Raw genomic sequence first — 57,671 nt, 5'->3', positions numbered from 1 at the left:
CCGCTACGGCGACGACCCGCGGTTGGGCTACGTCGACGTCGGCGGCTACGGCGCCTACGGCGAGTGGCACGTGTGGGAGGGCGAGCGGGTCTCCGACGCCAACGGCCTCGCGCTGGTCGATGCCGTCGCCTCGGCCTTCCCTGACACTCACGTCCTGCTCAACACGATGACGCCGGTGCCCTTCACGCTGAAGGCGCTGCGCAACCATCGCAACCTCGGCCTGCGCACCGACAGCCTCGGCTGCCCGGACATGTACTCCACGGTGCCGGGCGACAGGCGTCTGCAGTCGGTGTGGAGGACTCGGCCGTTCTTCTCCGAGTGGTGCACCCGCGCCGACCCGGTCCTGGGCGCCCAGCAGGTCCGTCGCTTCCACATCTCGACCCTGTCCTCGGGGAACATGCCGTGGCGCGGCACCGAGCTCACCGGTCGCCAGCGCACGGCGTACGCCACTGCGCTCGCGACCGCCGGCTACCGGATCAAGATCCGCTCGCTCACCCTGCCCGACGTCCTCGACGCCGGACGCAAGGTCGAGGTCCGGACGGCCTGGACCAACCAGGGCGCCGCCCCGACGTACGACGCCTGGGACGTGCGCCTCACCTTCGTGCATGCCGCCACCGGACGGAGGGTCACCCGGTCGCTCGGCAGGCCCCTGGAAGGGCTGGTGGACACCGCCGCACGGAGCAGGAAGATCAGCACGAAGGGCATGAAGGCGGGGAGGTACGACGTCCACCTCGCCGTCGTGGACCCGTCGGGCTACTCCGCGCCGATGCACCTGGCCAACGCCGGTCGCACCGCCGCCGGCACCTACCGCGTCGGGGCGGTCAGGGTCCGCTGAGGCCCGGAGCCGGAGGACACCACTGCGACGACGAGGCGGGCTTGACCAACCCGTGCGGTTGACCGTTCTTGCGACGCAAATTGGGTATAAGAGCCAGTTTCATCTAGATCTGGTCAAGTTTGCTCGCAGCCGGTGTTAGCGTACACCGGTACCTGTCGAGACCTCCCGGGCGACGTGAGCGCTGTGTGCGCCGTTGCGCTGGGAGGGGGTGAGTGCCAGGACCGCGGCCTCGAGCGCGCGAGTCCTGAGGACGAGCGAGGGCGCCTTCCTGGTGCCTCGGATGCGTCCCGGGGGGCACGTCACCACGGTCCACGACACCGCTACGCAACCGATAGCAACTTGGAGAACAACCCCCTATGAGATCCCATGCCACTGACGCGCGCCCGGCGCGCCCCACGATGGTGTTCGCACTGCTGGCCGCCCTCGTCGCCGCAGTGCTCGCCGTCCTGCCCCATGTCGTCGCCAGCGCTGCCCCGGCCGCCGAGCGGAAGGCCGCGAACAAGGCGCCTGCCTCGTCGTACGGCATCTGGCCCACGTCCGCCGTCCCCACGGAGCGGAAGTCCAAGCGGGCGAAGGGTGTCTCGCTGGGCCTGGTGTTCAGCAGCGCCGAGGATGGCCGCTTGTACGGCGTGCAGTACTACGCCGCCGGAGCCAACCGTCGCGCCACGACCGGTGCCGTGTGGAACGCCGCCGGGCGGCGCCTCGCATCGGTCACGTTTCCCAAGGCCTCGCGCAACGGTTGGAAGACCGCGCTGCTCAGCTCACCGGTGAAGGTCCGGGCCGACAAGCGGTACACCGTCTCCTACCGTGCACCCAAGGGCCGTCACGCGAAGCAGCCCAAGGTCTTCGGGAGCGGCAAGAAGGTGTCGAACAAGCACCTGACCGCCCACCGGGGCACCTACACCTACCGGGCGGGTCGCCCCACCAAGTCCTGGCGGGGCTCGCACTACTTCGTCGACGTCCTCTTCGCCGAGAAGGGCACGGGCACGGGCACGACGCCCACGCCCTCCACCACGCCCACGCCCACGACGACGACGCCGACGACGACCACGACGTCCGGCGCGTGCGTCAAGCCCGACGTGTCCAACACCGGGCCCAGCGGGACGCTGACCGCCTACGCCGGCTCCTCCTACGTGACCACCGCCGGCACGGTGATCGAGAACAAGACGATCAACGGCGACCTGATCATCGCCGCCGACAACGTGACCCTCCGCAACTCGGTCGTCACCGGAGCCCTCGGGGTCACGGAGCGCAGCGGGATTCGGATCAGCAACGTCAAGATGCGTGAGTTCGGGATCTCCTCGGCCACTGACGTGGTGCTCGACAGGTCCGAGATCACCGGCTCCATCTCCGATGGCATGCACGTCACCTCCGACGGCAACCAGATGAACCGGGACATCGTCATCACCAACAACCTGGTCCACAACCCCCGACCCGGCGCGGGATCGCACTACGACGGCCTGCAGGTGCGTGGCGTGAACGGGCTGGACCTGGTGTGCAACAACTTCGACCTCGGCCCGGCTCAGTTCGAGTACAACGCAGCGCTCTACCTGGAGCCCGCGAACGGTGGGCACTCCGGTGTGGTGGTCGACAACAACTGGCTGTCCGGTGGCGGCTACATCTTCCACTACGGCGCCGACAACGACGGCGCCACGCGGCTGACCAACAACCACTTCGGCGGTGACCCCTACTGGGGTCCGAACGCGGTGTGCCACACCTCAGGTGCCAGGCCCGCCGTCCAGACCGGCAACGACCTGCGAGGTGCTGCATTCACTCCTTGCTCCCCCTGACCGGACGGTGGGCATGACGCCGGGTCGTGCGGGCTCCTCGCCCGCACGGCCCGGTGTGCATTCCGGGCCGGTTCCGAGGGGCATCGCCGTTGCGCTTCCAGCCAGTAGGCCTCCAGGGGCTCGAACCCTGAACCAACGGATTAAAAGTCCGCTGCTCTACCCATTGAGCTAGAGGCCCGGGACTTCCGCGTATTCAACCGCTTAACCCTCCACGGAAGCCTCCACTAAAGGACCCTAGTGGTTGCTGGCCGGGGCGGCTGAACTCGGCCGGTGCTCGTGCTGGGTATCGGCAAGTGTCAGCGGTGGCTGGAGGGGGCGTTGGGCATGCCCGGCGGTGGCGGGCACGGCGCAGGCCGTTGCCCGACCCAACATCTGGTACGGGAAGCGATGGGGGTCACCCACACTAAGAAGGCATCGGGTCGAAGCCCGGGTCCCTGAGCCTTGTCGCATCGAGTCACTCCAAGGACCGCCGTCGCAGGGTGCCGCCGCCCTTCGGCCCGTGGCACAAGAACAACCAACCCGCCTCGCCTGTCGGCGCGTTCGGGCAGGATGAACCGAACCACCGCCAGCAACACATCAGGAGTCGAATCAGTGAGCAACTTGGGCAACTTCGTTTGGTCGATCGCCGACCAGTTGCGAGGCGTCTACCGCCCGAACCAGTACGGCAGCGTCATCCTGCCCATGACGATCCTGCGACGCCTCGACTGCATCCTGGGGGATTCACGCGACGAGGTACGTGCGCTAGCCGAGCAGCAGAAGAACTCGGAACTTCTTGCCGTGATGGTCAAGGCGAAGCACGGACTCAACTTCTACAACACTTCCCGGTGGGACTTGAAGAAGTTGGTGGCTGACCCCGATGGTCTGGCTGCGAACCTGGTCGACTACCTCTCCCGCTTCTCGTCCAACATCGACGTCTTCGAGCGATTCAAGTTCGAGAACGAGATCGCCAACCTGGACGAGAAGAACCGACTACTGCTGGTGGTCAAGAAGTTCTCCGAGATCGACCTCCACCCCGACACGGTCTCAAACGCGGAGATGGGTGACCTGTTCGAGGAACTCATCCGGAAGTTCGCGGAAGCGTCCAACGAGACGGCCGGTGAGCACTTCACTCCCCGCGACGCGATCCGGCTCATGGTCGATCTTCTCTTCGCCGAGGACACCGACAGCCTGCGCGAGCCCGGCATCGTGCGATCCATCTACGACCCGACCGCTGGCACCGGCGGGATGCTCTCGGTAGCCGAGGATCACCTGCTCGACCTCAACCCGGACGCCCGGCTCGCATTGTTCGGCCAGGAAATCAACGACCAGTCGTACGCGATCTGCAAGTCCGACATGATCGCCAAGGGCCAGGACGCCACGAACGTCCGGCTCGGCGACACGCTGGCCAACGACCTGTTCTACGATCGCACCTTCGACTTCTGCCTCTCCAACCCGCCCTACGGCGTCGACTGGAAGGCGTCAGAGCCGGACGTGAAGGCCGACCACAATCGAGGCGACCGCTTCGGTGCCGGTCTCCCGAAGATCGGAGACGGCCAGATGCTCTTCCTTCAGCACATCGTTTCCAAGATGCGGCCCATGCACGAGGGCGGAGGCCGGGCTGGGATCGTCCTCAACGGCTCACCGCTGTTCAACGGGGCTGCCGGGTCCGGCGAGTCCGAGATCCGCAAGCATCTGCTGGAGTCCGACCTGGTCGACGCGATCGTGGCACTCCCGACCAACATGTTCTACAACACTGGCATCTCCACCTACATCTGGATCCTCGACAACACCAAAAAGCCTGAACGAGTAGGCAAGGTCCAGTTGATCGACGGATCCGACTTCTACACGAAGATGCGGAAGAACCTCGGCGACAAGTCCCGGGAGGTTTCCGAGAGTGACCGCGCCAAGATCGCGCACCTCTACCAGGACTTCGAGAACGCGGGGAAGTCGAAGGTTCTCGCGAACACCGACTTCGGCTACTACACGATCACCGTCGAGCGTCCGCTGCGCCTCCGGTTCGACCTGACGTTCGAGAGCGTCGACGCCTTCGTCCAGGAGGCCGACGCCTCAACCAGGGGCCCACTCTTCACAGTCAACCCCGAGACGCTCCGCAAGGTACTGACCGGACTTGTGGGGGTGACCTACATGGACCGTGCCGAGTTCCTCAAGGACCTCAGCGCTCAGGCCAAGCAGCACGGCGTGAAGTACGGCGCACCCCAGATCAAGGCCATCTGGACGGGTCTCGGCGTGCGGGACGAGAACGCGGTCGAGTGCGTGGACGCCAAGGGAAACTTCGAGCCCGACGTCTCGCTACGCGACTCTGAGAACATCCCGTTCGGCTGGGCCGAGGGTGGCGAAGACGGCGACAGCGAGTGGGGCCGCGACAACCGCGATGCTCTCGTGAAGACCTACTTCGAGGTCGAGGTCAAGCCGCACGTTCCCGATGCCTGGATTGACGAGTCGAAGACGAAGGTTGGCTACGAGATCCCGTTCACCCGACACTTCTACGTCTACGAACCGCCCCGGTCATTCGACGAAATCGACGCGGACCTCAACGTCCTCGTCAAGGAGATCATCGACCTGTTGCAGGAGGTCGAGGCGTGACCTGGCATGAACAACGAGTGCGGGAGATGGCAGATCTCATAAACGGATTCCCCTTTGACTCCGCCACCTTCGCCGACCAAGGTGACGTTCCGTTGGTTCGCATCCGTGACATCCTGAGCAATCAGTTCCAGACTTTTCTTCCGGCTGAGAGCGTGCCGGAGTCTGTGCTCCTTCGGAACGGTGACGTGGTCATCGGCATGGACGGCGACTTCAACACGATCCACTGGGTGCGAGGTCCGGCCGCCTTGAACCAACGACTTTGTTGCTTGCGATCCAACGGACGTTCCGATTCCCGCTTTCTGGCGTACGCACTTCCCGCGCACCTGAAGGTCATCAACGACCTCACCTACGCGACCACGGTCAAGCATTTGTCGTCTGGGCAGGTCAAGGGCATTCGACTCCTTGCGCCCGACCTCGACGAGCAACGCGCCATCGCCGACTACCTCGACCGCGAGACAGCGCAGATCGACGCGCTCATCGCGAAACAACAGCGGCTGATCCAGGTGCTGCGCGACCGACGCGTGAGCGTGCTCGATGGAATCGCCCGCGAAGCCGGAGAACCAACCACACGGCTGAAGTACCTGTATCGGGAGTCGGGGATCGCAAATCACCCTGGCGAAGAGGTGCTGTCCGTCTATCGCGACTACGGAGTTATCCCGAAGTCGTCCCGCTCCGACAACTTCAACAGGACACCGGAGAACGTTGAGCGGTACCTGCTTGTACAGCCAGGGGACCTCGTCATCAACCGCATGAAGGCATGGCAGGGCTCCCTGGGCGTCTCCCAACACCGAGGCATCGTGAGCGGCGACTACGAGGTCTTGCGACCGATCGGGGATCAACTGCTTCCTGAGTTTGCGCATCTCTATCTGCGGTCGGCTCGAATGGTCGAGCAGTACAAGATCCGTTCGACCGGAATCCGTCCCTCCCAGTGGCGCATCTACTGGGCCCAAACGGGAATGCTAGAAGTGCCCGTGCCGGACATGGCTGTGCAGCACGCGCTCGTCACACGAGCGTCCGAACAGACCTCGAAGGTCGACACGCTCATCGCCAAGGCGGAGCAGTTCATAGAACTCGCCCTTGAACGCCGTTCGGCGCTCATCACCGCGGCCGTGACCGGCCAGATCGAGGTACGGGGAGAGGTGGTTTGACGTGGCCCAGCACAACGAGCACCCCTTCGAGAGCGAACTCTGCGAGCACCTCGCCGACAACGGCTGGCTCTACTCGACAAACAGCACCGGCTACGACAAGGAGCGCGCACTCTTCCCCGAGGATGTCTTCGGATGGCTGGAGGACGTCTACCCCGACGAGTTCGCCAAGGTCGTCAAGGTCGGAACCACGCAGGAGGCGAGCCAGCGTGCGGCGCTCCTGGACCGGATCGTCAAGGTCCTCGACACGCCGCTCGATAGTGCTGGCGGCACGCTCTACGTTCTCCGCAAGGAGATTAAGCACCTGTCGGCGAAGTTCCGTATGTGCGAGTTCAAGCCGGAGACGACGCTCAACAAGGCAACCGTTGCCCGGTACGACAGGGTCCGTGTCCGGGTCATGCGGCAGGTCTACTACTCGACCGCGAACAAGCGGTCGGTCGACTTGGTGCTCTTCATCAACGGTCTGCCTGTCGCCACGTGCGAACTGAAGACCGACTTCACTCAGTCGGTGCAGGAGGCCATCAAGCAGTACAAGACGACGCGCCTGCCTCGCGAGGCGGGTCACGAAGAGCCGCTATTCGGCTTCGGGAACCGCGCGCTCGTTCACTTCGCCGTCTCGAACGACGAAGTGTGGATGACCACGCACTTGCAGGGCGATGACACGTTCTTCCTGCCGTTCAACCGCGGCTTCGACGGCGGAGCCGGAAACCCGCCCAACGAGAAGGGCTCTGCTGCCTCCTACCTATGGGAGCAGGTCTTCCAGCGCGACGCGTGGCTGAACATCCTGGGCAAGTTCATGCACGTCGAAGTCGAGAAGAAGAAGGACCCAATCACCGGCCAGGTGTCGAAGAAGACGACGTTGTTGTTCCCGCGCTACCACCAGTGGGATGTCGTCACGCGGCTCACCTCGGCAGCAGTGACGGAAGGACCCGGACACAAGTATCTGGTGCAGCACTCAGCCGGGTCCGGCAAGTCGAACTCGATCGCGTGGACCGCCCACCGACTCGCACGACTCCATGCCGCCAACAACGACAAGATCTTCGACAGCGTCATCGTGGTCACCGACCGCACGGTGCTGGACGGGCAGTTGCAGGAGACCATCCGCCAGGTCGACTCCGCCGACGGGGTCTTCCAGGCCATCACAAGCAAGGAAGCCGTCCGTCAAGGCGAAAAGACCAAGTCAGCACTGCTGGCCACGCACCTCCTGAACGGCACTCTCGTCATCGCCGTGACAATCCAGACGTTCCCGTTTGCGTTGGACGCGATCCAGACGAAGAAGGGGCTCGCTGGCAAGAAGTTCGCGGTGATCGCCGATGAGGCGCACTCCTCGCAGACCGGGACCGCAGCCTCGAAGTTGAAGCAGGTCCTCTCCGCCGAAGAGATCAAGGACCTGGAGGACGGCGGCGAGATCGACACCGAGGCGGTGCTAGCCGCGGAGATGACGGCACGTGCCGACAACTCCAATATCTCCTACTTCGCGTTCACGGCCACGCCGAAGGGCAAAACCCTGGAACTGTTCGGCCGCGCCCCGGCCGAGGGCGAGACGCCGGTCCCGTTCCACGTCTACACGATGCAGCAGGCCATCGAAGAAGGCTTCATCCTTGACGTCCTGAAGGGCTACCACGAGTACGAGACCGCCTTCCAGATCGCACAGAAGGTCAAAGACGGCAAGGGCGGAGAAGACGGCGAGGAGAAACTGGTCGACGAGTCGGCCGCGACCCGTGGCCTCATGCGCTGGGTCAAGTTGCACCAGACGAACATCGGTCAGAAGGTGCAGATCATCGTCGAACACTTCCGCGACAACGTCGAAGGGCTCCTTGACGGGCACGCCAAGGCGATGGTCGTGACCGACTCACGCAAGGCCGCGGTGCGCTACAAGAAGGCAATTGACGCCTACATCAAGAAGCACGGATACGACGAGATCGGCACGCTCGTCGCGTTCTCTGGATCGGTAGACGACCCCGAGACCGGGCCGGAACCCTTCACTGAAGGAAACATGAACCCTGGCGTAAACGACCTGCGCGCGGCGTTCAAGAAGCCCGAGTACAAAGTCATGCTCGTGGCTAACAAGTTCCAAACCGGCTTCGACCAGCCCCTCCTGTGCGCGATGTATGTCGACAAGCAGTTGTCCGGCGTCACCGCAGTCCAGACCCTGTCTCGTCTCAACCGCATGTATCGCGGCAAGGACGAGGTGTTCATCCTCGACTTCGTCAACACCGCCGAAGAGATTCAGTCGGCGTTCCAGCCGTACTACCGCGACGCCCACCTGGAGACATCCACCGACCCCAACCTCGTCCACGACGTGATGGCCAAGGTGGACGTCGCCGCGATCTACACCGCTACCGAGATCGACCAGTGCGCCGATGCCTGGGTGAAGCGCAAGGGCAACAACGCACTGAGTGCCGCCCTGAAACCCGCGAAGGATCGGTTCAAGCAGCGGTATCAGACAGCCCTCGCCCAGGACGACAAGGCCGCGATCGAGGAACTCGACATGTTCCGCAAGGACGTCGGGACCTTCGTCCGTCTCTACGACTTCATGAGCCAAATCATCGATTACGGCGACACCGACCTGGAGAAGCACGCGATTTTCTTGCGGCTGCTCGAACGGCTCATCCAGCCGAGCAACTACACCGCAGAGGTTGACCTCTCCGACGTGACCCTCGTCAATAGCAAGCAGATCGATAAGGGCAAGAAGTCGGTCACCCTCGGCGACAAGCAAGGCCTACGCGGCATCACTGCCGCCGGGTCGGGCGCCAAGAAGGACCCGAAGATGGTGCTGCTCGAAGAAGCCATCCGGAAGTTGAACGACCTGTTCGGCGACGAGGACTTTACCGCTGCTGAAGAGCAGGCGTGGATCGAAGGCCTCGTGACGGCCCTGCTCGCAGATGACACGCTCCTGGCTCAGGCCAAGGCCAATGGCAAGAAGCAGTTTTTGGAGAGCCCCGACCTCGGCCAGGCCGTCGTCATGGCCGTCCTAGGCAACCAGACCAGCCACAACAAGATGGCCGACAAGTTCATCGCGGGCGGACAGGTCCAGAAGGTCCTCGTGGAGGTGCTTGGCGGACTGGTGCACCTCTACGCAAAGGACGAAAAGTAGTGGGACCAGCGGTCGACGTCGTCAGCGGAGACCTGCGGGCCACGATCAACAGCCTGCTGCGCAGGCACGGTTGCCCGCCCAAGACCGACTATTACGCCACGGCGACCGGCCTCGTCCTGCCGCAGCCCGAAGTGATCGCTGAGGGCGTAGCGTGAGCATGCCCGACGCCGATCCACAGCCGGGCGAGGTGTACCTCGCTAGCCCTGCGACCTCGACGACCGGGGACGCGCACGGGTCGCACGCCCGTCCTGCTGGGGTGGTTGAACGCACCAAGAACGTCGCGCACTGCCTAACCCGCACGAAGAATCCCGAACGCGACGCCCGCACACTGGAGTCTCCTGCGGACAAGCACAACGTTCCCTGCATGACTCTCGACGCGCATTGGCAGGACCGGTATCAACGGCCAGTCGCCAAACGATTCTGGGGAACACGCGACTTCGAGTATTCTGGCAGGCTTTCCGACGAGGCGCGGGACGCACTGCTGGACTTCTGGCACACCACGACACTCCTCGGACGGAGGAACCTCTGAATGGCGCACACGCACATCCCTACTCCGCAGGTCACGGTCAGCGATGACCTGTGGAAGGACGGGCTGAGCGACGCCGCACCGCGAGTGGGCGACCTGTTCGTAGTTGGGTACGACGGCGAGGATTACGGACTGGTACTGATCGTCGCCGTCCGCGACGGTCATGTCGTCATCTGGCCGGTGACGGATGAGTCCTTGCCGACATCGGACACATGCATCCGCTTGGAAGCGGATTGGCTCGATCGCCCCCTTGTTTGCTGGCCCGAGGCCGAGGCGGGCATTTCGTTCGCCACCCTGGCTCGTCGGCTCGGCCCGGTCCTGGAGGACCGAGCCGCGATCGGGATTTATCACTACGTCCGCGGGGGAGACCTGCCCGATGGCGTCTCGGCATATGAGGAACCGGAGACTGACACGGAGTTCCAGGACGCACTGGCGATGGTGTGCAAGTTCGCGGCCGACCTGTCGGACCACGACAGCCTGGACAGCGGTTCCGGTCTCGGGCTCCTCCGCGAGGCGTTCCGCGACAAGTGGGGCCTGAAGGCGGCCGACATCCATCACGTCCTACACACCCCTGCTCCAAAGATCGCCGCCGACATTTTTTACGGCCGATGCCTCCTCAACTTGGAGGAGGCGCGCACCATCGCCAGCCACTGGAACGCACCATTGGACCTCGTGTGGACCGAGCCAACGGGAGCACTCGTGTTTGCGCTCAAACAGCCGACGCTCAAGAACCGCATCGTGTCGCTAGCGGCGAAGACCGCGACCAGCGAGAACGACATTCGCTGCAAAGTGTGGTCCGAGGTACAGCAGATGGCGGCTCGACAGTCCGACTCCGGCAGCAGTCAAGCGCTCGACTCGAAGATCCAACACGTCATCGAACAACTAGAAGCCTCAATCTAGGGACACCATGGCCGGACTCCCACGGGCCACGTACGACGAGTGGCGAAGCCCCACCGTGCTCGGTCGAGCAGTGGAACACCTGTGCGAAGGCCTCGCTGACAATCACCCGGCCGCAATGCCGACGTTGCGCGCCGCACCGCTGGTCGCCCTGCATGCCATCCAGGGGCTCACGGTCGAACAGACAACTGCCGCCCGCTCGTCTGTGTGTCCGATTGATGGCATCTATGACGCCGTGACCGCGACCATCAGGTACCGCCATTTCGGCAACGCCCGCGATGACTTCACGCTCCTGCATGAACTCGCCCATCACCTCCTCGCGCAGGATGAGGACTGGTGCTTCGAAGTGCGGCCAGCCCTGGCAAAGAGTGGCGGCGAGATTGAGGAGAGGATTGCCAGCGCCTTCGCCGCCGCCATCCTTATCGAGCCTGCCGACGCCGAAGGAGCCTTCCGCCTTGGCGTGACTGGCAGTTCTCTACGCGATCTCGTCGAACGATCCCGGGCCTCGGCAAGCGCGGTACTCATGCGCTCGCTTGAAGAGCCCGGCCATCGGCTCGTAATGATTACCTCGCTCGCAGGAAGTGTGATGTTCGCCCAGACAACCGGCGAGCCCTACGCGCCAGGCCGCGGCATCAGCCAACCTGGCGTCCTCGACTTGATCGAGCGAGCGCGGCTTAACTCTGACCGCCGGGCACGTAAGGACGGCGGAATCGGCATTCTGTACGCAACTGGCAAGACGAATCCGCATGTACGGCTGGACGTTGCCCTCGGCGGGGGCTATGCCTACGTCGTCGCCACGCCCCTTGCTGTAGACCTCCGCATCAACACTGGAAGCGACGACCCCACCGAGTGGTACCACACCTGTGTCCAAGGCTGCGGGCATACCTTTGCCCGCAGTGAGGCGGACTCGACATGCCCCGAGTGCACCGAACCGCGGTGCCCCCGCTGCAACGGCTGCGAATGTCAGCGCGAGGTCTACTGCAGCGCGTGCTTTATGTCTCTCCCCACTGCCCGCGCCCGCACCGGCGCCACGGTATGCGAGGACTGCGAGTAAGCGTCGCCCTGCCGCTCCTCATGTGCGCTCTGCTCCGCACGCTCAAGCACGCTTGCGCCGTGTTTCGAGGTTGCTCTGCCTCCTGCCTAACGTCCTGGTGCGGTGATTTCACTGACCGAGCATGCTCCCCAAGCGCTTCTTCCGCTTGGCGACGGACTTGCGGGGTTCCTGCATGGTGAGGAACGTGTAGAGGGCAGTTGCACTGGGTCGTCCGGACGCTTCGACGGCGGCGTCGATGCCCTGGCTCTCGCGGATTGCCTTGAGTCGCCAGCGCAGGATGCTGTGGGGTTCTGGGCGGTGGGGGCCCTTGCCGATGCCGAGGTCGATCATGGCGCGCGCGAGGTTCGTGCACACTGCCGCGGCGGCCTGCGGGTTGTTGCTCGCGCCGTCTGTGTAGTACGCGATGGGCCTGTCGGAGGCGTCGCCGTGCATCCTCACGTGCTCGGAGAGCGTGAGCGACATGACATGTGTCGCCCATGGCGCGAGTGGTCGCGTCCGTGGGCCGACGTCATTCCCGTTTCCGCAGAACGCGATGGTGTGGGGCCTTTCATGGTTGTCGAAGTCGGCCAGGGCGACGTGCTCGATCTCGCTGGTAGTTGCACCGACCTCGACGAGGACGTATTGAGAGGCGTTGCGAGCCCCCGCGCCACCCTTGAGTGCTCGACGCAGGGCTTCGAGACGAAGGAGCAGGACTTCGACCCCGTCAAGGTGGCGTCGTTTGTTGGTGCTCCGGCCGACGACCGAAGGCAGCCCCGCCAACAGGACTGCGGCGTCCTCTCTGCGGTGGAGCGCCGCGCTCAACAGCAGCACGTGGATGGTGTGACGGGCGGTGTTGATGTGCACGGCGGACTCTCGGTCGGTGTAGGCCGTCAGCGAGGTCACGTGCGCCCACTCCTTGATGATCTCGCTGGCCTTCTCTCCAAGTTCGCCGATAGTGCCGACGTCTGCCGCGTCGCACTGATCAGCGAGTTCGGCGATGTACCGCTCGATGCCGGTGTCTTCAGCCAGGTCGTAGGTGTCCCACAGCGCCTCGGCCGCTTCGATGGCCTCGTCAACCGACAGACTCAGGTCGAGCGTCGGGCGGCGGGTGGTGCGTGGCTTCATGGTCGTGCTCCTCTGGACGGTATGGACGTTGCGGAGGAGGTATCGGCATGATCCGCGGCCGGTGGCACACCCCGCGAGCGGCCGAACCCTGCGGCGACCCGGTGCCGGGCAGTTGGCCCACCGAGGGGCAGGTGTGCGCAGACAAGCGGGACCCGCGGGTCGCGAAACGGCCGTTGGGGAGATCGGACGCCGTCGATGACGCAGTCCCCGGGGCGGGCAGGAGCGAGAGGTGCAGGGCCGGGCCGCGTTCCGGCCGGCGCAGAACTTTCTGGCCGACCGGGCTAGACGGGTGCAGGTCCGCCCCCGGGGTCCTCGTCGAAGGATTGAGCCTGGCGCTGGGCGCCGACGCGGCCGCTGTCACACCATTCGCACGTCAGCGCTGCCCGAGCAAGTGGGCGGCCAGTCGGGGCCCGGTTTGAGGACTACGTCCTTGAGAAGGCAGACAAAGGTACCGAGCCCCAGACGGCAATCGCAGGCGGCCTGTGGCGCCTCGACGACTAGCCAAACGAGCACTTCGTCACCATCAACTAAGACGGCGAGCCGGTCGATCAGAGCGGCCATGGGAGCGCCGCTGACATGGCCGAGTCGCGCAACCCGTCATATCCCGTCGCCCGGCTGTGAGACGGCTCAGAGTCCAGCGAGGTACCCCCCGCGTGTCGGTCGGTCGGACCACGGCGGTGATCCGCTCGGTGGCGCGCCGCCCAAGCCTCAAACGCGGTCCGATTGCCTGCTGTTGGCGTCTCGCTACGTAACGGCCTTGTCGCGCGCGTACGCCTCCCCGCGGTGTACCAGGCCTGCACGGACCGGTGAACCGGTTCAGTCGTCGTCGGTGCAGAGCAGGTAGCGGTAGTAGGTCACCGAGTTAGCGAGCATCGCAGCGGCAAGGTGGTCGACTTCCTGTCCTTCTGCGTCGCCGCGCATGGCGCGCTTGTGCTGGCCCAGGGTCTTCTGGAACCACTGGTTGAAACTCTCTGTGATGCTGCGAAGCCCATGGATGGGGCCGAATGTCTCCACTGCGTACCGGGGCACCGGACGTAGTTCTCGCAGTGCCTTGCTGATGCCCTTGCTGGCACGCCCTGTGCGGCCTGCTGCGGGCTGCCAGTGTGTCGTGAACTCATGACGGCTTTCGGCAGCATGCGAGCAGGCGAGGTGCCAGGTGATTGGCAGCGACCAAAGGTCGTTAGGGCCGGGTCGCGGCTTGGCCTCGATGGCCGTCGCGGCCTGCGGTCGCTTCCACCAGACGCCGTCGTCGCTGAGGAAGCAATCGAACAGTGCTCCATCATCGACCCAGAGATGGTGTTGGCCCGGGCACGTCGCGAGGCTTTCGGGCAGGGGGAGCGGATAGAACTGGCTGTTGACTCGCTCGTGCGACTTTGTGGTCCGGTAGATGCAGGTTCCCAGCGGGAGCGACTGCCCGGTTTCGAATCGCTCGACGGCGATTCGCTTCCCTATCCGCCACGGCTTGAAGGCCTGCCCGTCGACGAAGAACGGGGCGAATCCATCTCGGGCCACCGGCTTGTTGATCACCATCACTCTGCGAGTGGCCATGAGGTCTTGGATGGCCCATCCGGTGAGCACGCGGTCCCACACGACCGTGTGAACGGTGTACTTCGCCAGATCCAACAGCCGGTCCAGGAGGTCCATGGTCGGATGAATCTCACCGCCCGTCGCGTGGGCGGTCCCCAAGACGATCCAGCCGTAATCCGTCCATGTGGACAACGTGACGTGGTTGATGCCTCGCGCGGTCTTGTCGTCAGGCTCGGGGTCGGTGAACTGCTCTTGAAAGCGCGCCCGGCAAGGGTCGGCGGCGGTGCTGCCGATAGGCACCTTCTCTCCGGTGATTGGGTCCATCTGGAGCAGAACGTCGCTCATGGGGTCGATGAAGGTGCCATCTCCAAAGACGAGGTGGTGATAGTCGGGGGTGGTCCAGTCCACGGGGGCGTGGTCGTCGGAGAAGTTGCCGAGGAAGCGGGCGGTCCCGTACCCGACCTGCGTGAGGCGGTCCTGGATCGCGGCCCAGCGCAGCCTGCTGGCCGGATGGTCGTCAGCCAAACGCCACACGAACCGGTCCATGGTGTCCTCTGAGGGTGGCGCCGCGGGAAGGTCGATGTCCAGGCCCAGTCCCTCGCGGTAGAGATCGCACACTTCCTCCCATGTGCCCGGCCTCCCGAGTTCGGCGGCGAGGGCGCGCTGGCTCGTGCAGATGCGTGAGCAGATGACGAGCGCGAAGAGGAGCAGGTCCGGATAGGAAGATGTCCGCCCGGGCTTGCCGGGCCGAAGGGCGGGTGCCTCATCGACATGAAGCGTTCCAGGGAGCAAGTCTTGAAAGTCGTACAACCCCGGGTAGGTGAAGACCGCCTCCATTCGCTGCCAGCGGCTGCCGACGGGGTGACGACGGGCGTTGGCTGCGCCGGTCGCGCTCTTGGCGGAATGGGCTTTGGTCGTTCGCTTTGACATGGCAGGTGCCGCCAGCAAGGACCCTCCTCGCTCCCAACGACAGGCTGGGTATCGGCACGATCGCGGCCGATGCGGGCCCCAGAAGGCCCTCGGAGTGGCTGGTCGCCGTGGTCGGCATTCGCGGGCCGGTCCTGCCGCATCTTGAGCCGACGGAACTGCCCATCGACGCGTAGGCGCCGCGACCCGGTTCCCTACCCGCTGTCGTGGGAATCCAAGGTGCCCTATCCGCGGGCCTCCCCGCCTCCGCTGTGGTCCTCTTGAGCGCGCGGCCCTAGGGCAACGACCTCGATCAGGGCCACCAGCCGCAGGGATGCGACGACGTCCGCGCCGGACCCTTCAGCGTCTCTACATGCGCAGCGACCTAGGGCCCGACGGTGGCGAATGGTCGGCGACTCTCCGACACCGTAAATGCCCGCTATACAGCGGCTCTCCGGCTGGCGTTCCGAGCATGAAGGTCGCCCGTTCCGGCTCTGGTGCGGACCTAGCGACGGCCGACAGATCGGTCTTACCGTCGCGGTATGACGGTGCCCAAAGCGTCAGAGAACGTCCCGCCCGGAGACCTGCTCTCGCAGGTCGAGGACGCCATCGGCGCCTGGCGAGACAGCGGCGACTTCACCGATCAGACCTTGCTCCGAAGCGAGGAAACCGTCCTGCGGTTCGCCCGCCGGTTGAGCGCCCAGAACGTTGCCACAGCAGCAGACATCACCCCAACGCACTGTCAGGGCTTCCTCGATGCCATGACGCGCGAGGGTCGACCACCGGAACTCTCGACACGCCATGCACGCAGGGTCGCGCTACGAATGCTGTTTCGCTCCTGGCGGGACCTCAACATTCCGGTGCATGACCCTACCCTCGACCTCGACCTCCCCCCGCGCACCAGTCGGGCCGCCCGACCACTGACCGATGCCGAGATCACCTTGGGTCGTACCGCGACCCGTCTTGGCAACGCGGGCAGCGCCTCCCTACAACGTGCCGTTGCCTGGTCACTAGCCGAAGCCACCGCGGTCACCAGCGAGGTGTCCACGATCCGCATCTGCGACCTGGATGACCCCGCGGAGCCGCGCTACGTCGACCTCCCTGGCACGCGCCGCGTCGACGCACGGGTCGGTGAACTCACAGAGTGGGGCAACGCCGTCATCAAGCGCCAAGTCGCGCTCCTACGCGAGCGTCGGCTCAACAGCGCAACCCTGCTCACCTACCGCGGCAACGGAGCACCGGGCCAGCACGTGGCTCAAGCCGCCGTCTGCAACGCCATCTCTGCAGTACTCGCGGACGCCGGTCTCAACCACGAACCAGACGTGCGACCCGCCAGCGTCCGTAACTGGGCCGCCCGCCGCCTGTACGACGCAGGAATGCCGCTCGACCGCGTCGCGGTCCGTCTCGGGGCCCGATCGCTCGACTCGGCTGCCGAAGACATCGCGCTGGAATGGCGGAGCCAGCGATGAGCCCACAACGCCGCTACGCCGGGACCCTCCCACGCATCCGTGCCGTCTTGTCGCACCGTGCCATCTACGAGATCGGCGGCGAACTTCAGCCGGAGAGCGCAGTTGGCCGCCCACCTGCTCATCCCGCATACGTGCTGCTCATTTTCGCCACACTGGCCCGCATCATGCGCTCCACCATCCGCGTCGAAACCGACCTCATGGACCCCGACACGTGGCGGCTGATCCGCGGCCTGATGGTGAACACCCTCGAACGCGAAGGCTTGGATCTGCCAGAGCCTGGACTCCACCCACCTGCCTGGCATCACTGGCGCCGCCTGCGCGACGACCACCTGGCCACCGAGGAAGGCCTCGCTCACATCGCACGGCTGCACCTGCCACGAGCCGTCGACCTGGCGCAGAGGCTCGATCTCCTCACCCCTCGCGGTCCGTCGAGCCTCACCCATCCGGGCGCCGAACGCGCCATCTACGGTGACGGCACGATCGTCCGACCGATCTACCGCCCACCAGAGACCGTGAAGATCACCGGCGACGACGGCGCGGAGACGACCTGGTTCATCAACCCTCACACGAAGGAACCTCAAGAGGCTCCGCCACATCGCTACGACGCGGACATCGCCCGCCATGAAGGCCACGCCGGGCCCGCCCTCGGCCACGGCTACGTGGCCTGGCACACCCGCGCCAAGCGACCGTACGGGCGCGTGATGCTCCACCTCGGACACATCGACCATCCCGGCGGAGAAGCCGCGACCGCTGTCGCGCTGTTGCGTGACATTCACCGAGTCGCCGGCCAGGCCATCCAGATCGTTATCTATGACGGAGCCTTCCGCGGAATCCACCTCGACGAGATCATGCGGGACTTCGGCTACCTCGCGATCGCCAAGCAACCCACCTTCAGCGACGAAGAACTCGCCACCACCACCCTGGTGCGCACCAGCGACGGTCGCCGGGTCCGGAGCATGCCTCTAGGAGTGGTCACTCACGTAACGATCAACGGCGAATGCCACCACACCCTCGCCGCCATCAACGGCGCGGTCGCTCAACTCGACCTCGACGAGACCGGGGATCCAGTCGTGGTGTCCTACCCGGCCCGAGGAGCGATCAAGCGTGCCCGGCGCAGCCATGGGCAGTTCCACTTCAACATCGGCTACCGAGTCGCCTGCGTCCACGGAGACTTCGACACTTGGCTCACACCACACTCCCGCGGACCGGGCGACAGCCGCCCCGAGGCACTCCGGGCCTTCCCCGATGGGGACCCCGACACCCCGCGCCTACGTGGCCTTCGCAGCGACGCCGAGTCAGCGCACAGTGGCTTCAAACGCACCCTCATCACAGAGCGCGCCATGGCGCTGGGGTGGCGTCGCGGGCTGCTGGAGTACTACTGCTACGCCTGGTACAGCAACGCGATGGCAGACCAGGCCGGGCGAGTGGCGGCGCAGGCGAAGGGGAGTCACACTGAAGGGGCGATGCTGAGGACCGTGCACGGCACATGAGTTCTCTCGCCGCTAGGGGGCTCGGCGTCGCTGGGATGGCCGTCGGAGACGCATGGTGTCGCGGCCTCGTCGAGAGAGGCCGTAGCGTCTCCGTGCTCAACCTGGGGGCTGCAGGGGATCGTTCGCTTCAAGAAATCGCCAGGAGCCGACGACTTCGGCGAAAACATCAGGCGCGGATCATGGGGCGGCCTCCCGAAGGCCAGGTCACCGTTGTCGTGCGCCTGCCCGAGTGGCGGCCGACAGACGCGAGGGGTTACACCCAGACCGACAGACTCCTGACCGTCGATGTCACTTTGACGCCCCGACGGCCACGACGTTCCAGCGAGCGGCATCTCCGCCGGGTGTAGGACCGAGCACGCAGGCTAGCCTCCACTCCGAGGGACGCGGCCCGCGCCCGGGGGCCCCATCGCCTACCAAAGTGAGGCCTCACGGTGCAGTCCAGGGTCGGTGAGATCCACGCGCCGCCGCGTGCCGTACAACCTCGACCGCTCCTCGCGAGTTGCCGCCTCCGCCCAGAATCCTGCCTGCCACATCCAGTCAGGTTGGTCCATATCGAACGCTTCAGGGACGACCAACGCCTGGACGAAGGCGTCGCGGAGCACGGGCCGCGCCCGGCAGAGGAACATCAGTTGGGTGTAGGACACCATCAGTTCGCACAACGCGTTCATGAACCCGATGTGCATTCCGGTCAGCGCCTGGAAGCGCCAGCGAGCGGTTCGGAACCCCTCTTGCCAGTCCTTGTCCTCCACGCGGTCTGGGCAGGTCATCGAGTCGACATAGGCGGCGAACGTCCGGCTGACCGCGTGCGCGGCGAACATGTGGGCGTGCTGAACTGCCCCGACGGCCTCCTCGATGCTGTCGAAGGGCTTCCAGCACACGACCGCATCGTGCAACACGACGGCCAGGGCGGCCATCTCTTCGCCCTCGTCGCTGACGCAGTAACGAACAACTGACTCCCAGCCCTGAACTCCCCACGTGTGGCTGGTCTTGAATGCCTCGTGCGGGAAGGCCGCAGCGAGGGCGGTGAGCCACATGGGGCCGGGAACGATGAGGTCTGGCCATCCGTTCTGTGACTCCATCATGGTGTCGTACTTGCAGTCTTCGGTGAGCCCGTACATGTGTGGTCCCTTTCGGACGGGGAGTGGTAGGCGCCTCGGACGGTTTGCCCGGGCACAGACCTGATCGGCATGACGGAACGTGGGTGTTACCACCGTGGCAACCGACCGGACGACCTAGGTGCGCCAGCATCGGTCGGATGTGGCTCCAGGTTCCAGATCCGGGCGGCCTAATAGCCCGGGCAACCGCCCTCGCACGCCACCCTTCGCGAAGGCATCTGCGGTGCGTACACAGAGGGGCCCGTGCCACCAGTCTTGCGACCCGCATGGCCAGCGCCAGATGAACGGATCAAGGCAGACTCAATAGAGGAGCGCATCTCACGTGCACGCCAAGCCACCAACAGTTCGGCGTGTCATCGGACCACCTGCCATGACCTCGCCTGCCGTGAGACCGCCACGCGGCAATCGGCCCCGGTTCACCGGCGAAAGCGTCAGCGCTGGTCCCCGCCGAGTTGTGCTCAACCGTGGCCGCGTGGCGAGGAGTCGGGATAACGTCCAGACGAAGGCTCGATACGGATTGCGTTCGGCTGAAGCAGAACGCCAGCAGGGGGACACAGTGGGCTATCAACTTCCGATCAGCATCGGCACGACCTTGAAGAAGATCCAGAGTCGCGAACTCGTGCTCCCGGCTATTCAGCGTGAGTTTGTCTGGAAGGATCGGCAGATCGAGACGTTGTTCGACAGCCTTATGCGCGGTTACCCCATTGGCTCTTTCCTGTCGTGGACGGTCGACGCGGAGACGGCCAAGCAGTTCAAGTTCTACGACTTCATGCGCGAGTACCACGAGTGGACCAACCCACACTGCACGGTCCTCGACCTAGCGACCGACAAACCGGTCCGCGCGATCCTCGACGGGCAACAACGCCTGACCGCACTCAACATCGGCCTCCGCGGTTCCTACGCCGACCGCACCCCAGGCGCCTGGCGTCACAAGGCATGGTCCTACCCGGTGCGACGGCTCTACCTCAACGTGCTCAAGCCTGCAGACGAGAACGAAGACGGCCGCATCTACGACTTTCGGCTCCTCTCCGACGCCCAACGTGCCTCATACGACACCGACCCCGAAGTGCACTGGTTCCCCGTGCACCTCGGCTACGAACTGGACATACACGAACTGGTCGGCGAAATCGCCAAACAGGGAGTCGGCACCAGCCCTGAGGCCGGACAGATGGTCGTCAAACTCTGGCAGGCAATCCACTCCGAGGGGACCCTGTACTTCTACGACGAAGAGAACCAGGACGTCGAACGAGTCCTCGACATCTTCATCAGAGTGAACTCCGGCGGCACAACGCTCTCCTACAGCGACCTCCTACTCTCCATCGCCACCGCCCAGTGGACCGACCGCGACGCCCGCCAGGAGATCCACAGCATCGTCGACTCCCTCAACGCCACCGGCGCCGGATTCAACTTCTCCAAGGACGCCGTACTCAAGGCCGGACTGGTTCTCGCCGGTGTCACCGACATCGGCTTCAAGGTCAAGAACTTCAACGCCGCGAACATGACGGCGCTGCAAAAGCAGTGGGATGACATCACCGCCGCGCTCACCACCGCGGTGAACCTGCTCGCCGACTTCGGCCTCTCCGACGCCACCCTGACAGCCGACAGCGTCCTGATTCCCCTCGCCTACTACGTGCACAGCCGTGGCTTGGGCGACTCGTACCGCGATCAACCCAAGCACGCAGCAGACCGCGCCCTCGTACGGTCCTGGACCTTGCGCAGCCTCATCAAGGCAGGAGTGTGGGGTTCGGGCCTCGACTCACTGCTACGAGACCTCCGCGACGTCATCGACAAGCACGGCGCCGACGGGTTCCCGATCAAACAGATCGAATCCAGCATGGCCGCACGAGGCAAGTCCCTCGTCCTCGGCGACGAAGAGGTAGAGGACCTCCTCAACCTGAAATACGGGCGCAACCGCACATTCGCCGTCCTCGCGATCCTCTTCCCGCATGTGAACACCCGCAACGTGCACCACGTAGACCACATCTTCCCCCGCGCCATGCTCCACACCCCCAAACTGAAGGCCCTCGGGTTCGACACGGACGCCATCGCCGCGATGCAGGACCAGCGCGATCGGCTACCCAACCTGCAGTTGCTCGAAGGCCCGGAAAACATCGCCAAATCCGCAACCGACCCCCTCAGTTGGGTAACCAGCAACTACTCCGAAGATGGCCGCAGCGCCCACCTGGAACGACACGCCGTCCCGTGGATGCCCTCCGCAGCCGAGGAGTTCGACGACTTCTTCGATGACCGCAAGAAGGCCTTGGCGGCGCGCATTGCTTCCGTCCTCGGCTCGCCAACCGTGGCGTCGGGAGAGCCACAGCAGCACGCCCAAGCCGAGACGAAGAGCGCCCCCGTCATAGCCGAGTGACCGCATGACACGATGCGCCCGCCACCTCCACCGCGGCTAGCACCGGTCCGTTACGACATTTTCCGATCCCTCAACGCAATCCAGCCGCGAGCCCTACGCTCACGCCGTGCGGGGAACCCGGAGGCTTGCGAAGCGGGTTGCGGTCGCCACCTTGCTGACCATAGGCATCTACGGGGTGAACGGATGCGATGACCCCGAGTCGCCTGTGATGCCCGATGTCACTGGCATGCGACTTGAACGAGCGCTCACGGTCTTGGCCCGGAATGAGATCGAAACTCAGAACAACTACAAAAACGCATACGGCGCGGCAAGGGTCATTGCGACCGACCCAGCGCCAGGACAACCCACTTCCTGGGACAGGGTAGGTCTGACCTTGTCTCGCATCACAGTTACTCGCGTGCGCAACGGTTCTACGCTGGACCTCAGCACCGGCGATCGCGTCCGACTGATCGGCGTATCCACGCCGAAGGATGGCGATTGTGGAGCCGCAGAGGCGAAGAAGTACTTGGTCAGCACCGTCATGAACGCGCCGGTATTGGTCGAGAACCCGACCGAAGTCGAGGATCGCGACGACCACGGGCGCCTGCTGGTCTACATCGGGACCCCGGTCATCAATGACGTGGGGTACCAGTTGATGCGAAGAGGCCTGGCGACACCACCCGACAGTTGGTTTGACCGATACGCCTCCCACCCGTCACGCGCCGTGTACGCCGAGGCATCGAAAGAAGCAAAGAAGTTCACCTGTCGACCAACCCCTGAGCGGTACCCGCCCCCGTCCAAACCGCCGTCAACCCCTGAGCCGTACCCGGTCCCGTCCACACCGGCGCCAACCCCACGATGGGTGTGCTACTACGCGCCGACCTACGACGGCGATTGGCACAACGACGTGCTCTGCAGCAACGGCGTGAACTCCGAGCGCCCTTATCTGCGGGCCTGGGACTCCTTCGTCACCGAAGCAGAAGCAAGGCAATCTGGCCGCGAGTACGAGCGCCAACTCAATGAAGGGTGACCAGGCGGTCGCTGCAACGGACGAAGTGGGCCGATGCGCTGACGTATGCGTGAGAGCAGGCCTACCCTGCGGGGGTGACGAGCGCAGTTGGTGACCTCCTACTCCAGTCGCTTGAAGACGCATTCGGCCACACGGGGACGCCGGGGGATCCGTTTTCAATGCGCCTCGCGTTGGACGAACGCGGAGGCGTCGACACGCTGAACGACCTGCTCCACGACGTCCCGGCGCATTATGAAGAGTGGCGCTCGGACATTGATCTCGGGCGTGCGACCGCGGCCGCCCGGCGTATCGAAGCCGTCAGCGCCAAGGCGGAACGACTGGGTATCGAGCCTGACATTTCGGCACGCGATTGGGCCGAATCCATGGTGTTCCTCGGTGGCTACTTCCGCAGATCGACTACCAGTGACCAGTTGAGTGCAGCGTGGGGCATCGATCTCCCAGACCTCGGGGCTGGTGACCTTACGACGCCCTATGGCGCTGTGAGCCTCCTCGGCATACCGCGCGAGTACTCGGGCCCGGGTTCTCACTTGTGGACGCTGTCCCGGCTGTCGTGGAGCGTGGAAGACCGCAACGTCACTGGGCACAGCGCGTTCGCGTTTACGCAACGCTTGTCGGAGGTGATCCCCAGATGGGATGGGTTGACGACCGCCGTATCGGTGTGTCGCCTCCTGGCGACGGCTGCTGCCCTGGACACCCTGTCCACGCTTGCCCCGCCGGAGGCGCAGCACTTCCTTCACCCGTTGGCACTCATACACACTCCTCAAACCCTCGAAGCCGCCACCGCAGTCCGTCCGGATGAACTGGACGCTGCACTGGCGTGGCTCGACGGCGAAGCGGCCCTGGCGGCCCAGGCACGCGCAGGTGAACCTGCAGGTCCCCGCACGATCGAGTTGCCACCGCCGCGGATGATCAAGGGACACGAAGCCGCGGAGGCATATGCCGCCGAAGTTCTTGCCGCGCTGGGATTCCAGCACGTCGTGCGCACTCCGACAGGAGCCGACGGCGGCATCGACGTCAAGGGTGTTGGAATCGTCGCGCAGGTAAAGATGGAGGCGCTGCCAACGAGCCGCGATCGACTGCAAGCCCTCTTCGGTGTCGCGACCGTCGAACGAAGCGCAGCCGCCTTCTTCTCCCTCGCGGGATACACCTCGCAGGCCCTTGCCTGGGCTGACCGAGCCGAGATTGCTCTGTTCGAGTTTGAGTTCGACGGCAGCCTCTTGGCCGCCAATGCCACTGCCGAGCACTTGATCACCCACGGTGCAGACGTGTAAGAGTGCGAGTTGCCTCGTTGGGCACCCGCCGATAAGCCGCGTTCGCTTTTTGGCGAACCGCCCGAGAAAGTGGGCAGCGCGGAGGCACGGTGTCCCTCCTGGCCCGGCGCTGCTTATTCCGGTGCGAGCCGTCGTGGCGACGCTTCGCAATTGGCGCGGCACCTCATGGTGCATCGGACTGCGTGGAGCCCGGAGTGGGTCCGCGACGACGCCAACTGGGGAGCAACGTGTGGAGCCGCGTCGCATTCTCTGCGTTCGCTAGTGGCTGCGTTTCAACTGTGCAGGTCGACGCTTCGACCTTCCAGAGCGCGGCCGGATGCAGCAGGACGTAGTAGGCGTAGTAGCGGTCGTTCGGGTCGTCGGGGACGAACTGGGGGTTGATGTATTGCGTGTAGATGCCCGAGGCGCGATCGCGCGCCATGTTTTGCATGGCTAGTGCACCTGCATCATGGGCGTCACGAGTTCGGGTGAAGGTTGCGGTTGCCGTACCAACTTCTGTGTCTTGACGCCACGTCCATGAGATGTGGAACGTGAAGCCAGACGGCATCACGCGCACGTCGGTGGCCGAGAAGTCTCCGTAAGGCCATGAGTGGTCCCGTTCGTACTCGGTGTCGAGGAACCACTCATTGGCTGGGGGTCCCGCTTGTGCGCGCTGCACAAGCGCTGATGTCAATGGGCCTGGGCCGCGCTTCTTCAAGGTTTCTTCCCGTAGTTCGTACTGCGCCGCGTTATGGGAGTGATGCTGGGTCGCGGATGCAGTGGCTGAAGCCGAAATGCAGCGAGTGCTGCCGTATCCGGCGCTGTCAGGTTGTCTTGTGGGGGAGCGACCCGGCGTCGATCACGAGTCTTTCTCGGTCGAGTCGGACCCGCCCGCTCATAACGGTTCGGTCGACGGCGTCGTTGACTCGACGGTCGACCAGTGCGCCGGTGCGTGCCCATCCGAAGATTCGGGCCACCTGTTGGACGACTTCGCTGCGGTCGGCGGCGCCGACGTCTCGCACGAGCAGTTCGACGGCGAGGGCGATCTCGTCAAGGTGGATGTGTTCCGCCTTGCGGACGACGAGGTGGCGTCCGGGTGTCCTTACTCGGTCGAGGGTCCGGTTGGCCTGGTCGACGAAGTCGCCCTCGCGGATCACAGGGGCCTGTTGGATGGCGAGGTCGATGTTGCGGCGGATGTTGGCGCCGACGCGGCCGATGTTCCACCATCCTCGGACGCGCTCGTGGATGACCTCGATGTGGACGGGCCCTTCAACCTGGACGAGGGCGGAGATCGGGTCGACCATGTGCAGGTGGTTGCCCGATTCTCCGGGGTCGACCCAGTAGGGCAACTTCTGGTGCCCGGCGAATACGTACTCGGTCGTCCACGAGGGTATCGAGGATGTTTCCGCCTCGACGGTCTCGACCACGGGCCGCTCAATCGTCGGCGCCTTGGTGTGCCGTCCGGTGCGGGGCCGCGAGATGGCCCACTCGATGGCCTCTCGCAGTCGGGCTTCTTCTTGGCTGCGGTTGCGGTACCAGGCGGTGCCCCAGATGCGGTGCAGCGACCAGCCGAGTCCGGCGAGGATCTGGTCGCGTAGACGGTCGCGGTCGCGTGCTGCGGGCGCGGAGTGATACTGGTAGCCGTCGCATTCGATGCCGATGGCGAACATGCCCGGGTGGGCGGGGTGACGGACTCCGATGTCGATTCGGAATCCCGCCGCACCGACCTGGGGTTCGACGGTGAAGCCCCACCCTTGGATGGTCTTGATCACCGACTCTTCGAAGGGTGAGTCGGGTTCCAGGCCGGTGGAGGAGTACGGGATCGCGAGCACGGTGGTGCCGCGCTCGGCGTAGTCGAGGTAGTTGCGCAGGTACTCGACGTTCTCGTTGGACGAGGGCGGGATCTGTCCGGCTGTCATGGACGCGATCACCTCGACCCGTTGGCGGGCTCGGGTGATGCCGACGTTGAGGCGACGCCAGCCGCGGTCCTTGTTCAGCACGCCGAAGTTGGTGGTGATCTTGCCTGCCTCGTCGGGTCCGTATCCGACGCTGAAGATGATCACGTCTCGCTCGTCGCCTTGGACGGACTCCAGGGAGCGGACGAAGAACCCGTCGAGGCGGTCTTCCTTGTCGAAGTAGCGGTCGAGGTCGCGCCGGATCTCGCGTGCTTCGTCGATGGCGTCCACGACGGCGTCCGCTTGTGCGACGGAGAAGGTGACGACGCCGAGGGTGAGGTCGGGCCGGTTGGTGAAGTGGTCGATGACGCGTTCGGCAACCTTGCGTGCCTCGCCTGGGTTGTCCGCCCCGCCCCCGCGGCGGTAGGTGCCGTGGGCGTTGAAGTAGGCCACGCCGACGTCGTCGCCCTCGGAGTGGGATGAGGGGTAGGTGACGAGGTTGCCGTCGTAGAACTTGTAGTTGGAGAACGCGATGAGGTCCTCGTGCCGGGACCGGTAGTGCCACCGCAGCCCGAGGTTGCTGAACGCGCCGCAGGCCTTGGCCAATTCCAGAACGGACTGGAAGTCCTTGACGTCAGTGTCCTCCTCGTCGCTGTCGTCCTCGTTGCGTTCGAAGAACGAGGTGGGCGGCAACTGCTTGTCGTCGCCCGCGAGGATCAGCGCATTGCCGCGATAGATGCAGTTGATCGCATCTCCCGGGGTGACCTGGGATGCCTCGTCGAAGATGACCACGTCGAACGACATCTCGCTGGGCAGGTACTGGCTGACGGCCAGCGGCGACATCATGAATACGGGCTTGATCGAGACCGATGTCGTTCGGGTACGTCCGATGAGGTCGCGGACCGGCAGGTGCTTGCGCTTCTTCATCCCCTCGCGGCGGATGACGCCGGGCTCCCCGATGCTGGTGTTGGCGGGGCGTCGGGTGTTCGCGGCACGGATGATGTCCGCGACTGCGTTGGCGACCAATTGCTGGTCGAGGGAGCGGTACTCGGCCACGAGGGCATCGCGGTCGCTCGCCAGTGCGGGGCGCAGGCGTGCGTCGTTCTGGATCACCGCGTCAGCCCACCCGCGCAGGAGAGAGCGCTCTACGACCCTGGGCACCACCGCGGCATCGACGCGTTGATCGATGCAGAAGTCCACGGCGGTCTCCAGGCCGTGCGTGGCCAGTGCGGCTCGCGCCCGCTGGTAGTCGAACCATTCCTGCTGACCGACGGTGTCCTCGCGGAGGTCGTCGATGAACTCCAGCCCAAGGCGGTAGTCGTCGAACTCTGCAGAGAGTTCCGCCGTCCGGGAAGACGCGAACGCGTCCAGGATCCGGTCGCGCGCAGAGGTCCACTTCTTGAACGCAACGGGCAGGGCTTCGACCGGCTGGGAGTCTGCCAGCGCCTTGACCTGGCCTGAGGTCAGCGGGCCACCCACAAGAGCGCGGAGACCCTCAGCCCAGGCGAGCGCGAGGTCCAGGCCGTGGAGATCGGTGTCCGCGTATGAGAAGTAGGCGTCGAACGCGCCCCGATAGGCCTCTTCGTGCTCGGTCAAAGACGCGTGCGCATTGCGGACACGCTCCGCCAGGGTCAGCAGTTCATCTGCTTGTGCCAGCGTGTGGGTGCGACCCGTGATGGCCTCCACCACCGCTATCCGCGCCGCGGCCTGACGCATGGGTTCGACGTGGGCCTGGTACCACGCCACCGCGTCGGCGATGGTGCCCAGAAGTAGGTCCGGGCGTCCCGACAGGGCTGGAACCGGAGCCAGGCTCGCGCGCCAGTCGGCCAGCGTGGAGCGGGCGCTGGCGACGACGGTCGAGTAGGGGTCGTCCGATGAGGGGCTGCACAGGTAGGTGGCGAGCGCTGGCGGCACCTGACCGTCGAGCAGGTGGACGATCTCTTCGGCTGTGGTCAGCGCCGCGTTGAGGGCCTCAAAGTCGGTGTCACGTTTGCGCCAGTGCACACCCAACGCGGCTGCGTGGTGTGCGGCCGCCGAGTCGTAGGCGCGGGTCGTCTCGCCCCACGTGATGGCCTCCGACAGGCGGCGGATGCCCTCTTTGACGTCGGTGGCGTCCGTGAGGAGTGCCGCGACCGCCTTCTTGTCCGCCCTGTAGTCCCCGGACAACTTCCGCAGACCCTTGTGCAGGTTCGTGAACCGGTCCTGCAGGTCCATCAGCGGCGCCTTGAGCGCCTCACCGGTGAAGACGCTCGTGGCTCGCTCCTCGGCAGCGTTGAGGGCGAGGGTCTGCTCGTGCAGGAGGACCGCGGCGGTGCGGGCGTCCGTCAGCCCTTGGCGGGTCATCCAGGAACGGTCCACCAGCCGCCCCTGTCCGCGGAGGTCAACGAGGCGGATCATCCGGTCCGCGTCGGCCACTGTTGTGACCTCGGGCAGCCCGAGGGAAGTGGCCAGACGGGACAGGGCGCCGACTCGTTCTGACAGAGAGGCAGCCGTGACTTGGAACGCGGATGCGGTCGTCTCCAGTTCGGCGCGCCCGAGGGTCGTCATGTCGACCGGTGACGGATTGAGCGCCAGCGCAGCAGGTGAGGCCGGAAGGTCGCCCGCAGCGGGAAGCGTCGACCATTCGACTCCAGCGCGGTCGCGGACGGCCCGTTCCGCCAGTCGGATGCCCGCTATCTGCTCGCCGAGGCTGCTGCGTGACCTCGTGAGGTTGTCCCAGCCGGTGGTGGTGAGCCACGGTTCGAGCGCCCCTACGGGATGCCCCTCGTGTTGGTGGGCGATGAGGGCGATCAGCATTGCGGTGTCGCTCGGCCTCGTGAGCCCGAAGGCCGCCATCAGGTCGGCGTTCAGTTCAGCCGATCCCTGCAACTGGATCAGGGCCTGCTGGGCCTGGTAGAGCCGGATGTCCAACGAGGACTCATCGGTCGCTTCACGCCAGAGGAACGACGTGCCCTGCGCGGCCGGCCGCCACGCCCGTTGGAGTTGGGCGCTGACCTCCTGCACCCTGATGAAGTCGGCCTGGCTCAGGGCCGCGGGATCGACGTCGGGCTGCGGGGCGGACGGAACGTCGACCAGAACCGCCAGCGCGCCCAGCACCGAATGCAGCGACCGGTTCAACGGTTGGCGGATCTCGTTCATGGCGCCCGCGTAGTCATTCAGTCGCTCGCGTCGATCGCGTACCGCCTCCCGGGAGAGGGCGTCCAGGCCCGCGGGCGGCTGGGTGAGGTTGTCGAGCGATCGGAGGAGTTCGGTTGCGACTTCCTTGCGGCTTGCCTTGTGCGAGTGCAGTTCCAGCAGGTAGTTGCCGAGACCGGCGTCGGTGAGCCGGTTGCGGACCACGTCGAGGGCCGCCATCTTCTCCGACACGAACAGGACCGTCTTCCCAGCATGCAGCAGGGCGCCGATCATGTTCGCGATCGTCTGCGATTTGCCCGTACCGGGCGGACCGTCCATGACGAAAGTGCGTCCCGCCAAGGACGCGGCCACAGCAGCGCGCTGCGAGGAGTCGGCGTCCAGCACCAACGGCGTCAGTTCCGGAGGTGCCACGCGTTCGATGTCAGCCGGATCGATCGGTTCGAACAGGAAGTCGCTGCTCTGCTTCGCCGGGTCCGACGTGGCCAGCGCACGGACGATGGGGTGCGCCAAAATCTGCTCCTCGTTGTCGTGCAGATCCTTGAACATGGCCTCCTTTGCGAAGGAGAAGGTCGACAGGTAGGTGGTGATCTTCAGGTCCCAGTCAGTGAAGTCCTTCGCCTGCGTGAGAGCGGTGCGAACGGCATCCAGCACCTCGGTGACCGTCAGGCCGTCAAGGTCGTCCATGTGCGGCAGATCGATGCCGAAGTCCTTCAGGCGCAGCGCCAGCGCGGGGTTGATCACCGCGTCGTCCTCGCCCTCGGTAAGCCGCGGAACCCCCTTGGGTCCCTCGGGCAGCAGGGACACCGGCACCAGGAGGACCGGGCTGATCATCGCTGTGTCGTCGACGTCTTTCCAGTGCAGCATCCCGAAGGCCAGGTACAGCACGGACAGGCCGCGGTCGAGGAACTCGGTTTGGGCCTTGCGCATCAGGTTGCGAAGCACGGGTCCGAGTTCGGTGTCGGGCCGAGGCGAACGAAGAATCTGGCTGGTGCCCGGCAGCAGCGCCGCAGGCGACCCGTCGCCCAGGTTCAAGTCGCCCCTGAACGCTTGGGGGGTGCCGGATGCCACCCGCGCCAACACCACGTCCGGATCCGGCGAGTCGACCAGGACCGAAGAGGTCTTGGGTGCCGTGAACTTGATCAGCCGATTCGCCTTGGAGAGACCGACCAGTCCGTCACGCCAACTCTTCAGCGCTGCCTGAATCTCGATCTGGTTGCCTGCCTGCCCCACTGCCCATCTCCCCATGTGCCGCGCCCACGGTCTCTGACGTGCCGAAGGGCCGAGTAAAGGATGACCTAGGCGACCATGTCACGTCCTTGGAACCTCAGGGATGGATCCGCCACGGCGACCTAGAGCGACTGGCAGGCTAACTGCACCACGAACCATGCCGGAGAGAACGCGACGCGATGGCCGCCTCGTTGGTCGACCGGTAGTGGTCCGCACATTCAGCCGACCGCGTTCGGAGACTGAGCCCGGCGGCAACCCCTCACGGACCTTCAGTCTCGCCTTCGCGAGGGAGATCGACGAGGCGGACGAGCAGTTGGTCACCCTGCTGGACACACGCCGGGGCTGGAGCCCGACAGCGAAGACCCACTGGTCCGGGCGGTCGCAAACCTGATTGTGACGGTCGTCATCGTCGGACGAAGCCTGACTCGGGTAACCCGTGTCGCGGCGTTTGGAAAATTGGCCGCCCAACTCTGAGCCCGGCCGGGAGCCATCCGCTTTGTCGAGACGGGTACACCCTGCCTGGCCTGTGAGCACCTCGCGGGCCTCAGGCCCCGAAGGCCTTGTTTTCACGATGGTGTCGACCAATCCAAGTGCCTCTCCACCGCGATCTGCGCTCTTCCGCCTATGCATCTTGTGGATGGGCGGATGCAGAGCGGTCCTGCCGTGACTACCGTGCGTGCCATGGCGGACTGGATCACTGTGCGCGAAGCGGCGCAGGTCCTCGGCGTCCACATCTCGGCCGTCCCGAAGATGATCCGCCGCGGTGATCTCACCAAACGGGCCAAGCGGCCCGTCCTCGATCGCGGAGAGGTCATCGCCTACCGCAACGCCCGGCTCGCCGCACAGGAAGCCCTCGCGTCGGAGCGCGAGCGACCGCAGCAGCCGAAGCCACCCGACCTGGAACATGACTGGCTCTCGGCTGATGCGGCCGCGGCTGTAATGGGAGTGACCCGCGTTGCGGTGAATGCACGCGCTCGGCGCGGGCGAGTGCCGAGCGTCCTGTCGGGAGGTCGCCGGTGGTATCGCCGTGACCATCTCGAACTCGTGATGCGGGCGCAGGCGGCGAAACGTAACCGCGTGCCGTGAGCCACCGGGATTGAGTGATCCGAGGGCCGGTTTCCAGCCTCGCGTCCAACCCACCGGGCCGTCCCGGTACGCCTGCTAATCGCGCCCGCGGCCCGGCAGTCCAGCGTGGGTCGTGAAGCGCTGCCCGACAACTGCATGCGGTCGCGAACATCGATCAGGACGTGCGATTCGGGGTGCACCATGGTGGGAGGAGCACGCGGACTCCGAGAGCCCGGAAGCGGTCGGGTTCGCCCCTAATGGCGAGCCAGTTGAGACGGGTGAACTGCAGAGTGTTCTCGGTGTCGCCGTGACGTTTGCCGAGCGCAAAGGCGACGACCGCAAGCCCGGTGCAGGGAAACATCGCCACGCCGGAAACGCCGAAGTCCTCGATGATCACCAGCGCGTACCAATCCACGTCGGCGATGCGGCGCACCAGGTGCTCGTTGACCCAGCCGCCACCGGAGGTGTTGGCCAGGTATCTCACCTGAACCTTCGCGCCGTCGCGCAGCGCCACGTCCCAACCCGTCTGCACCCGGCTCGGGGCCAACGTGCAATCGGTGAGGGCGGCCACGAACTGTTCGGCGAACTCCGAGAGCGGGTCACGGTTCGAGGCAGGCAGGTCCAGCGTGCGCAGCAGGTTCAGCCGCGCCTCGGGTAGACCGCCAAGGCCGTGACCAGTTCCTCCACCCGTGTCACCACTCCACGGTACGCCGCCACTCGGGCGATCGGCGGTGCACGATGGGCTCGTGGAAGGCACCGCACGTACCACCTGGGAGCGCCTGGCCGAATGCGTCCAGACGTTGCCCCAACCCTTCACAGCCGCTGAGATCGTCTCGTGGTTCGACCGCCATTACCCAGGCAGCAACCCGAGAACCATCCGCACGCATGTCCGCGGCGCCTGCTGGAACGTCGAGAACCGCGAACAGTTCACGCCCAAGACGCCGTTCCTCACCAAGATCGCACACGGCACCTTCCGACGCGCGACCGAGGCCGAGGTCGCGGCGTACACGTCCGGGGTGTCGACACAAACCCAGGCTGAATCTTCGCCAACGCATCGGGCGCCAGCACCTCCGACCTCGAACCACGTGGCCGACTGGCATACCGAGGCCCACGCCCAGGACCTGCTGGTCAAGCATCTGCGTGCCACGGGATGGACTATCACCCGCACCGCCAATACCGCGACCAAGGAACCCGGCATCGACGTCGTCGCCGAACGCGACCGGGTGCGGCTCGGCGTCGAGGTCAAGGGTTACCCCACTCGGGGGACGTACGCAGATCCTCGCCGAGCCGGTGAAGTCAAGAAGACCAATCCTGCAACGCAGGCCCGGCACTGGTACTCCCAGGCCGTACTCGCTGCGATGCGGTTACGAACCCATCAACCCACCTGGCACTCGGTCATCGCTCTTCCCGACTTTCCGACCTACCGGCGGCTATGGGTGGACACCCGCTCCTCGCTCGAAGCCGCGGACATCCAGGTGTGGTTCATCCGCGAAGACGGAGCCGTGGAGGAGACACCGTGACCCCCCCGACCACGATGGCCCGCACGGCTCGTGCGAAGACTCCGTTGAGCAAGCGGCACTTGGCGCGACTGTCAAAGATCGCGGCCGAGGACCACGAGACCCTCTACGCCCGTCGCCCCGCCTACCGCGGGCGCCTCATCGCCGTCACCCTTGCCCAAGGAGCAGCCTTGCACTATCTCGACCGGAAGAATGGAGTGAAGGACCTGGACGTCTGGTCGTTCTTCGCCCTACCGCCCGGTGAGAGCCGGTTCCCCGAAGACAAACGGACCAAGCACGTCGACTTCGGCCCCTCCGACCTCGGCCGCCAGCGATACGACCTCACTCAAGCCCCCACCCCGCGCAAGCGCGCCCAATGGGTGAGATGGACCGACGAGCACCAGGGGCGGCGTGTCGACCTGATGATGCGCGGCTTGGGTTGCGAGCCCGGCGCCGATCCCGCCGACGCCATCCGACAATGGCTGCTTCAGGGCAAACCAACCTCCTCGCCAGGCCTGCTTCGCCGCCAAGCCGTCATCCTCATCGACCCCGCCGATCGACGCGGCGAAGTCGTCTGGCGACCCGACGACGTGCACTCGATCGGCTGATCGCCCCCAGCATCACCTCATCAAGCGGCCTTCCGGAGGTCACCGATGTGGTGCGCCTGAGAAGACCTCGCCGCGATCTCACACCCGACCCGGCGAAAAGCCGATCGCTGACACCTCTCCTGCGACCGGACATTGCTCGGGTTCCACCTTGGCAGCAGCGGCACGTGGCGTCCCTTAACGTTCACCAACCCCGGTTGCGCCAGGGATCTCGCCCATCTCTGGGGGTGCGGCGGAGGTTGGCTGGGCGTACTATCGGACGTGTTCCCGTTCTTTGCGGGTGGCCTCTCCACGCGGTGGAGGGGCCGTTCGTCATTTCGAGGGAAATGCATACAGGTCGTCAAGCCCTGAGGGGGTCAGCCCATGCCCAGGTCACTCGATGAATTGATCCCGCTCGCCCGGTGGATCCGGGGCAGCCTCGACGTGCACTTCCGCAGCGGGCACGTCGCCCACCTGGACATGTCGCTGGAAAGTGCGCAGGCCCTGCGGCTACAGATCCAGAAACAGCGAGGTGCGGACGCCATCGGCGGGTTGGAGGCCCATGAGGGTTGGCTCGCGCTGAAAGGAGAAGAGGTGGTGTTGACGGAGTGGACACCTGCTCCCGACTACGGGTGGCCGGAGGCTGCGCCCGAGGAGCGGGCCGGGTTGAAGGCGGCCGGGATGCGGCACGGGGTCCTGCATGCGTTGGCGCTGCTGTGGGCCGATGACCCACCGCGGAAGCCAGACCGCGAAGTGGCCTACTCGGTCAACGCCATCGCCACCCTGTACCGACTCGCAGCCGATGGCATGGTCAACCGGGAGGAATGGGACCGAGCCGCGAGGCGGTGCGAAGGCGAAGCGGGTGCACGGATGCTGGCGCACCTCACAAGCGCGCTCGACGACACCACGGAACCGGAGGACGCGGGAGGCAGCACCACGGCACCCGAACCCGCTGGGGCGCGGGAGCCCGACTGGGGGGATGGACCAGCCGCTCAGCAAGGTCCCACGGACGTCGCCACGGACCTTGCTACGGGCGGTGCCCCGGCGACCTCAGAGTCGTCCGATGCGGTCCCGGATGACCTCCGCGCCGAGAGCACCGACGGTCCCTCGGCCGACCCGGCCGTCGGTGACGTGTCGCCTGCTGCCGCCGAGGAGCAGGACGACGACCAGGGTGAAGGCCAGGGCGCCAACGCCGCGGATGACGGCGAGGAGCAGAAGCGGTCAGATGAACCACCGCGTCTATAGGAAGCCAGCCATCATTCCAGTCCCGTCCGAAGGACCGCCGCAGATCCGGTGGTTCCTGGACATCGACGGAACGATCAGCCCCTACGGCCTCAGCCTTCCGTGGGACGACGCCACCTTGTACGGACCCCGGCCGAATTCCGATCTCGCCGTGCCCTACCGACGCGAGGTAGCGGACGGGATCCAGCGCATCAGCCAGCGCGAGGGCGTAGAAGTGGTCTGGCTAACCACCTGGAGCCACGACGAGGTCAAAGCCTGGACTGAAGCCGGACTCGGCCCCTTCCGCCTCATCCGCAAACGCAAAGCCGGTCGCGACAGATGGTGGAAGGCCCAAGCCGTCAAGGAATGGCTGCACAAGCATCCGCACGGACGAGCCATCTGGACCGATGACGACATCTCCACGGGAGGACTCCGAGGCCTCGACCGGACACGTCTGTTGGCCATTGCGCCGGACCCAGCGGTCGGACTGCGGACCAGGGACCTCGCGAAGATCGAACGATGGATTGCCGCGCTAGGGTCGCGCCCTACTGGTTGACATCGTGCTGTGAACTCGGCGCGTCCAAGATCCGGTCGCCGCCCGCTGGGCAATGCGGAGGGAACTACGGCACGATCTCGGCGAAGTGGCTCCAGTCGGTGACTCCCATCTCCAGCGGCGCTGAGAACAGGCGAAGCGAACCAGGGGTTGACGACTGTGGCCCGAGTCGGATTGACAGGCGGTTCGGTCCGAAGTTCTATGTGCCGTCTGAGAGCCCCGCCCGGCGTCGTGCGGCACGCTCAAGCCGGCGGGCCGAGAGGCTGCTCGATCTTCTTGGCCCACTCGCGGAGGCTTCCTCCGGCGAAGTGTCGCCACGCTCCCACCCCGAACACGAGGAGACGGGTGCATGGGGGTGCTCGGATGCTGTCCGGTCCCCGTGACTTTCGCGGAGGTGCTAGATCTGGGTGCGAGCCCTGAACGTTAGCGAGGCTCCGTGGACGTAGACGGCTCGCCATCCGGTGACCTGGACTCGGACCTGGAAGGTGGTAGCGCTGGTGCGTACGCCGTTCTTGGCGAGGGAGCCGCGGTACTTGTCGAGGCTTGTGTAACTCGTGCGCGCTCCCCAGCGGAGGTTGGTGGCATCGGCGGGGATCTTGAACGTGTAGGTGGAGCGCGCGTAGGCGCCTCCCCAGCAGTCGAGCAGTGTGCCTTCGTCTTCGTACTCCACGCGGCAGTTGCCGCCCGTGGTCTCCCGTCCACCCAGTTCGTCCTTGCGGATCGTCTGCTTGCGGACGACCTTCTTGGTGACGACCTGCACGCGAGCACTCTGCGAGAGGATTGCTCCGTCTGCCACGGCCGTAACGGTCGCGCGGTATCGGCCGGGTTCGACGGGCCTGCCGGAGGTGGTCTGACCCTTCCACGCTATCCGGTACTGCCCGGCACCGTGCGCCCACACGGACTTTGTGTAGTAGATCCTCCCGTCAGGATCGGCGACGGTCAGAGTGGCGTCGGCCTTGCGGTTGACGGAGAACACGAACTCGGTCTCATCGAGGTACTTGTCCCGAACAAGCGGGTAGAACTCGGCCTTCGTGACGGTGACGGCACTGAGAGCCAGTGGCGGCGAGACGACCGTGAACGTGGAGGTGGTCTTATAGGGGCTCTCGGAGCCGTAGATGTCGATCTGACACGTGGCACCACCCAGGTCCTCACCGCTGTTTACTTCCAGCGGGTCGATGGGGATGGTCTGTCGCCCAGCGGAGTAGGGCACGCGGCCACCGTTGGACCAGATGTATCTGCTGTCGCACGTTACGAAGATCGAGTACGAGCCGGGAGTTGCGAAGTCGAGGACCAGCGGTCCGCTGGAGCCGCCGACCAGACTGGCGCCCGGAGCCGGGGTGATCAGTACCGGGAAGGCTGCGGACGCTGGCGGCGCCGTACTGACCGCGAGCAGGGTGCTAAAGACTGTGGTGATGGTCGCGCCAACAATGGTGCGCAGTCGCATACGCGAATCCCCCGACTCGGTTCGTTCAGTACCGGAGAGCGCAGAGCGTCCCTCGCGGATCGGCTCGTTAATCGTGCCTTACAGAGGCTGGCTACGTGACGTGTTCGGTCGAACCCGGAGTGCCGCGTGGGCGGCGGCGCCTCTCAGACTCCCAACACCCCCTCGCGACCCGGATTCGGGCCGGGAGGGGGTGTTTCACAGACTCTCGTCTGCTCGCCTCCGGATTTCATTCCGTAGCCTCTGGCACGCGACCCGGGCTACGGATCAAAGTCTTCCGTGCAGGTCAGCGGTGTGGTTCCGGGAACGACTTGGCAGTTTCCCGGCGGCACCGCTGCAGCCCGGGCACCGCCCTTACACGTACGAAGGCACCGACACCGACACTGGCCCAGCGGATCCCGCCACGATTGGCTAGCGCTGAGGGTTGGTGACGTGAATGGCGAAGTTGCGCTCTTTGTTGACGGAGAAGGTGAGACCGAGCCGCGCCCACATGTCGAACAGTTCCCTCTCGACGGTGTCTGCGATGGCTACGTCGCCGAGAGCGAACTCTTCGGGGGTGCCGAGGGTCTTGTGCTCGTCGAGGGCGGACATCACAGCGGACCATGCGGGGGCGATGTAGAGAGTTGCGCCCCTGTGGCTGCCGTTGTCGCCGTCGAGCGGACCGTCTGCCCTGGCTGCGTCGGCAACGGCTTGAGCGTGAGCCAGCAGTGTGAAGGTCTGGTCGGTTTGGGAGGCGATAGCGCGCCACATGTCATCGAGTCCGACCCGGCCGTAGCGGTAGTCCATGACGAGGTCTGGCCAGCCCGGGGCGATGTGGGTGTCGAGTAGGTCAGTGAACTGCTGGTTGTACCCGTCACCAAAGACGTGCCCGGCGTGGAGTTGTTCTGTGCCACCGCCGGGGGTCGTGATCGTCCCGAAGTGCCCAAGCATGACGCTGGCGAACTGATCGGCGCGGTACTCGTCGGTGATGGTGCAGGCGATGCTGCGGGCGATCTCGTTTGGTGTGCGGGATGGGTAGATGACGCCTTCGAGTGTTCCGGATTGGTGGCGGCGCCGGTTGAGCATCGGGTGGAACAGTTCGTGAGCGATCAAGAAGATGGTGTGGGCGACTGCCTCACCGTCGGCCGCGAGCAGAGTGCGGTTCATGACGATGGCGATGTCGGAGAAGTCGTCGGCGCGTGGAACGTTCTTGGCGACTGTTTCGCCGCCCAGTCGTTCGGTTGTGAAGGTGTCCGGGGCTTCGCCGTCGCGGCGGGCCTCGTCGAGCGCGTCTTGAGTTGCACCGATGAAGTCGTCGGCGAAGATCAAGTCGACGTGAATGTCTGGGATTCCGTAGTGGTCGGCAACGACGGCGGTGATCTGGTGCACGGCGTTCGCGAGTTCACCCAGACCGGAGTCGCGGGTGTCCGCTGGATGGTCGGTGACGGTTAGCGTGTACGTCATCGGGGTCCTAGGTTGACCGGCGCCGGGCGGTGGCCGAGTCGTGGCCTGTTCATCGTCTGGCGGACAACGCTGTCGAGGACGTGCGCGTCGCTCACGGCTCGCCGAGGGGGTCGCCCACGAGACCGTCTTTGGCGAACTTGAAGAGTTCATCGGAAGCCCATGCCATGCCGTAGGGCATTACTTCGTGCTCGGGTGAGGAGACGTAGGTACTGAGACTGTGGATGACGTCGCGGGTGACGACCTCGCGGGCCACCTCAGCGGCTGATGTGCCGACCGGGCAGACAGGCCGGGGGGTGATGCCAAAGGGCTGCGGGAGTTGGTGCTCATCGAATCCCATGGCGGTGGCGTACCAAGCGCCGTGGAGTTGGGTGATGTTCAGGCCGAAGAGTGGGTTGGTCCAGGCCCATATCCACGGAATCCCCGGTGGCCATTGGTTGACCCTCGGGTTGAGCCACTCCCGCAGGACGGCAATCTCGTGAGCGACAGCGAAGAACTCGAAGTGTTCACGCGCGTCCGGCACGATCGGCAACACATAGCGGTCCCGCTTCCGAAATAGCCCCATGCTTGGTGAGCGTAGATCCTTGGCGCGTCGAGTTGAGTCTGAACGCCGCGTCAGGTCGAACGATCGGTACACCGATGGCCGCTGCCGGTCGGCGTGTCGAGAGTTGCCGAGCGGCTTTGGCTGACGGGTCCGTGGAGGGGACTGGGGTCAGGTCGGTGGACCTAGTTGCGCTCGGCGATCTTCCGCTCGACCGCTTTAGCGAAAGAAAGGGGCTGGGTGGCGCCTGGCGTGGGGCAATGGATGGTGGTGAATCGGCCGGTGTCAGCGTCGAATTGCAGGCTCGCGTAGATGCTTTGTTTACCGGAGCGGGAAGCGAACTCAACGTGTGCGTAGAAGCCGGTGGCGGAGGCATCCCTTACGTTGTACATGTTGGCTGCAACGTCCTGGACGTGCCGGAGAAATCTGTTGGAGTCAGTGGTCCCACGCGGCCCGCCTTGGCAGTCAATGATGGCGGTTGGAGCCTAGTTCGTGGCTTCTGCGCGTGCTACTCAATCGGGCGAGCCGTATTAAAGGCTTCGCACGCGGCGGGTTCACCGGGTCCCGGTACGCGGTGTGGAGCCCAGCAGACGTCAGCGGTACGAACGCCAACCCGTCGCGGGTCGAGAAGCCCGTCATCGTGTATTAACCTGCCCCGCCGAGAGTGTGCCCCGCGCTCCCGAGGCCACCGGGGGCGTGTCCTTCGACTCGTCGACCTTGCTAAGGGTGATGTGAATGAGGTGTCGGCCCATCTCTGGTTGTGATGAGTCGCCCCAGTGGTGGCCGTGGTCCAACGCTGTGTGCGGGAAGTCGGACCCAATAAGCCCCTGGAATCTTGAAGTGCGCGCGGTAGGGCCGTGGCTGCCCGTACTCGTCGGGCACGAACATGTCGGTCTCGCCGTGGTGCACCACACGGAGCGCCACGATTAGCGTCGCTTGCCCGTCCCGGGCAGTCCCCCAGAGACGGTACGGACAGAGCGCCGGGTAGGTGGTCGGCAGATGTCGCAACGGGTCGTGCGGTCGTCGGCTCGGTGGAATGCTGAGCGACACAGTGTGCAGGTCGCGTTGAGTGGTCTGTCGGGCGCCTTTTTGGCGCTTCCCCTGCAACGCAGGAAAGTCGACGAGGGACGCACGCGGCGCTGTCATGCGCGCGATGCGTTCCTCATGGAACTCGATGACCTCGCGCATGCGCTTGGCGGCGATGGAGTCCTTGGCCTTCGCAACAATGGCGATGAGGTCTCGAAGGAGTGCCTGGGCCTGGTCGCGCTCTCCACGGTGGATATGCGCGTTGAGTTGCTCGTTGACCTCAACGAAGCGCTTACGAGCGCCCTTCCTGCCCATCCCGCCCCCATGGTGTGACTTGTTCAATCCGACCGTATGCGGTGGCTGCCCTTCTCCGCAGGCTGATCTTGGCAGGACTCGACTCGTCGGGTTCGAACGCGGGTACTGTCGAGGCACGTGTGAACCTAGGGGGCGCTCGGTGTCGTCACTGCTGCGGTACGGACGCGAAGTCACAACGGTGTTCGACCTGCTCGGACGCGGCGAGGTTGACCTGACAGCGGCCCTTGGATGGGCGCTCACCGTGTCGCCCGCACTCCGTGGTGGCCTCTGGCGACATCTAGGAATGCCAGGTGACTCCGACGCGGTCAACCTGTCACTGGAGACTGCTGACGAGGCCGGTAGGACCGATCTCGAACTCCGGCTTCAGGACGGCGACACGCAAGCACTCGTCGTGCTGGAAGCGAAGAAGGGCTGGCTGCAGCCGGGCGAGGAGCAACTGACTCGTTACGCCTGCCGCTTTCTGGGCGTTAAACAGGGGCTGCTCGTGTCGCTGTCGGACTCATCGCAGGAGTGGGCTGCCCGCGAACTACCCGAGAGCGTCGGCGAGGTGCCTGTCCGCCACCTTCCCTGGGACGAGGTGCGATCCCTCCTGAGAGACGCAACGGCCGCAACCCGGGCCCCGGCAGAGCGCCTATGGCTGGCACAACTACGTGACTACCTCAAGGAGGCAACCGCCGTGCGTGCCTACGACTCGCAATGGGTGTACGTCGTGTCACTCAACGCCAACCAGTTCGGCCGACACACGTTCCTCGACTGGGTGCGCGAGGAGAGGATCTACTTCCATCCGTTCGGCAAGGCGTGGCCCAAGCGCCCGCCAGTTCTGATGGGGTTCCGCTGGCACGGTCGGCTCCAGCAGGTCAACCGGGTGACGGGAGCGACAGTCCTTCCCGCGTTGCAGGAGCGCTGGCCCGAGATCCCTCACGAGGCAGAACCAACCAGGCCGTACGTACCGCACGCCGTGTACGACCTTGGGCCTGATCTCACTGTCCCGAACATCCCCAGCGGGGACATCTACCGTGCCCGACGCGCATGGGTGCTGCTGGACCAACTTCTCAGTCAGCCCTCGATCCGGGAGGCCGAGGTGGCAAGCAAGGAAGTCCAAGACGCTGCTCTCGACTAGTGCGAGCATGGCGAAGTGGCTTACGAACCGCTGTCGGGCTGGGTTCAGGTGACCCGTGTCGTCGCGACCGGCAAGGTGAAGTCGCAGCGCTTGCACCGCGACAGAGACTGTGCCGAGGCCGCTGTTCGCAAGGCCCTATCGAAGAACGGCACCGGCAGTCTGCCGGTCGAGAGTTACCTGTCGGATTGGATGACCTACGGTCAGGCACGGCGATTGAAGCCCCTGTCGGTGTGCCAGTGCTCGGGCGGCGGCCACCGGAAGCACTACATCGCTGCGTCAGACCGGCGGCCAGGTGAGGTCCAAGCCGGGTCGCAGGGAACCGGGCGCCGACGCTGACGCCATTGGTGGCCGAGCCGGTGTTGCATCTTGCTCGGGCCACCGTCACGAGCGAATGGGTGCGCAGTCGTGCGGTGTCGGAGCCGCGACCTACGGACACTCCATGGAGCGGAGCGAGAGCGACGAGTGGGTTCCGGCGGTGGTCGATGCCCTCCGGCCGCGCCTCCACGCGCACAGGCGAAGATGTGCCATCGCCTACGTCTCGCTGCGGTGCCTCCCGAGGAAGCGGCTGAGTGGCTCACGGCCGACGTGCTGACACGGCTGTGGACGTCACAGACGTGGCCCGAGCCGGTTGTGTCAGGCGGCGTTCTTCAGAGGTTTGAGGTCGTCGCCGAGCGACACGTGACGGCCCTCGCGGCGAGTCGACTGACGACATCGCCGTTCCACTGCGGAGTGCTCCCGGTGCAACTACGTTTACGCCGGTGTTCACATCGATGCGTCGTCTCGGCGCCACCCTTGCTGCCGCTGTCATGATTGTGCCCCTCGCGGGTTGCTCGGGAGGCGACCCCATCTCCATGCCAGACGTCGTCGGCAAGAGCCTCGACGTCGCCAAGAGTGATGTCGAGCGGGCTGGATTCGATGACGACGTTGAGGTAGTCGGCGGCGGAATGTTCGGGATCGTCGTCGAGTCGAATTGGTCGGTGTGCAGCCAGGAGCCCGCGAGCGGCGAGCCCATCGCCGGGGCCCCGCGACTCACGGTCGACCGGTCCTGCGCTGACCAGGATGACGAGGATGGGCAGGGGCAGGCCGAGTCTCCGTCCGAAACGGCTGCGCCGGAACCAGAGGAAGAGCCCGCCGTGGTCATTACGGACATCAGCGTTGACAAGTTGCTCGACAAACTGAACTCGGCCGGTATGGGCGGGATCAAGGTCGGCGACCAGTTCAGGCTGACTGCAGAACTGTTCGAGTCGGATGCGTGGGGCGTCGGCGCGTCTGGAGACTTCTCCGTGTTCTTGAAGGCAAAGGGCGGAAAAGACGATCTGCTGGTTTTCGTCGAGGAAGCAGATACGAAGAAGTGGACGAATGGCACGTCCGTAGAGATGGTCGTAGAGATGGTCGAGGTGACGATCGACGGCGAGACCACCGACGGCTGGTTGAAGGCGCAGACGGTGAAGACCTTGTCCGGCGGAACGACAGACAAGGCAAAGCAGGCGGCTGCCGAGAGGACTTTGGTGAAGGACTTGGCGATGTACGCCGACATCATGAACACCAGCCTCGGCAGAACGGTGATCGATTCGATCAATCCGTCCGCGGACGGTGTGACGGTGCTGCTGAACCCGAGCATGGCTGGCGTCACGGTGATGCAGGCTCAAACGCTCATCACCCAGTGGAACCAGAACATCGTCGACGCTCTCGCGGAGGCCGGACGCGGCAGTAGCGACGGGAGTGTCAAGTACTTCCTCGGCGGGCAACTTGTTGCCCAGAACAAGGAGATCCTCGACCCTTGGTCGGTCGACTTCAAGGGCGTACTCGACCAGTGACAACGCGCTGACCGATGTCTGTTGCGCTCCACCAGGCGAGCGCCGAGCGCGTGAGGGCCGGGCGAACGGGGTGTATCGAATCGGCTCGGGTCAGCAACGACTTCCCCGCAGTTTCCGGCGCGTTGGTTCCGCCAAAGCCGCCCTGCAGGTCCCGAGCCCCACGGCGTTGAGCATGACAGCACATCCGTTACTCGGACATCGCGCGTTTGATGGAAGGCTGTCGCGAGCGATGGCGCCCGGGCGGTGCTAGAAGTCAGCGCCGTATGGGTTGAGGCCACGCATGAACGGCGCGAGGTCCTGAGCGCTCGGCTCAACCTCGGGTGGCATTCGCACAGGCTGTCTAAAGGGCGATCGCTGCGCCGTGTATCGGGCCACCCAGCGGCGCCATTCAACAGCCGACGCCGCGGCCTCGGGCTGGCTCATTGTTGCGATGTGGTCGTCGAGGGCCTGCAAGAACTCATCCAGTCGTCGAGCATCTTCCCAGCGCTCCACCTGATCACGCAGGACCGCGGCGAGGCGGTGCTCGCGAAACTCGACCACGGCTTGCGCTCGAACCTCCTCCCATCGACGCCGCTTCACCTCAGCCTCTTTGCGGCGACGATCCTCCCAATACTCCTTCGTAGCGGCGGCCTCCTCCGCCAGAGCCATCACGCGGTCGAGGCGATCTTCAAGGAGCCACGCCATGGTTCCGTCCTTGCGCGGTTTTGGTTCGACCACATCCCTGTGACCGATCACGGCGCGCAGTCGACCGGACGGACGGACATCCCACTCCGGTGGCCTGCGCCACGAAGCCGCCTTCTGGGCGGCAAGTTCTGCCTGGGTAGGCACGTGGCGCGTACGCGTCGTTGGCTCGCGCAGGTCGAGAGTCTCGGCATGACCCCGGATGCAGATCCGTAGATGGCCGTCATGCTCCGTCACCTGATACCCGCGACGTTCAGCCTCCTTGGCCAGCGTGTCGAGAATCCGTGCGGCACGTGAGCGCAGCGGTCTGGAAAGCGCGGTCAGCGCGTAAGGGTGCGCGCGGATGGCCGTGATCGCGGCGTGGGGGCGGCTCGACATGCGAGACGGAACCCGGACAGCGCGGCTGGAGCCCACCAGCGCTGATCCTGAAGGAACGGTGATCGTTTGAGCGGCTGTCGCGCACTCGTTTGGTCCGCCCGCACTTGGCGTCCGCGGCGTTGGAGGAGCGGTGACCGAACCTGGCTGTTTCGCTCTCGGCTCAACTCGTGAACCAGGCGCCATCGGCTCAGACAACTCGTCCGTCGACCAGTGACTGTCCGGATACGCAAGGTGCTCCACGTAGTAGCGCCCTGCCTCGGTCGCTTCAGCGCGCCAAACCCCGCCTCTACGACTCACGGTGGCCAGGCGACGGTTCTGCAGCGCCACCGCCACCGTCTTGTAGGTGCTGTCCCAATCCCTCGGTGGACAGCCGCTCACGATCCAGGTCAGGACGTCTAACTGCCGACCGTTGACGGGCCTGCTTGCCATGTGGTGGACGGTAGCGCCGCCGGGCGTCCGCGGCGACGTCGGCGACAGCATCTGCGTCGGGTTTGCTAGCCCTGATCAGTCGCGCATGTCCTCGCGCTGTCTGGACGGTCCGCCGGGACGGCGGCGAGGCGACTCTGGTGCGCGGCTTTGGGGACTGACTCAGTCACCGACTTGATCGATGCCGATGCTGAGAGCGATCTGTGCATCTACCGAACTGAAGCGACGCAAACTCCATGCCGATGGCTCAGCAGCACCCCGGTCGACTCGTGGGACGCGGCATCCCACCACGCCTCGGCGCGACACTGGCGAGTCTCGTACCTGCGATACTTGGCGCCTGAGTGCCCGTTCTACGGGGGCGTAGATGGCATTCCGCGCCAAGGTCTAGCAAGTACCCGTCGAGGTCGCCGCACGCTCGGGTTTAGGCGGGTTAACGCAGGTCAGAGTTAATTCGCGGAAGCCCCAGAGGCCCGGGACACGCCGATCTGCCCGCGTCCACGCCCGAGTATCGCGCACTCGACGGGCCGCGGGTCGGGCGCCCCGTGAGCGTGGCAGGTGAGCGCTACCGGGGCCCCGGTGACCCCGTTGGCCGACTGTTCACCCACAGGTGCGACGCAGACCGTGACGTCCGGCGATTTGTTGGTAGAGTCGGCGGTGCAACAGGTGCAAGTTCCAGCAGGTTGACGCCAGCGGAGTTTGTGATCCAACGGCGTTTCCATCTTCGGGCCTTCCAGCTTGTGAGTCGGAGCGACGTGTCACCGCACTTGATGCGGAGTCGTCGAAGTGATGGCTTCTCGTTCCGATAACAGGAGTACCGAGCACATGGCTCAAGGCACCGTGAAGTGGTTCAACGCCGAGAAGGGTTTCGGCTTCATCGCGCAGGAGGACGGCGGCGACGACGTGTTCGTGCACTACTCGGCCATCCAGTCCAACGGCTACAAGTCGCTGGACGAGAACCAGAAGGTCGAGTTCGACGTCACCCAGGGCCCGAAGGGCCCGCAGGCGGAGAACGTCCGCCCGCTCTGATCCTGGACCTGTTCCAGATCTGACGAGATCCGGCCCCATCCCCCCAGGGGGGGTGGGGCCGGATTCGTTTGCCGGGCGAGACTAGTAGCACGTTCGGGTCATTGGCCCGGACGCCGTCATGGGCGAGACTTGGGACGACGGCCTAGAGTCGGATGATCGACGATGATGGGAGGGTGACGTGCACGACCAGTTCGACGTGACCCTCGAGGACGGCGACCTGCTCAACGAGGTCGAGCTGACCACCACGCTGATCATCGCGGCCAGCGAGTCCGAGGAGCACCTCTCGCAGGAGGAGATCGACCGGCTGCTCGGGGTCAACCCGCGCCGGCCGGTGGACTGACCCGCCGCGCCCTGTTCAGCAGGTCGCGAAGAGCACCGGCCCGCTGGTGAGGTCGGAGAGGACGTACGCCCCCGCGACCGGCCGCAGGTCGAGCACGACCTCACGGCCCTCGGCCCCGGCACGCTCGACGCTGAAGCGCTCGGTGAAGTCGCCACCTTGTCCGGGCGCGGGTCCCGCCGCGAGCCGGGCCCGGGCGTCCGCGTCGTCGGGAGCGTCGTCGGCGTCCTCGACCTGGAGCACCGCGCGGAGGTCGCCGTCGGGGCGCAGCGCCATCGCGAAGCCCGTCAGCGGGTGCACCCCGCCCGCCGCCGCCACGAGCTCGTCGGCCTCGGCCCGGGCGTCGTCGTCGGCCTGCGACATCGCGAGCGTGTTGCAGGCGTACGCGCCGTCGTACACCGCTGCTGCCAGCGGCTGCTCCAGCGTCCCTGCGAGCTCAGCGAGGTCCTCGGCGCCGTCGGCGTCGCCGTCGACCACTGCCAGCACCTGCTCGAGGTAGGGCGCCTGGTCGGAGGCGAGCACGACCTGCTGGTCCGCCAGCAGTGCGACGTGCTGCAGCTCGGGGGTCAGGCCCGGCCCGACGCCCGCCAGCACGTCGGGCCCACCGACCCACACGCCGTCCTCGTCCTCCGGCTCGGTCCAGCCGAGCGCGGCCAGTCGCTCGGCGATCGCGTCGAGGTCGACGTCGTCGGCCACGCCCATCATCTCCACCGCGCCCCCTGGGGACTGCGCCAGCAGCTCCCACCTGAGCGTGGCGGGCGAGAAGCCGAGCTCCTCCTGCATCACGCCCGCGGACGTGGCGAGCGCCGACATGGGGGAAAGGTCGCGGTCGAAGGCCTCGGCCAGGAACTCGTCCACCTCCACGGCCGAGGAGCCGGCGTCGACCTCGGCGCCCAGCTCACGGCGTACGCCCTCCCAGTCGGTCCACGCGGCACGGCTGGTCTCTGCCGGCGCCATCCGCAGCGCCTTGGCGAGCTGCTCGTCCGGGGCGAGGAGGCGCCACCCGAGCCAGGCGACGAGCGCGAGCACGACCACGGCCACCAGGCCCACGGCGGTGCGACGTGACACGGGGTCTCCTCAGCGGTCGGGGTGGGTGTGAGACTACTTCCATGGAGCCCCGCGACGTGCGTGCTGCCGGTGCCGTGGTGACACGCAAGGGTGGTGACGTGCTGCTCGTGCACCGTCCCAAGTACGACGACTGGTCCTTCCCCAAGGGCAAGCTCGACCCCGGCGAGCACGTGGTGACGGCCGCCGTGCGCGAGGTGGCGGAGGAGACGGGGCTCGACGTGCGCCTCGGCCCCGCGCTGGGCCAGCAGCGCTACCGGATGTCCAACGGGCGCTGGAAGACCGTCGACTACTGGACCGCGCGCGTGGTCGGGAGCGACGACGTGGCCCGCTACCGCCCCAACGACGAGATCGACGCGGTCGCGTGGGTGCCGTGGAAGGAGGCCGAGCGCCGCCTCACCTACCCCTACGACCGCGACACCCTGGCCGAGGCACGTCCCCTGCGACGCAAGACGCGCACGCTCGTCGTGCTGCGCCACGCCAAGGCTCGCTCGCGCAGTGCGTGGCGCAAGGACGACCGGCTCCGCCCGCTCCTCCAGACCGGGCAGGCGCAGGCCCAGCGTCTGGTCCCGCTGTTGTCGGCCTTCGACGTGACCTCCGCACACAGCTCCTCCAGCACCCGCTGCGTGCAGACGGTGGCGCCATACGTCGACGTGACCGGCTCGCCGCTGAAGACCTATGACGAGCTGAGCGAGGAGGGCGCCACGACCGGCGGCGTGGTCGACGTCGTCGACGCGCTGCTCGATGCCGGGGAGAGCGCCGTGCTGTGCACGCACCGGCCGGTGCTGCCGACGGTGCTCGACGCACTGGAGGTCCCCGAGCTCAGGCTCGAGCCGGGCGGCATGCTGGTGGTCCACCACCGCCGCGGGAAGGTCGTCGCAACCGAGTCGCTGGCCCTCTGACCTGCGACTTCTAGGCTTTTCGAGCCTCCTCGTCAAGGGCGCTGGGGCGAGTTCATGTGATCGCCGTCTCATGCACGAGTCTGCGACGCCATTCGGCCCGGTTCAGTTCATCGTGCGTTCACCGACGGCGCCGTGGTCGTTCTCCTGACGTCCCTACCTTCACTGGTGTCAGCACACATCAGACTTCAGGAGCACCGAAGTGAAGCGCACTTCCACCCGCTGGGCCGCTGCGTCCGGCGCGACCGTTCTTGCCCTCACCCTCGCCGCCTGTGGCGGCGGTGACGCCGGTTCCGCCAGCGGTTCCGAGGGCTCGGGCGCCAGCGGCTCGGTCGCTGTCGACGGCTCGTCCACAGTCTTCCCCATGAGCGTCGCTGCTCAGGAGCTCCTCAACGAGGAGAACCCCGGCGTGCAGGTCACCGTCGGCGAGTCCGGCACCGGCGGAGGCTTCGAGAGGTTCTGCGTCGGTGAGACCGACGTCTCCGACGCCTCCCGCCCGATCGAGGAGGACGAGGTCGCGGTGTGCGAGGAGAACGGCATCGAGTACACCGAGCTCCAGGTCGCCACCGACGCCCTCACCGTGGCCGTGCACCCCGACCTCGCTGTGGACTGCCTCACCACCGAGCAGCTCGTCGAGCTCGTCGGCCCGAACTCCGAGGTCACCAACTGGAGCGACCTGGACCCGAGCTTCCCCGACCAGGAGATCTCCTTCTTCTTCCCGGGCACCGACTCCGGCACCTACGACTACATGGCCAACGACGTGGTCGGTGACGAGTCCGAGGTGCTGCGTGACGACGTGGAGTCCTCCGAGGACGACAACGTCCTGGTGCAGGGCGTCGGCGGCACTGACGGTGCCGTCGGCTTCTTCGGCTACACCTACTACGAGGAGAACCAGGACACGCTGAAGGCCCTGTCGATCGACGACGGCAACGGCTGCGTGGAGCCCTCGGCCGAGACGGCCCAGGCCGGCGAGTACACGCCCCTCGCGCGTCCCCTGTTCATCTACGTCGCCAACACCGAGTACGCCGAGAACGAGGCAGTCGCGGCCTACGTCGACTTCTACATCGAGAACCTCGCAGACATCGCCGAGATCGGTCAGTTCATCCCGCTGAGCGACGAGCTCTACTCCGAGACTCAGTCCGCCCTCGAGTCCCTCGGGTCCTGACACAGGTCTGATACTTCTCTCATGAGTACCAACGCCACCGCGGGTCCGACAGGTCCGTCCTCCGGGACGGGCCTGTCGGCCGCGGTCGACCTCAGCCCCAAGTCCCGCCCGGGTGAGCGGGTGATCACCACGGTCCTGCAGCTGTCGGCATACGCCTCGATCGCCATCACCTTCGGGATCATCGCGGCCCTCATCGACCCGGTGTTCGACTTCTTCGCCGAGGTGCCGTTCGGCGAGTTCTTCAGCTTCGACGGCCGCTACGCCGTGCTGCCGCTGGTGACCGCGACCCTGATGGTCACCGTGATCGCGCTCCTCGTCGCGGTGCCTCTCGGTCTCGGCGCCGCGCTCTACCTGTCCGAGTACGCCTCGCGACGCGCGCGCAAGATCCTCAAGCCGACGGTGGAGCTCCTCGCTGGAGTGCCGTCGGTCGTCTACGGGTTCTTCGCCCTGACCTTCGTCACGCCGACGCTCCTCCAGGAGATCCTGGCGCTCGAGGTGGGCTTCACCAACGCCCTCGCCGCAGGGCTCGTGCTCGGGGTCATGATCATCCCGACCATCGCCTCCCTGGCCGAGGACGCCTTCTCCGCCGTGCCGCACGCGATGCGGCAGGGGTCCCTGGCGATGGGCGCCAACCGGATGCAGACCAGCCTGCGCGTCGTCTTCCCGGCTGCGCTGTCCGGGGTGGCGGCTGCCGTCGTGCTCGGGATGTCACGTGCGATCGGTGAGACCATGATCGTGACGCTCGCGGCCGGATCGCTGAAGCAGTTCAGCCTCGACCCGCGCGACGGCATGCAGACGATGACGGGTTTCATGGCGACGACGGCAGGCGGGGAGAACCCCGTCGGCTCGATCGCCTACAACAACCTCTTCGCCGTCGGCATGCTGCTCTTCGTCATCACCTTGGTGCTGAACCTCGTCAGCATCAGCTTCGTACGTCGTTTCAGGCAGGTCTACTGATGAGCATCGCAGCCACCACCGCACGGCAGGTCACCCTCGCGACCGGCAAGAGCAAGGACCGGACGCCTGTCTCGCTCGCCTTCCTGGTCGCCCTGTGGTTCTCCCTGTTCTTCGGGGTCGTGGTCCTGCTGGCCCTGATCATCAACACCGCGATCGACGGCTCGGGACGCTTCGACATCGAGCTGCTCACCAACTACGTCTCGGTCGTGCGACCCGAGGCGACGGGCTTCCGGGCCGGGATCCTGGGCAGCCTGTGGCTGATGGGGTTCACGGCGTTGATGGCGGTGCCGCTGGGCATCGCGGCAGCGCTCTATCTCGAGGAGTTCGCCGACCCGACGACGCGGTGGAACCGTTTCGTGGAGGTCAACCTGCAGAACCTCGCGGCCGTCCCGGCCATCGTCTACGGCCTGCTCGCCGTCGCGATCATGGCGCTGCTCGGCTTCCGCGACACGGGCATCGTGCTCGGCGGAGCCCTGGCGTTGGCTCTCCTGATCCTGCCGGTCATCATCATCACGACCCGCGAGGCCGTCCGCGCGGTGCCGCGCGAGATCCGTGAGGGGTCTCTCGCGCTGGGAGCCACCGTCTGGCAGACCACCTGGCGGCAGACGCTGCCGTCGGCCATCCCGGGCATCGCCACGGGCACGATCCTCGGTCTGTCCCGGGCCATCGGGGAGGCCGCGCCGCTCGTGGTGGTGGGACTTGCAGGCTCGTTGCTCTTCGACCCCGAGGGTGTGATGAGCAGCGTCACTGCACTGCCCATGCAGATCTACAGCCTGACATCGAACTCGCGCGAGGCGCTCCGCGAGGCGGCATCAGCCGCGATCATCGTGCTCCTGGCGATGGTGCTCGGGCTCAACGCCCTGGCCATCTTCATCCGCAACAAGTTCCAGCGATCCTGGTGAGAGAGACTTCCGACATGGCTTCAGCCACTTCCGCCGACACGTTCCCCAACATGAGCTCGCTCGGGGAGGCTCACATCGACGGTGAGCGCCGTCTGCCCGCGCAGCCGACGAACCCCGTGATGGAGACGCGCGACCTCAACGTCTTCTACGGCGACTTCCACGCCGTGCACGACGTCAACCTGGCCTACGGCCGTCATGAGATCACCGCGATGATCGGGCCCTCGGGCTGCGGCAAGTCCACGGTGCTGCGCTGCCTGAACCGGATGAACGACCTGATTGCCGGTGCCCACGTGGAGGGCGGCGTGCTCTACCACGGTCAGGACATCTACGAGAAGAACGTCGACCCGATCGCCGTGCGCACCCAGATCGGCATGGTCTTCCAGAAGCCCAACCCGTTCCCGAAGTCCATCTACGACAACATCGCCTACGGCCCGCGGGTCACCGGCATGAAGGTCGACAACATGGACGACCTGGTCGAGGAGGCGCTGCGCGGCGCCGCGCTCTGGGACGAGGTCAAGGACAAGCTCAAGCAGTCGGCGTACGGCCTCTCCGGTGGTCAGCAGCAGCGCCTCTGCATCGCCCGGACGATCGCCACCAAGCCCGACGTGATCCTCATGGACGAGCCGTGCTCGGCGCTCGACCCGATCGCCACGGCGCGCGTCGAGGACCTCATGCTCGAGCTGCGCAACGAGTACACGATCATCGTCGTGACCCACAACATGCAGCAGGCCGCCCGCGTCTCGGACCGCACCGCGTTCTTCACCGCACGTCCGGACGAGACCACTGGCAACCGCACCGGCCTGCTGGTGGAGTACGACCTCACCTCGACGATCTTCTCCAACCCGAACGACAAGCGCACCGAGGACTACATCTCCGGCCGCTTCGGCTGAGTCGTCCCGGGTACCCAGCGCTCGTGTGTCGGGGTCGGTCTGCCGCCCGCCTCTGCGTCATACGAACCCGCACCCATCCGTGCGGGTTCGCATGACGCTCGGCAGGGCCGGGCAGGGGTGACGGGCCAGCAACCCTCCACAGGCGCCGCCGAGCGAGGGTGTTCCACAGGTCCGCGGCCTCCTCGTGGCGTACGACGAGCCGCGCGCCGACCGTGGAGGGGTGACCGAACGGACGCCCCGCACCGCCTCCCTGAGAGCCGCCAGACGCCGGCGGGCCGAACGCCTGGGGCGCGACCAGGGGTCGGCGGTGTCCCGTCGCCAGCTGTACGCCGCCGGGCTCAGCAGGGCGGAGGTCCGTGCGAACGTCCGCGCGGGGCGGTGGCAGCGCGTCGGGCGGCACGTCCTGGTCGTGCACACCGGGCCGATGGCCCTCCAGACGAAGCTGTGGGCCGCCCAGCTGTCGGGTGGTCCTCGTGCCCGGCTGGACGGCGCCTCGGCGTTGGTCGCGGCAGGCCTCACCGGGTTCGACGTCGACCGACACCGGGTCTCGGTCCCGCGCGGCGCCCGGGTGTTCCGCGACGCGCTCGTCGACGTACGCCAGACGCGACGGTGGCGGGTCGACGACCTCGCTGGGGGCGCAGGCACGCCGCGGACGCGTCCGGAGGTCGCCGCCGTGCGCGGTGCCCTGTGGGCGCGGAGTGACCGCCAGGCCGCCCTCCTGATGACCATGGTCGTCCAGCAGGGCATCGCGCCGGCCGATCGGATCGGGCAGGCGTTGCTCCAGGTGAAGCGGGACCGCCGCCTGGCGTTCCTCACCGACCTGGTGACGGACCTGCTCGGTGGCGTGCACAGCCTCGCCGAGCTCGACTTCGCCCGCGAGTGCCGAAGGCGGGGCTTCCCCGAGCCGACGCGTCAGGTCGTACGTCGCGGTGCCGACGGTCGCCACTACCTGGACGTCGTGTGGGAGGAGTGGGGCGTGGTCGTCGAGGTCGACGGGATCCAGCACGCGCTGGCGCAGGAAGTCGTCGCCGATGCCCTGCGCCACAACGACGTGACGCTCGACCACCTCACCGTGCTCCGGCTCCCGGTCCTCGGGCTCCGTGTCGCGGCCGACGAGTTCTTCGCCCAGATCGAGCGGGCGCTGGTCGAGGCGGGTTGGTCGGGGCTGGGGCCAGCGGCGTGAGGGCGGCGTACGCCGGTTCGGTCTGTCGGCGCCGCTCAGCGTCATGCGTTGCCGCACCCATGAGTGCGCCTTCGTATGACGCAGGCAGACCCGCCCCCGGCCGGTGCCCCGAGCGTCATACGATCCCGCACGGATAGGTGCGGGAACGTATGACGCAGGCGACGGTCAGCCCGAGGGCCGACCTCAGGGCAGGAAGAGGCGCGCCACCCAGTAGCAGACCGCGGCGGCGAAGCCGGCGGCCGGGAAGGTCAGCACCCAGGCGGTGAGGATCGACTTCGCCACGCCCCAGCGCACGGCGGACAGGCGCTTGGTCGCGCCGACGCCCATGACCGCGGACGTGATGGTGTGGGTGGTCGAGATCGGCGCCTCGAAGACGTACGCCGTCGAGTAGAGCACCGACGCGGCCACCGACTCGGCCGCAAAGCCGCGGGGCGGGTCGAGGTGGATGATGCGACGGCCGAGGGTGCGCATGATGCGCCAGCCGCCGGAGTAGGTGCCGGCGGAGATCGCGGCGGCCGCGGCGATGATGACCCACAGCGGGAGCGGGTCGTCGGCACCGACGTAGCCGCCGGCGAGCAACGCCAGGAAGATCACGCCCATCGTCTTCTGAGCGTCCTGGAGGCCGTGGCCGAGCGCCATCGCAGCCGCGGAGATCGTCTGAGCGATCTTGAAGCCCCGGTTGGCGCGACCGGGGTTGGCGTTGCGGAAGATCCACATGATCGCCACCATCACCGCGAAGCCGAGGGAGAAGGCGACCAGCGGGGAGAGGAGCATCGGGATGACGACCTTCTCCAGCACGACGCCCCAGTTGGCCGTGGCGCCCGCGGCGACCGCGGAGCCGACGAGGCCGCCGATGAGGGCGTGCGAGGACGACGACGGCAGGCCGTAGTACCAGGTGATCAGGTTCCAGGTGATGGCGCCGAGGAGGCCGCACATCACGATCACGAGCGCATGGCTCCCGGTGCCGGGGTCGATCGTCTCCGAGACGGTCTGGGCGACCTTCTGGCCGAGGAAGGCGCCGACGAAGTTCATGACGGCGGCCATGGCCAGCGCGACGCGCGGCTTGAGGGCGCCCGTCGAGACGGACGTCGCGATGGCGTTGGCGGCGTCGTGGAAGCCGTTGGTGTAGTCGAACACCAGGGCGACGACGACGACCGCGATGATGATCCCGATCTCCATCAGGCTTACGACTCCTTGACGGCGATCTGCTCCACGATGTTGGCGACCTTCTCGAAGGCGTCGATCGCCCCCTCGAGGGACTCCACGACGTCCTTGAGCTTCATCACCTCGAGCGCCTCGAGCTCACCGCTGAAGAGGTCGGCGAGGATGCGGCGGTAGGACTTGTCGCCGGTGTTCTCGAGCCGGTTGATCTCGATCCAGTACTCGTCGAGCTTGCCCATCGTCTCCAGCGACGGCATCGCCGCGGCGGTGAGCTCGGCGCAGCGCTGGAGGACCTCGACCTGCTGGGTGGTCTCCGGCGGCAGCGAGGTCACCTCGTAGAGGAGGACCAGGTCGACGGCCTCGTCCATCATGTCCATGACGTCGTCGAGCGCCGAGGCGAGGGCGTAGATGTCCTCGCGGTCGAAGGGCGTGACGAAGGTGCTGTTCACGCGCCGGATGATCGAGTGGGTGGTCTCGTCCGCGGCGTGCTCGGCCTCGCGCATGCGCTGGGCGACCTCGGCCTTGGAGCTGCCGACCGACAGCATCTCGTTGAGGAGCTGGGAGCCGACGACGAGGTGGTTGGCTGCCTCGCTGAAGAGGTCGTAGAACGAGCTGTCGACAGGGCGGAACTTCAAACGCACGGTGAACTCCGAACGGGGGGCGGATGAACCGTGGTTCATGCTAGGGGGTCGGCGGCCTTCCGACGCAAGTTGCGGCGTACGTCGCCGGGCAGGTGTGACGCGGCGCTCAGCGGCGGCGGCTGCGCTGCCGGGCGATCAGCTCGTCGTGGAGGTGGCGCTCTCCGACCTGGAGGCGCCACTCGCCGTCCGAGCCCAGCTCCCACCCGGTGGTGCCCGGGTCGAGCGACAGGTCGAGCAGTGCCCCCACCTGGTCGACCACGTGCGGGTCGCGCAGGCGTACGAGCACCTCCACGCGGCGGTCGAGGTTGCGGTGCATCATGTCGGCCGAGCCGATCCACGCCGCCGGCTCGCCACCGTTGTCGAACCAGAACACCCGGCTGTGCTCGAGGAACCTGCCCAGGATCGAGCGCACCCGCACGGTCTCCGACAGGCCGGGTACGCCGGGTCGCAGCGCGCAGATGCCGCGGATCACCAGCTCGACGCGCACGCCCTCCTGCGAGGCGAGGTAGAGCGCGTCGATCACCGCCTCGTCGACCACCGAGTTCGCCTTGATCCGGATCCCGGCGGGCCGGCCGGCCTGGTGGTGGGCGATCTCCTGGTGGATCTGGGCGATGAGCCCCTCGCGCACGCTGTGCGGTGCGACGAGGAGGTGGTCGTAGGTCCGGTTGCGGCTGATGCCCGAGAGGTTGTTGAAGAGCAGCGCGACGTCCTCGCCGATCTCCGGGTTGGCGGTGAGCAGGCCGAGGTCCTCGTAGACGCGGGCGGTCTTCGGGTTGTAGTTGCCCGTGCCGAGGTGGACGTAGCGGCGGATGCCGTCGGGCTCGTCACGCACCACCATCGACAGCTTGCAGTGGGTCTTGAGGCCGACGAGGCCGTAGACGACGTGGCAGCCGGCCTGCTCGAGCTTGCGGGCCCAGCGGATGTTGGCCTGCTCGTCGAAGCGCGCCTTGATCTCGACGATGACCAGCACCTGCTTGCCGGCCTCGGCGGCGTCGATGAGCGCCTCGATGATCGGGCTGTCGCCGGAGGTGCGGTAGAGGGTCTGCTTGATCGCCAGGACGTGCGGGTCGGCGGCGGCCTGCTCGAGGAAGCGCTGGACGGACGTGGCGAACGAGTCGTAGGGGTGGTGCAGCAGCACGTCGTGGCGCGCCACCGAGTCGAAGACGTCGACGGGGGAGGACGACTCGACCTCGGCCAGGCTCGGGTGCGTGGTCGGCAGGAACGCGGCGTACTTGAGGTCGTCGCGCGGCAGGTCGGCGATGGAGTGCAGGCCGGTGAGGTCGAGGGGCCCGGGCAGCGAGACGACCTCGTCACGCCCCACGCCGAGCTCGGAGACCAGGAGGTCCAGGACCTTGGGGTCCATCGACTGCTCGACCTCGAGGCGCACGGGCGGGCCGAAGCGGCGCCGCTGGAGCTCCTTCTCGAGCGCCTTGAGGAGGTTCTCGGCGTCGTCCTCCTCGACCTCGAGGTCCTCGTTGCGGGTGACCCGGAAGGTGTGGGCGCCGAGCACGTCCATGCCGGGGAAGAGCTTCTTGAGGTGCTCGCCGATAACGTCCTCGATGGGGACGAAGCGCTGGTTGCCCAGGCCGACGAAGCGACCGAAGGTCGGCGGCACCTTGACCCGCGCGAAGTGCTCGGTGCCGGTCTCGGGGTGGCGCACGACGACCGCGAGGTTGAGCGAGAGCCCGGAGATGTAGGGGAACGGGTGGGCCGGGTCGACGGCGAGCGGCGTGAGGACGGGGAAGATCCGGTCCTTGAAGAGCTTCTTGCAGACCTTCTGCTCCTCGCGGTCGAGCTCGGACCAGCGCAGGATCTCGATGCCGTGCCCGCCGAGCTCCGGCAGGAGGTCGACGAGCGCCCGGGCGTGGCGCTCCATCAGGTCGCGGCTGCTGGTCCAGAGCTGCTCGAGCTGTTCGCGCGGCATCAGCCCGCTGGCTGCGCGTACGGCGACGCCGGCGGCGATCCGGCGCTTGAGGCCCGCGACGCGGACCATGAAGAACTCGTCGAGGTTGCTGGCGAAGATCGCGAGGAAGCGGGCCCGCTCGAGCAGCGGCAGGTCCGGGTCCTCGGCGAGCTCGAGGACCCGCTGGTTGAAGTGCACCCAGGAGATCTCGCGATCGATGAACCGGTCGTCGTACTTCTCCACGGCCTCGATGGCGGCGGCGTCGGGCGTGTAGGGCGGCTCGACGTCGAAGGTGTCCGTGGGGTGGCCGAAGGGCTCGGCCACCGGACCTTCGTCGACCGACGGTGAGGCAGCGCTGGTGAGGGTGGCCGGGTCGTTCATGGGTCCAAGTCTGGCACCGGTGGGTGAACGCGGGATGACCAACGCGTCAGTAGACCAGCGCCTGGACACCCTCGCCGAGCACCTGCTCGGCGAACACGGCCGCGCCGGCGATGGTCATGCCCTCGCGCAGGTCGCCTTCGACGATCCCGCGCCGCGCCGCGCACTGCGAGCAGACGGTGACCGTCCCGCTGGTCTGCACCGCGGCCATCAGCTGGTCCAGCGGCGTGGCGAGGTCGAGGAGGAACTCCTCGGCCCGACCCGGTAGGCCGAACCACGCGGCCTCGCCGGTCAGCCAGAGCGAGACGTGGGCACCGGCTGCGGCTGCTGCGGCAGCGACGGTGAAGCCCTGGTTGAGGCGCTCGGGGTCCTCGGCGCCGCAGGTGACCTTGACGACGAGTGCTCGAGCCATGGCCTCACATTAGAGTGACGTCCATGCCTTTCGAGCTGCCGGACAACCTCCACCCCAACTGCGGCCCCGTGGCGTGGCTGCTCGGCACCTGGCGCGGCAACGGTCACGGCGACTACCCGACGATCGAGAAGTTCCACTTCGGCCAGGAGCTGATCTTCACCCACGACGGCCGACCGTTCTTCCACTACATGTCGCGCGCGTGGATCGTCGACGAGGACGGCGAGTT

The 57,671-nt window shown here is 66.1% G+C and carries 48 protein-coding genes, 1 tRNA gene and 1 pseudogene (2 of these 50 running past the window's edge); 33 read left to right on the top strand and 17 right to left on the bottom strand.

All coding sequences use genetic code 11. The features are described 5' to 3' along the window. Both K4G59_RS11025 and K4G59_RS11020 read left to right on the top strand, forming a co-directional pair. Positions 1-835, top strand: the 3' portion of a protein-coding gene (locus K4G59_RS11025) for a DUF4832 domain-containing protein (RefSeq protein WP_231251068.1). The gene continues 506 nt to the left of window position 1, outside the view; the window shows 835 of its 1,341 coding nt (coding positions 507-1,341); its start codon lies off the left edge, out of view; it ends in the stop codon at positions 833-835. A gap of 356 nt (positions 836-1,191) precedes the next feature. Continuing rightward, on the top strand, positions 1,192-2,625 hold the full coding sequence (locus tag K4G59_RS11020) for a DUF4082 domain-containing protein (RefSeq protein ID WP_231251066.1): 1,434 nt from the start codon (positions 1,192-1,194) through the stop codon (positions 2,623-2,625). Between the two features lie 105 nt (positions 2,626-2,730). On the opposite strand, the gene K4G59_RS11015 is transcribed toward K4G59_RS11020, so the two are convergent. Then, positions 2,731-2,803, bottom strand: a tRNA-Lys gene (locus K4G59_RS11015). Positions 2,804-3,216: 413 nt separating this feature from the next. Here K4G59_RS11015 and K4G59_RS11010 point away from each other — a divergent pair. From K4G59_RS11010 to K4G59_RS10980, 7 genes are read left to right on the top strand one after another with little or no spacing between them, the layout of a single operon-like run. Then, positions 3,217-5,208 (top strand): type I restriction-modification system subunit M, encoded by a 1,992-nt coding sequence (locus K4G59_RS11010; RefSeq protein WP_231251064.1) that lies wholly within the window; start codon positions 3,217-3,219, stop codon positions 5,206-5,208. Continuing rightward, on the top strand, positions 5,205-6,356 hold the full coding sequence (locus tag K4G59_RS11005; protein ID WP_231251062.1) for a restriction endonuclease subunit S: 1,152 nt from the start codon (positions 5,205-5,207) through the stop codon (positions 6,354-6,356). The genes K4G59_RS11010 and K4G59_RS11005 overlap by 4 nt, the downstream gene beginning before the upstream one ends. 1 nt (position 6,357) lies before the next feature. Then, on the top strand, positions 6,358-9,450 hold the full coding sequence (locus tag K4G59_RS11000; RefSeq protein WP_231251060.1) for a type I restriction endonuclease subunit R: 3,093 nt from the start codon (positions 6,358-6,360) through the stop codon (positions 9,448-9,450). Continuing rightward, a complete protein-coding gene (locus tag K4G59_RS10995) occupies positions 9,450-9,605 on the top strand; it encodes a hypothetical protein (RefSeq protein WP_231251059.1) in 156 nt (51 codons plus the stop codon). Before K4G59_RS11000 ends, K4G59_RS10995 begins: the two co-directional genes overlap by 1 nt. After that, entirely contained in the window at positions 9,602-9,979 is a 378-nt protein-coding gene (locus K4G59_RS10990; RefSeq protein WP_231251057.1) for a hypothetical protein, read from the top strand. The genes K4G59_RS10995 and K4G59_RS10990 overlap by 4 nt, the downstream gene beginning before the upstream one ends. Beyond that, positions 9,980-10,876: a hypothetical protein gene (locus tag K4G59_RS10985; protein ID WP_231251056.1), complete on the top strand. Its 897-nt coding sequence runs from the start codon at positions 9,980-9,982 to the stop codon at positions 10,874-10,876. 7 nt (positions 10,877-10,883) lie between these two features. Next, the gene (locus tag K4G59_RS10980; RefSeq protein ID WP_231251054.1) at positions 10,884-11,927 is read left to right on the top strand and encodes an ImmA/IrrE family metallo-endopeptidase; all 1,044 of its coding nucleotides are present in this window, start codon (positions 10,884-10,886) and stop codon (positions 11,925-11,927) included. Positions 11,928-12,035: 108 nt separating this feature from the next. On the opposite strand, the gene K4G59_RS10975 is transcribed toward K4G59_RS10980, so the two are convergent. Both K4G59_RS10975 and K4G59_RS10970 read right to left on the bottom strand, forming a co-directional pair. Beyond that, a complete protein-coding gene (locus K4G59_RS10975) occupies positions 12,036-13,031 on the bottom strand; it encodes a hypothetical protein (RefSeq protein WP_231251052.1) in 996 nt (331 codons plus the stop codon). Between the two features lie 816 nt (positions 13,032-13,847). Further along, entirely contained in the window at positions 13,848-15,506 is a 1,659-nt protein-coding gene (locus tag K4G59_RS10970) for a hypothetical protein (protein WP_231251051.1), read from the bottom strand. 500 nt (positions 15,507-16,006) lie between these two features. Here K4G59_RS10970 and K4G59_RS10965 point away from each other — a divergent pair, with 500 nt between their 5' ends. After that, positions 16,007-16,933, top strand: a complete 927-nt coding sequence (locus tag K4G59_RS10965; RefSeq protein WP_231251049.1) for a site-specific integrase — start codon at positions 16,007-16,009, stop codon at positions 16,931-16,933. After that, positions 16,930-18,423 (top strand): hypothetical protein, encoded by a 1,494-nt coding sequence (locus K4G59_RS10960; RefSeq protein WP_231251048.1) that lies wholly within the window; start codon positions 16,930-16,932, stop codon positions 18,421-18,423. The genes K4G59_RS10965 and K4G59_RS10960 overlap by 4 nt, the downstream gene beginning before the upstream one ends. Before the next feature lie 410 nt (positions 18,424-18,833). Here the strand turns inward: K4G59_RS10960 and K4G59_RS10955 are convergent, their stop codons facing one another. Then, positions 18,834-19,541 carry a hypothetical protein gene (locus K4G59_RS10955; protein WP_231251047.1) on the bottom strand — a complete coding sequence of 236 codons (708 nt, stop codon included), beginning with the start codon at positions 19,539-19,541 and terminating at the stop codon, positions 18,834-18,836. Positions 19,542-20,094: 553 nt separating this feature from the next. Here K4G59_RS10955 and K4G59_RS10950 point away from each other — a divergent pair. The 4 genes and pseudogenes from K4G59_RS10950 (at position 20,095) to K4G59_RS20500 (ending at position 24,186) form a co-directional block, all read left to right on the top strand. Continuing rightward, positions 20,095-21,906 (top strand): DUF262 domain-containing protein, encoded by a 1,812-nt coding sequence (locus tag K4G59_RS10950; protein WP_231251045.1) that lies wholly within the window; start codon positions 20,095-20,097, stop codon positions 21,904-21,906. A gap of 208 nt (positions 21,907-22,114) precedes the next feature. Then, positions 22,115-22,252: pseudogene (locus tag K4G59_RS20660) on the top strand (PASTA domain-containing protein); the annotation flags it as partial. A 51-nt stretch (positions 22,253-22,303) separates the two neighbouring features. Beyond that, positions 22,304-22,915, top strand: coding sequence for a thermonuclease family protein (locus K4G59_RS10945; protein WP_231251043.1), 612 nt, complete (start codon positions 22,304-22,306; stop codon positions 22,913-22,915). Between the two features lie 74 nt (positions 22,916-22,989). Beyond that, the gene (locus K4G59_RS20500) at positions 22,990-24,186 is read left to right on the top strand and encodes a restriction endonuclease (protein WP_231251042.1); all 1,197 of its coding nucleotides are present in this window, start codon (positions 22,990-22,992) and stop codon (positions 24,184-24,186) included. A 163-nt stretch (positions 24,187-24,349) separates the two neighbouring features. On the opposite strand, the gene K4G59_RS10935 is transcribed toward K4G59_RS20500, so the two are convergent. Together K4G59_RS10935 and K4G59_RS10930 are read right to left on the bottom strand one after the other, a co-directional pair. Further along, positions 24,350-24,883 (bottom strand): hypothetical protein, encoded by a 534-nt coding sequence (locus tag K4G59_RS10935; protein WP_231251040.1) that lies wholly within the window; start codon positions 24,881-24,883, stop codon positions 24,350-24,352. Positions 24,884-24,989: 106 nt separating this feature from the next. Beyond that, entirely contained in the window at positions 24,990-30,425 is a 5,436-nt protein-coding gene (locus K4G59_RS10930; RefSeq protein ID WP_231251038.1) for a DUF3320 domain-containing protein, read from the bottom strand. 678 nt (positions 30,426-31,103) lie between these two features. Here K4G59_RS10930 and K4G59_RS10925 point away from each other — a divergent pair. Next, the gene (locus tag K4G59_RS10925; protein ID WP_231251036.1) at positions 31,104-31,508 is read left to right on the top strand and encodes a hypothetical protein; all 405 of its coding nucleotides are present in this window, start codon (positions 31,104-31,106) and stop codon (positions 31,506-31,508) included. Between the two features lie 154 nt (positions 31,509-31,662). Here K4G59_RS10925 and K4G59_RS10920 read toward each other — a convergent pair whose 3' ends face one another. Next, on the bottom strand, positions 31,663-32,244 hold the full coding sequence (locus K4G59_RS10920; RefSeq protein ID WP_231251035.1) for a hypothetical protein: 582 nt from the start codon (positions 32,242-32,244) through the stop codon (positions 31,663-31,665). On the opposite strand from K4G59_RS10920, the gene K4G59_RS10915 reads away from it, so the two are divergent. From K4G59_RS10915 to K4G59_RS10900, 4 genes are all read left to right on the top strand, one after another. Next, a complete protein-coding gene (locus K4G59_RS10915; protein WP_231251033.1) occupies positions 32,234-33,007 on the top strand; it encodes a DUF7669 domain-containing protein in 774 nt (257 codons plus the stop codon). The genes K4G59_RS10920 and K4G59_RS10915 overlap by 11 nt on opposite strands. Further along, positions 33,004-33,591, top strand: a complete 588-nt coding sequence (locus K4G59_RS10910) for a hypothetical protein (RefSeq protein WP_231251031.1) — start codon at positions 33,004-33,006, stop codon at positions 33,589-33,591. Before K4G59_RS10915 ends, K4G59_RS10910 begins: the two co-directional genes overlap by 4 nt. 360 nt (positions 33,592-33,951) lie before the next feature. Next, positions 33,952-34,812, top strand: coding sequence for a hypothetical protein (locus K4G59_RS10905; protein WP_231251030.1), 861 nt, complete (start codon positions 33,952-33,954; stop codon positions 34,810-34,812). Further along, positions 34,793-35,344 carry an HAD domain-containing protein gene (locus K4G59_RS10900; RefSeq protein WP_231251028.1) on the top strand — a complete coding sequence of 184 codons (552 nt, stop codon included), beginning with the start codon at positions 34,793-34,795 and terminating at the stop codon, positions 35,342-35,344. The genes K4G59_RS10905 and K4G59_RS10900 overlap by 20 nt, the downstream gene beginning before the upstream one ends. A gap of 394 nt (positions 35,345-35,738) precedes the next feature. Here K4G59_RS10900 and K4G59_RS10895 read toward each other — a convergent pair whose 3' ends face one another. The 4 genes from K4G59_RS10895 to K4G59_RS10880 all read right to left on the bottom strand — a co-directional run bounded on the left by K4G59_RS10895 (position 35,739) and on the right by K4G59_RS10880 (position 39,155). Beyond that, on the bottom strand, positions 35,739-36,785 hold the full coding sequence (locus K4G59_RS10895) for a FlgD immunoglobulin-like domain containing protein (RefSeq protein ID WP_231251026.1): 1,047 nt from the start codon (positions 36,783-36,785) through the stop codon (positions 35,739-35,741). A gap of 408 nt (positions 36,786-37,193) precedes the next feature. After that, positions 37,194-38,225, bottom strand: a complete 1,032-nt coding sequence (locus K4G59_RS10890) for a hypothetical protein (RefSeq protein WP_231251025.1) — start codon at positions 38,223-38,225, stop codon at positions 37,194-37,196. Between the two features lie 91 nt (positions 38,226-38,316). Further along, positions 38,317-38,787, bottom strand: a complete 471-nt coding sequence (locus K4G59_RS10885; protein WP_231251024.1) for a hypothetical protein — start codon at positions 38,785-38,787, stop codon at positions 38,317-38,319. A gap of 161 nt (positions 38,788-38,948) precedes the next feature. Next, a complete protein-coding gene (locus K4G59_RS10880; RefSeq protein WP_231251022.1) occupies positions 38,949-39,155 on the bottom strand; it encodes a hypothetical protein in 207 nt (68 codons plus the stop codon). 661 nt (positions 39,156-39,816) lie between these two features. On the opposite strand from K4G59_RS10880, the gene K4G59_RS10875 reads away from it, so the two are divergent. The 4 genes from K4G59_RS10875 to K4G59_RS10860 all read left to right on the top strand — a co-directional run bounded on the left by K4G59_RS10875 (position 39,817) and on the right by K4G59_RS10860 (position 43,041). Continuing rightward, positions 39,817-40,122 carry a hypothetical protein gene (locus K4G59_RS10875; RefSeq protein WP_231251021.1) on the top strand — a complete coding sequence of 102 codons (306 nt, stop codon included), beginning with the start codon at positions 39,817-39,819 and terminating at the stop codon, positions 40,120-40,122. Between the two features lie 121 nt (positions 40,123-40,243). Beyond that, positions 40,244-41,224: a hypothetical protein gene (locus tag K4G59_RS10870; RefSeq protein ID WP_231251020.1), complete on the top strand. Its 981-nt coding sequence runs from the start codon at positions 40,244-40,246 to the stop codon at positions 41,222-41,224. Positions 41,225-41,239: 15 nt separating this feature from the next. After that, complete coding sequence (locus K4G59_RS10865; RefSeq protein ID WP_231251018.1) at positions 41,240-41,560, top strand: hypothetical protein; 321 nt, start codon at positions 41,240-41,242, stop codon at positions 41,558-41,560. Between the two features lie 422 nt (positions 41,561-41,982). Beyond that, a complete protein-coding gene (locus tag K4G59_RS10860) occupies positions 41,983-43,041 on the top strand; it encodes a PASTA domain-containing protein (RefSeq protein WP_231251016.1) in 1,059 nt (352 codons plus the stop codon). A gap of 246 nt (positions 43,042-43,287) precedes the next feature. Here the strand turns inward: K4G59_RS10860 and K4G59_RS10855 are convergent, their stop codons facing one another. Beyond that, a complete protein-coding gene (locus tag K4G59_RS10855) occupies positions 43,288-44,100 on the bottom strand; it encodes a hypothetical protein (protein ID WP_231251015.1) in 813 nt (270 codons plus the stop codon). A 1,248-nt stretch (positions 44,101-45,348) separates the two neighbouring features. Between K4G59_RS10855 and K4G59_RS10850 the strand changes: the two genes are divergently transcribed. Next, positions 45,349-45,552, top strand: coding sequence for a cold-shock protein (locus tag K4G59_RS10850; protein WP_056598399.1), 204 nt, complete (start codon positions 45,349-45,351; stop codon positions 45,550-45,552). Between the two features lie 178 nt (positions 45,553-45,730). Continuing rightward, complete coding sequence (locus K4G59_RS10845; protein WP_231251014.1) at positions 45,731-45,892, top strand: hypothetical protein; 162 nt, start codon at positions 45,731-45,733, stop codon at positions 45,890-45,892. A 15-nt stretch (positions 45,893-45,907) separates the two neighbouring features. On the opposite strand, the gene K4G59_RS10840 is transcribed toward K4G59_RS10845, so the two are convergent. After that, positions 45,908-46,957, bottom strand: coding sequence for a hypothetical protein (locus tag K4G59_RS10840; RefSeq protein WP_231251012.1), 1,050 nt, complete (start codon positions 46,955-46,957; stop codon positions 45,908-45,910). 41 nt (positions 46,958-46,998) lie between these two features. Between K4G59_RS10840 and K4G59_RS10835 the strand changes: the two genes are divergently transcribed. The 6 genes from K4G59_RS10835 to K4G59_RS10810 all read left to right on the top strand — a co-directional run bounded on the left by K4G59_RS10835 (position 46,999) and on the right by K4G59_RS10810 (position 52,950). Next, on the top strand, positions 46,999-47,856 hold the full coding sequence (locus K4G59_RS10835) for an NUDIX hydrolase (RefSeq protein ID WP_231251011.1): 858 nt from the start codon (positions 46,999-47,001) through the stop codon (positions 47,854-47,856). A 199-nt stretch (positions 47,857-48,055) separates the two neighbouring features. After that, positions 48,056-49,018 (top strand): PstS family phosphate ABC transporter substrate-binding protein, encoded by a 963-nt coding sequence (locus tag K4G59_RS10830; RefSeq protein ID WP_231251009.1) that lies wholly within the window; start codon positions 48,056-48,058, stop codon positions 49,016-49,018. A 21-nt stretch (positions 49,019-49,039) separates the two neighbouring features. Continuing rightward, entirely contained in the window at positions 49,040-49,975 is a 936-nt protein-coding gene (gene pstC, locus K4G59_RS10825) for a phosphate ABC transporter permease subunit PstC (RefSeq protein WP_231251007.1), read from the top strand. Then, the gene (gene pstA, locus K4G59_RS10820) at positions 49,975-50,877 is read left to right on the top strand and encodes a phosphate ABC transporter permease PstA (protein ID WP_231251006.1); all 903 of its coding nucleotides are present in this window, start codon (positions 49,975-49,977) and stop codon (positions 50,875-50,877) included. Before pstC ends, pstA begins: the two co-directional genes overlap by 1 nt. Positions 50,878-50,996: 119 nt before the next feature. After that, positions 50,997-51,767: a phosphate ABC transporter ATP-binding protein PstB gene (gene pstB / locus K4G59_RS10815; protein WP_231251095.1), complete on the top strand. Its 771-nt coding sequence runs from the start codon at positions 50,997-50,999 to the stop codon at positions 51,765-51,767. Positions 51,768-52,074: 307 nt separating this feature from the next. Then, positions 52,075-52,950 carry a hypothetical protein gene (locus tag K4G59_RS10810; protein ID WP_231251004.1) on the top strand — a complete coding sequence of 292 codons (876 nt, stop codon included), beginning with the start codon at positions 52,075-52,077 and terminating at the stop codon, positions 52,948-52,950. Between the two features lie 183 nt (positions 52,951-53,133). On the opposite strand, the gene K4G59_RS10805 is transcribed toward K4G59_RS10810, so the two are convergent. The 4 genes from K4G59_RS10805 to K4G59_RS10790 form a co-directional block, all read right to left on the bottom strand. Then, positions 53,134-54,129 carry an inorganic phosphate transporter gene (locus tag K4G59_RS10805; protein WP_231251002.1) on the bottom strand — a complete coding sequence of 332 codons (996 nt, stop codon included), beginning with the start codon at positions 54,127-54,129 and terminating at the stop codon, positions 53,134-53,136. Between the two features lie 5 nt (positions 54,130-54,134). Continuing rightward, a complete protein-coding gene (locus tag K4G59_RS10800) occupies positions 54,135-54,752 on the bottom strand; it encodes a DUF47 domain-containing protein (RefSeq protein WP_231251000.1) in 618 nt (205 codons plus the stop codon). Between the two features lie 106 nt (positions 54,753-54,858). After that, a complete protein-coding gene (locus K4G59_RS10795; protein WP_231250998.1) occupies positions 54,859-57,036 on the bottom strand; it encodes an RNA degradosome polyphosphate kinase in 2,178 nt (725 codons plus the stop codon). Between the two features lie 46 nt (positions 57,037-57,082). Beyond that, complete coding sequence (locus K4G59_RS10790) at positions 57,083-57,445, bottom strand: DsrE family protein (RefSeq protein ID WP_231250997.1); 363 nt, start codon at positions 57,443-57,445, stop codon at positions 57,083-57,085. A gap of 23 nt (positions 57,446-57,468) precedes the next feature. Between K4G59_RS10790 and K4G59_RS10785 the strand changes: the two genes are divergently transcribed. Continuing rightward, positions 57,469-57,671, top strand: the start of a protein-coding gene (locus tag K4G59_RS10785; RefSeq protein WP_231250995.1) for a heme-binding beta-barrel domain-containing protein. The gene runs 292 nt beyond the window's last position; only the first 203 of its 495 coding nucleotides appear in the window; it begins with the start codon at positions 57,469-57,471; its stop codon lies beyond the right edge, outside the window.

Source organism: Nocardioides furvisabuli (assembly GCF_021083185.1).
Lineage (GTDB): Bacteria > Actinomycetota > Actinomycetes > Propionibacteriales > Nocardioidaceae > Nocardioides > Nocardioides furvisabuli.
This window is presented reverse-complemented; position numbering and strand designations above follow the sequence as displayed.

Excerpts from the sequence above, each read along its gene's own strand:
- K4G59_RS10925 (WP_231251036.1), top strand. The coding sequence starts at position 31,104 with ATGGCGGACTGGATCACTGTGCGCGAAGCGGCGCAGGTCCTCGGCGTC.
- K4G59_RS10900 (WP_231251028.1), top strand. The coding sequence starts at position 34,793 with ATGAACCACCGCGTCTATAGGAAGCCAGCCATCATTCCAGTCCCGTCC.
- K4G59_RS11020 (WP_231251066.1), top strand. The coding sequence starts at position 1,192 with ATGAGATCCCATGCCACTGACGCGCGCCCGGCGCGCCCCACGATGGTG.
- K4G59_RS10985 (WP_231251056.1), top strand. The coding sequence starts at position 9,980 with ATGGCGCACACGCACATCCCTACTCCGCAGGTCACGGTCAGCGATGAC.
- K4G59_RS10980 (WP_231251054.1), top strand. The coding sequence starts at position 10,884 with ATGGCCGGACTCCCACGGGCCACGTACGACGAGTGGCGAAGCCCCACC.
- K4G59_RS10965 (WP_231251049.1), top strand. The coding sequence starts at position 16,007 with ATGACGGTGCCCAAAGCGTCAGAGAACGTCCCGCCCGGAGACCTGCTC.
- K4G59_RS10880 (WP_231251022.1), bottom strand. The coding sequence starts at position 39,155 with ATGTACAACGTAAGGGATGCCTCCGCCACCGGCTTCTACGCACACGTT.
- K4G59_RS10905 (WP_231251030.1), top strand. The coding sequence starts at position 33,952 with ATGCCCAGGTCACTCGATGAATTGATCCCGCTCGCCCGGTGGATCCGG.
- K4G59_RS10975 (WP_231251052.1), bottom strand. The coding sequence starts at position 13,031 with ATGAAGCCACGCACCACCCGCCGCCCGACGCTCGACCTGAGTCTGTCG.
- K4G59_RS10885 (WP_231251024.1), bottom strand. The coding sequence starts at position 38,787 with ATGGGGCTATTTCGGAAGCGGGACCGCTATGTGTTGCCGATCGTGCCG.
- K4G59_RS10835 (WP_231251011.1), top strand. The coding sequence starts at position 46,999 with ATGGAGCCCCGCGACGTGCGTGCTGCCGGTGCCGTGGTGACACGCAAG.
- pstC (WP_231251007.1), top strand. The coding sequence starts at position 49,040 with ATGAGTACCAACGCCACCGCGGGTCCGACAGGTCCGTCCTCCGGGACG.
- K4G59_RS10850 (WP_056598399.1), top strand. The coding sequence starts at position 45,349 with ATGGCTCAAGGCACCGTGAAGTGGTTCAACGCCGAGAAGGGTTTCGGC.
- K4G59_RS10805 (WP_231251002.1), bottom strand. The coding sequence starts at position 54,129 with ATGGAGATCGGGATCATCATCGCGGTCGTCGTCGTCGCCCTGGTGTTC.
- K4G59_RS10895 (WP_231251026.1), bottom strand. The coding sequence starts at position 36,785 with ATGCGACTGCGCACCATTGTTGGCGCGACCATCACCACAGTCTTTAGC.
- pstB (WP_231251095.1), top strand. The coding sequence starts at position 50,997 with ATGGAGACGCGCGACCTCAACGTCTTCTACGGCGACTTCCACGCCGTG.
- K4G59_RS10795 (WP_231250998.1), bottom strand. The coding sequence starts at position 57,036 with ATGAACGACCCGGCCACCCTCACCAGCGCTGCCTCACCGTCGGTCGAC.
- K4G59_RS10855 (WP_231251015.1), bottom strand. The coding sequence starts at position 44,100 with ATGTCGAGCCGCCCCCACGCCGCGATCACGGCCATCCGCGCGCACCCT.
- K4G59_RS10890 (WP_231251025.1), bottom strand. The coding sequence starts at position 38,225 with ATGACGTACACGCTAACCGTCACCGACCATCCAGCGGACACCCGCGAC.
- K4G59_RS10790 (WP_231250997.1), bottom strand. The coding sequence starts at position 57,445 with ATGGCTCGAGCACTCGTCGTCAAGGTCACCTGCGGCGCCGAGGACCCC.
- K4G59_RS10960 (WP_231251048.1), top strand. The coding sequence starts at position 16,930 with ATGAGCCCACAACGCCGCTACGCCGGGACCCTCCCACGCATCCGTGCC.
- K4G59_RS10955 (WP_231251047.1), bottom strand. The coding sequence starts at position 19,541 with ATGTACGGGCTCACCGAAGACTGCAAGTACGACACCATGATGGAGTCA.
- pstA (WP_231251006.1), top strand. The coding sequence starts at position 49,975 with ATGAGCATCGCAGCCACCACCGCACGGCAGGTCACCCTCGCGACCGGC.